Source organism: Luteolibacter sp. SL250 (genome assembly GCF_026625605.1).
GTDB lineage: Bacteria > Verrucomicrobiota > Verrucomicrobiia > Verrucomicrobiales > Akkermansiaceae > Luteolibacter.
This window is the reverse complement of record NZ_CP113054.1, coordinates 680,705-736,710: the sequence shown is the minus strand read 5'-3', so window position 1 is coordinate 736,710 and position 56,006 is coordinate 680,705. Positions and strand designations below refer to the sequence as shown.

At 62.9% G+C, this 56,006-nt stretch carries 59 protein-coding genes (2 of these 59 running past the window's edge); 28 read left to right on the top strand and 31 right to left on the bottom strand.

Annotated elements, in window-relative coordinates; all coding sequences use genetic code 11:
* The 4 genes from OVA24_RS03335 to proS form a co-directional block, all read right to left on the bottom strand.
* Positions 1–957: the 5' portion of an SHD1 domain-containing protein gene (locus OVA24_RS03335; protein WP_267673491.1), read on the bottom strand. The gene continues 294 nt to the left of window position 1, outside the view; the window shows 957 of its 1,251 coding nt (coding positions 1–957); it begins with the start codon at positions 955–957; its stop codon lies off the left edge, out of view.
* A gap of 17 nt (positions 958–974) precedes the next feature.
* Positions 975–2,039 carry an SHD1 domain-containing protein gene (locus tag OVA24_RS03330; RefSeq protein WP_267673489.1) on the bottom strand — a complete coding sequence of 355 codons (1,065 nt, stop codon included), beginning with the start codon at positions 2,037–2,039 and terminating at the stop codon, positions 975–977.
* A gap of 136 nt (positions 2,040–2,175) precedes the next feature.
* On the bottom strand, positions 2,176–2,676 hold the full coding sequence (locus OVA24_RS03325; protein ID WP_267673487.1) for a hypothetical protein: 501 nt from the start codon (positions 2,674–2,676) through the stop codon (positions 2,176–2,178).
* An 11-nt stretch (positions 2,677–2,687) separates the two neighbouring features.
* Entirely contained in the window at positions 2,688–4,223 is a 1,536-nt protein-coding gene (gene proS / locus OVA24_RS03320; RefSeq protein WP_267673486.1) for a proline--tRNA ligase, read from the bottom strand.
* A gap of 200 nt (positions 4,224–4,423) precedes the next feature.
* Here proS and OVA24_RS03315 point away from each other — a divergent pair, with 200 nt between their 5' ends.
* The 6 genes from OVA24_RS03315 to OVA24_RS03290 all read left to right on the top strand — a co-directional run bounded on the left by OVA24_RS03315 (position 4,424) and on the right by OVA24_RS03290 (position 9,861).
* Positions 4,424–5,065: a hypothetical protein gene (locus OVA24_RS03315; protein WP_267673484.1), complete on the top strand. Its 642-nt coding sequence runs from the start codon at positions 4,424–4,426 to the stop codon at positions 5,063–5,065.
* Positions 5,066–5,330: 265 nt separating this feature from the next.
* Complete coding sequence (gene trxA, locus OVA24_RS03310) at positions 5,331–5,651, top strand: thioredoxin (protein ID WP_267673482.1); 321 nt, start codon at positions 5,331–5,333, stop codon at positions 5,649–5,651.
* A 116-nt stretch (positions 5,652–5,767) separates the two neighbouring features.
* Positions 5,768–7,180 (top strand): hypothetical protein, encoded by a 1,413-nt coding sequence (locus OVA24_RS03305; protein WP_267673480.1) that lies wholly within the window; start codon positions 5,768–5,770, stop codon positions 7,178–7,180.
* Between the two features lie 200 nt (positions 7,181–7,380).
* Positions 7,381–7,527, top strand: coding sequence for a hypothetical protein (locus OVA24_RS03300; RefSeq protein WP_267673479.1), 147 nt, complete (start codon positions 7,381–7,383; stop codon positions 7,525–7,527).
* A 176-nt stretch (positions 7,528–7,703) separates the two neighbouring features.
* Positions 7,704–8,309, top strand: coding sequence for an HNH endonuclease (locus OVA24_RS03295; protein ID WP_267673477.1), 606 nt, complete (start codon positions 7,704–7,706; stop codon positions 8,307–8,309).
* A gap of 16 nt (positions 8,310–8,325) precedes the next feature.
* A complete protein-coding gene (locus OVA24_RS03290) occupies positions 8,326–9,861 on the top strand; it encodes an RtcB family protein (protein WP_267673475.1) in 1,536 nt (511 codons plus the stop codon).
* A gap of 21 nt (positions 9,862–9,882) precedes the next feature.
* Here OVA24_RS03290 and OVA24_RS03285 read toward each other — a convergent pair whose 3' ends face one another.
* On the bottom strand, positions 9,883–10,692 hold the full coding sequence (locus OVA24_RS03285; RefSeq protein WP_267673473.1) for an HNH endonuclease: 810 nt from the start codon (positions 10,690–10,692) through the stop codon (positions 9,883–9,885).
* A 75-nt stretch (positions 10,693–10,767) separates the two neighbouring features.
* On the opposite strand from OVA24_RS03285, the gene OVA24_RS03280 reads away from it, so the two are divergent.
* Positions 10,768–11,010: a hypothetical protein gene (locus OVA24_RS03280; protein WP_267673471.1), complete on the top strand. Its 243-nt coding sequence runs from the start codon at positions 10,768–10,770 to the stop codon at positions 11,008–11,010.
* A gap of 185 nt (positions 11,011–11,195) precedes the next feature.
* On the top strand, positions 11,196–12,107 hold the full coding sequence (locus OVA24_RS03275) for a choice-of-anchor A family protein (protein WP_267673469.1): 912 nt from the start codon (positions 11,196–11,198) through the stop codon (positions 12,105–12,107).
* Between the two features lie 69 nt (positions 12,108–12,176).
* Here OVA24_RS03275 and OVA24_RS03270 read toward each other — a convergent pair whose 3' ends face one another.
* The 9 genes from OVA24_RS03270 to OVA24_RS03230 form a co-directional block, all read right to left on the bottom strand.
* Positions 12,177–12,620 carry a very short patch repair endonuclease gene (locus OVA24_RS03270; RefSeq protein WP_267673467.1) on the bottom strand — a complete coding sequence of 148 codons (444 nt, stop codon included), beginning with the start codon at positions 12,618–12,620 and terminating at the stop codon, positions 12,177–12,179.
* A gap of 63 nt (positions 12,621–12,683) precedes the next feature.
* Positions 12,684–12,824 carry a hypothetical protein gene (locus OVA24_RS03265; RefSeq protein WP_267673466.1) on the bottom strand — a complete coding sequence of 47 codons (141 nt, stop codon included), beginning with the start codon at positions 12,822–12,824 and terminating at the stop codon, positions 12,684–12,686.
* A gap of 93 nt (positions 12,825–12,917) precedes the next feature.
* A complete protein-coding gene (locus tag OVA24_RS03260) occupies positions 12,918–15,482 on the bottom strand; it encodes a VIT domain-containing protein (protein ID WP_267673465.1) in 2,565 nt (854 codons plus the stop codon).
* Positions 15,483–15,504: 22 nt separating this feature from the next.
* Complete coding sequence (locus OVA24_RS03255; protein WP_267673464.1) at positions 15,505–15,912, bottom strand: PadR family transcriptional regulator; 408 nt, start codon at positions 15,910–15,912, stop codon at positions 15,505–15,507.
* Complete coding sequence (locus OVA24_RS03250) at positions 15,905–16,414, bottom strand: hypothetical protein (RefSeq protein WP_267673463.1); 510 nt, start codon at positions 16,412–16,414, stop codon at positions 15,905–15,907. The genes OVA24_RS03255 and OVA24_RS03250 overlap by 8 nt, the downstream gene beginning before the upstream one ends.
* Before the next feature lie 178 nt (positions 16,415–16,592).
* Entirely contained in the window at positions 16,593–17,123 is a 531-nt protein-coding gene (locus OVA24_RS03245) for a hypothetical protein (RefSeq protein ID WP_267673461.1), read from the bottom strand.
* A 229-nt stretch (positions 17,124–17,352) separates the two neighbouring features.
* Positions 17,353–17,493 carry a hypothetical protein gene (locus OVA24_RS03240; RefSeq protein WP_267673459.1) on the bottom strand — a complete coding sequence of 47 codons (141 nt, stop codon included), beginning with the start codon at positions 17,491–17,493 and terminating at the stop codon, positions 17,353–17,355.
* A gap of 53 nt (positions 17,494–17,546) precedes the next feature.
* Positions 17,547–18,005: a cupin domain-containing protein gene (locus tag OVA24_RS03235; protein WP_267673457.1), complete on the bottom strand. Its 459-nt coding sequence runs from the start codon at positions 18,003–18,005 to the stop codon at positions 17,547–17,549.
* A 162-nt stretch (positions 18,006–18,167) separates the two neighbouring features.
* Positions 18,168–20,453, bottom strand: a complete 2,286-nt coding sequence (locus tag OVA24_RS03230) for a hypothetical protein (RefSeq protein ID WP_267673455.1) — start codon at positions 20,451–20,453, stop codon at positions 18,168–18,170.
* A 123-nt stretch (positions 20,454–20,576) separates the two neighbouring features.
* Between OVA24_RS03230 and OVA24_RS03225 the strand changes: the two genes are divergently transcribed.
* Together OVA24_RS03225 and OVA24_RS03220 are read left to right on the top strand one after the other, a co-directional pair.
* Positions 20,577–23,291: a sensor histidine kinase gene (locus OVA24_RS03225; protein WP_267673453.1), complete on the top strand. Its 2,715-nt coding sequence runs from the start codon at positions 20,577–20,579 to the stop codon at positions 23,289–23,291.
* Positions 23,288–23,911 carry a response regulator transcription factor gene (locus OVA24_RS03220; RefSeq protein ID WP_267673452.1) on the top strand — a complete coding sequence of 208 codons (624 nt, stop codon included), beginning with the start codon at positions 23,288–23,290 and terminating at the stop codon, positions 23,909–23,911. The genes OVA24_RS03225 and OVA24_RS03220 overlap by 4 nt, the downstream gene beginning before the upstream one ends.
* Positions 23,912–23,990: 79 nt before the next feature.
* On the opposite strand, the gene typA is transcribed toward OVA24_RS03220, so the two are convergent.
* A complete protein-coding gene (typA, locus tag OVA24_RS03215) occupies positions 23,991–25,835 on the bottom strand; it encodes a translational GTPase TypA (RefSeq protein WP_267673450.1) in 1,845 nt (614 codons plus the stop codon).
* A 110-nt stretch (positions 25,836–25,945) separates the two neighbouring features.
* Positions 25,946–26,539 (bottom strand): hypothetical protein, encoded by a 594-nt coding sequence (locus tag OVA24_RS03210; protein ID WP_267673448.1) that lies wholly within the window; start codon positions 26,537–26,539, stop codon positions 25,946–25,948.
* Between the two features lie 139 nt (positions 26,540–26,678).
* Here OVA24_RS03210 and OVA24_RS03205 point away from each other — a divergent pair, with 139 nt between their 5' ends.
* The 3 genes from OVA24_RS03205 to OVA24_RS03195 all read left to right on the top strand — a co-directional run bounded on the left by OVA24_RS03205 (position 26,679) and on the right by OVA24_RS03195 (position 29,705).
* A complete protein-coding gene (locus OVA24_RS03205) occupies positions 26,679–27,545 on the top strand; it encodes an MYG1 family protein (protein ID WP_267673446.1) in 867 nt (288 codons plus the stop codon).
* A gap of 72 nt (positions 27,546–27,617) precedes the next feature.
* The gene (locus tag OVA24_RS03200) at positions 27,618–28,832 is read left to right on the top strand and encodes a M29 family metallopeptidase (RefSeq protein ID WP_267673444.1); all 1,215 of its coding nucleotides are present in this window, start codon (positions 27,618–27,620) and stop codon (positions 28,830–28,832) included.
* 57 nt (positions 28,833–28,889) lie between these two features.
* On the top strand, positions 28,890–29,705 hold the full coding sequence (locus OVA24_RS03195; RefSeq protein ID WP_267673442.1) for a hypothetical protein: 816 nt from the start codon (positions 28,890–28,892) through the stop codon (positions 29,703–29,705).
* Positions 29,706–29,715: 10 nt separating this feature from the next.
* Here the strand turns inward: OVA24_RS03195 and OVA24_RS03190 are convergent, their stop codons facing one another.
* Genes OVA24_RS03190 through OVA24_RS03180 form a run of 3 tightly spaced genes read right to left on the bottom strand, consistent with a single transcriptional unit; the run spans position 29,716 to position 31,037 of the window.
* Positions 29,716–30,147: a TA system VapC family ribonuclease toxin gene (locus OVA24_RS03190; RefSeq protein ID WP_267673440.1), complete on the bottom strand. Its 432-nt coding sequence runs from the start codon at positions 30,145–30,147 to the stop codon at positions 29,716–29,718.
* Entirely contained in the window at positions 30,125–30,388 is a 264-nt protein-coding gene (locus OVA24_RS03185; protein WP_267673438.1) for a hypothetical protein, read from the bottom strand. Before OVA24_RS03185 ends, OVA24_RS03190 begins: the two co-directional genes overlap by 23 nt.
* Before the next feature lie 43 nt (positions 30,389–30,431).
* A complete protein-coding gene (locus OVA24_RS03180; protein WP_267673436.1) occupies positions 30,432–31,037 on the bottom strand; it encodes a lysophospholipid acyltransferase family protein in 606 nt (201 codons plus the stop codon).
* A 403-nt stretch (positions 31,038–31,440) separates the two neighbouring features.
* On the opposite strand from OVA24_RS03180, the gene murG reads away from it, so the two are divergent.
* The 7 genes from murG (at position 31,441) to OVA24_RS03145 (ending at position 40,180) form a co-directional block, all read left to right on the top strand.
* Complete coding sequence (murG, locus tag OVA24_RS03175) at positions 31,441–32,538, top strand: undecaprenyldiphospho-muramoylpentapeptide beta-N-acetylglucosaminyltransferase (protein ID WP_267673434.1); 1,098 nt, start codon at positions 31,441–31,443, stop codon at positions 32,536–32,538.
* The gene (gene murC / locus OVA24_RS03170; RefSeq protein ID WP_267673432.1) at positions 32,535–34,835 is read left to right on the top strand and encodes a UDP-N-acetylmuramate--L-alanine ligase; all 2,301 of its coding nucleotides are present in this window, start codon (positions 32,535–32,537) and stop codon (positions 34,833–34,835) included. Before murG ends, murC begins: the two co-directional genes overlap by 4 nt.
* 5 nt (positions 34,836–34,840) lie before the next feature.
* Positions 34,841–35,761, top strand: coding sequence for a D-alanine--D-alanine ligase (locus tag OVA24_RS03165; RefSeq protein ID WP_267673430.1), 921 nt, complete (start codon positions 34,841–34,843; stop codon positions 35,759–35,761).
* Between the two features lie 36 nt (positions 35,762–35,797).
* Positions 35,798–36,769 (top strand): cell division protein FtsQ/DivIB, encoded by a 972-nt coding sequence (locus OVA24_RS03160; protein WP_267673428.1) that lies wholly within the window; start codon positions 35,798–35,800, stop codon positions 36,767–36,769.
* Positions 36,770–36,784: 15 nt separating this feature from the next.
* Positions 36,785–37,996 (top strand): cell division protein FtsA, encoded by a 1,212-nt coding sequence (gene ftsA, locus OVA24_RS03155; RefSeq protein ID WP_267673426.1) that lies wholly within the window; start codon positions 36,785–36,787, stop codon positions 37,994–37,996.
* Positions 37,997–38,036: 40 nt separating this feature from the next.
* Positions 38,037–38,408 (top strand): four helix bundle protein, encoded by a 372-nt coding sequence (locus OVA24_RS03150; protein ID WP_267673424.1) that lies wholly within the window; start codon positions 38,037–38,039, stop codon positions 38,406–38,408.
* 62 nt (positions 38,409–38,470) lie between these two features.
* Positions 38,471–40,180: a hypothetical protein gene (locus OVA24_RS03145; protein ID WP_267673423.1), complete on the top strand. Its 1,710-nt coding sequence runs from the start codon at positions 38,471–38,473 to the stop codon at positions 40,178–40,180.
* A gap of 6 nt (positions 40,181–40,186) precedes the next feature.
* On the opposite strand, the gene OVA24_RS03140 is transcribed toward OVA24_RS03145, so the two are convergent.
* A complete protein-coding gene (locus OVA24_RS03140; RefSeq protein ID WP_267673421.1) occupies positions 40,187–40,399 on the bottom strand; it encodes a hypothetical protein in 213 nt (70 codons plus the stop codon).
* 221 nt (positions 40,400–40,620) lie between these two features.
* Between OVA24_RS03140 and lnt the strand changes: the two genes are divergently transcribed.
* Together lnt and OVA24_RS03130 are read left to right on the top strand one after the other, a co-directional pair.
* Positions 40,621–42,276 (top strand): apolipoprotein N-acyltransferase, encoded by a 1,656-nt coding sequence (gene lnt, locus OVA24_RS03135; protein WP_267673420.1) that lies wholly within the window; start codon positions 40,621–40,623, stop codon positions 42,274–42,276.
* 185 nt (positions 42,277–42,461) lie between these two features.
* A complete protein-coding gene (locus OVA24_RS03130) occupies positions 42,462–43,148 on the top strand; it encodes a D-Ala-D-Ala carboxypeptidase family metallohydrolase (RefSeq protein WP_267673418.1) in 687 nt (228 codons plus the stop codon).
* 80 nt (positions 43,149–43,228) lie between these two features.
* On the opposite strand, the gene OVA24_RS03125 is transcribed toward OVA24_RS03130, so the two are convergent.
* From OVA24_RS03125 to OVA24_RS03095, 7 genes are all read right to left on the bottom strand, one after another.
* Complete coding sequence (locus OVA24_RS03125) at positions 43,229–44,077, bottom strand: ABC transporter permease (protein ID WP_267673417.1); 849 nt, start codon at positions 44,075–44,077, stop codon at positions 43,229–43,231.
* Between the two features lie 2 nt (positions 44,078–44,079).
* Positions 44,080–44,970, bottom strand: a complete 891-nt coding sequence (locus tag OVA24_RS03120; protein WP_267673416.1) for an ABC transporter ATP-binding protein — start codon at positions 44,968–44,970, stop codon at positions 44,080–44,082.
* A gap of 5 nt (positions 44,971–44,975) precedes the next feature.
* Positions 44,976–45,488 carry a prepilin-type N-terminal cleavage/methylation domain-containing protein gene (locus tag OVA24_RS03115; RefSeq protein WP_267673415.1) on the bottom strand — a complete coding sequence of 171 codons (513 nt, stop codon included), beginning with the start codon at positions 45,486–45,488 and terminating at the stop codon, positions 44,976–44,978.
* 11 nt (positions 45,489–45,499) lie between these two features.
* Complete coding sequence (locus OVA24_RS03110; protein ID WP_267673413.1) at positions 45,500–46,114, bottom strand: hypothetical protein; 615 nt, start codon at positions 46,112–46,114, stop codon at positions 45,500–45,502.
* 104 nt (positions 46,115–46,218) lie between these two features.
* Entirely contained in the window at positions 46,219–47,247 is a 1,029-nt protein-coding gene (locus OVA24_RS03105; RefSeq protein WP_267673411.1) for a toll/interleukin-1 receptor domain-containing protein, read from the bottom strand.
* Between the two features lie 156 nt (positions 47,248–47,403).
* Positions 47,404–49,002 (bottom strand): murein biosynthesis integral membrane protein MurJ, encoded by a 1,599-nt coding sequence (gene murJ / locus OVA24_RS03100; RefSeq protein WP_267673409.1) that lies wholly within the window; start codon positions 49,000–49,002, stop codon positions 47,404–47,406.
* 149 nt (positions 49,003–49,151) lie between these two features.
* Entirely contained in the window at positions 49,152–49,343 is a 192-nt protein-coding gene (locus tag OVA24_RS03095; RefSeq protein ID WP_267673407.1) for a hypothetical protein, read from the bottom strand.
* Positions 49,344–49,404: 61 nt separating this feature from the next.
* Between OVA24_RS03095 and OVA24_RS03090 the strand changes: the two genes are divergently transcribed.
* Genes OVA24_RS03090 through OVA24_RS03070 form a run of 5 tightly spaced genes read left to right on the top strand, consistent with a single transcriptional unit; the run spans position 49,405 to position 52,902 of the window.
* Positions 49,405–49,911 carry a GNAT family N-acetyltransferase gene (locus OVA24_RS03090; RefSeq protein ID WP_267673405.1) on the top strand — a complete coding sequence of 169 codons (507 nt, stop codon included), beginning with the start codon at positions 49,405–49,407 and terminating at the stop codon, positions 49,909–49,911.
* On the top strand, positions 49,895–50,425 hold the full coding sequence (locus tag OVA24_RS03085) for a DUF5063 domain-containing protein (protein ID WP_267673403.1): 531 nt from the start codon (positions 49,895–49,897) through the stop codon (positions 50,423–50,425). Before OVA24_RS03090 ends, OVA24_RS03085 begins: the two co-directional genes overlap by 17 nt.
* 56 nt (positions 50,426–50,481) lie before the next feature.
* A complete protein-coding gene (locus OVA24_RS03080; RefSeq protein ID WP_267673400.1) occupies positions 50,482–50,841 on the top strand; it encodes a hypothetical protein in 360 nt (119 codons plus the stop codon).
* 59 nt (positions 50,842–50,900) lie between these two features.
* Positions 50,901–52,127, top strand: a complete 1,227-nt coding sequence (locus tag OVA24_RS03075; protein ID WP_267673398.1) for an aspartate kinase — start codon at positions 50,901–50,903, stop codon at positions 52,125–52,127.
* A gap of 58 nt (positions 52,128–52,185) precedes the next feature.
* Positions 52,186–52,902 carry a PEP-CTERM sorting domain-containing protein gene (locus OVA24_RS03070; RefSeq protein WP_267673396.1) on the top strand — a complete coding sequence of 239 codons (717 nt, stop codon included), beginning with the start codon at positions 52,186–52,188 and terminating at the stop codon, positions 52,900–52,902.
* Here the strand turns inward: OVA24_RS03070 and OVA24_RS03065 are convergent, their stop codons facing one another.
* The 4 genes from OVA24_RS03065 to OVA24_RS03050 form a co-directional block, all read right to left on the bottom strand.
* Positions 52,903–53,268, bottom strand: coding sequence for a hypothetical protein (locus tag OVA24_RS03065; RefSeq protein WP_267673395.1), 366 nt, complete (start codon positions 53,266–53,268; stop codon positions 52,903–52,905). It lies immediately after the preceding gene.
* A 131-nt stretch (positions 53,269–53,399) separates the two neighbouring features.
* Entirely contained in the window at positions 53,400–53,999 is a 600-nt protein-coding gene (locus tag OVA24_RS03060; RefSeq protein WP_267673394.1) for a redoxin family protein, read from the bottom strand.
* Positions 54,000–54,090: 91 nt separating this feature from the next.
* On the bottom strand, positions 54,091–54,876 hold the full coding sequence (locus tag OVA24_RS03055) for a protein-disulfide reductase DsbD domain-containing protein (protein WP_267673392.1): 786 nt from the start codon (positions 54,874–54,876) through the stop codon (positions 54,091–54,093).
* 80 nt (positions 54,877–54,956) lie between these two features.
* Complete coding sequence (locus OVA24_RS03050; RefSeq protein ID WP_267673390.1) at positions 54,957–55,766, bottom strand: DUF1287 domain-containing protein; 810 nt, start codon at positions 55,764–55,766, stop codon at positions 54,957–54,959.
* A gap of 47 nt (positions 55,767–55,813) precedes the next feature.
* On the opposite strand from OVA24_RS03050, the gene OVA24_RS03045 reads away from it, so the two are divergent.
* Positions 55,814–56,006, top strand: partial view of a DOMON domain-containing protein gene (locus tag OVA24_RS03045; protein WP_267673389.1) — the start only. 494 nt of this gene lie beyond the right edge of the window; the window shows 193 of its 687 coding nt (coding positions 1–193); the start codon lies at positions 55,814–55,816; the stop codon falls past the right edge of the window.

Sequence of the window (56,006 nt, the reverse complement as noted above, 5' to 3'; positions counted from 1 at the left end):
AGCGCGGTGGGAGGCGGATGACTTGGTCTTCTCGATCCACGCGATGGAGGCTGCCTCGAAGGCGGAGCGGGATGGAGCGGTGCTCTGGGTGTCCACATCCCAGCAGGACTGGAGCCACATCATGCCTTCCGTCATGAGCCAGCCGGGACCGTTGTTGTGGCCGGAGGTGTGGAGCCGGTATGCGGAAACCTTTCGCGCGGCCGCGAATGTGGTCGCGGTGTCATATCGGTTGTAGTCGGTGGCGCCGCTGATGATGAAATAGCGGTCCGTTCTGGAGATCTCATCATCCTGCGCTCCGGCGATGTAGGCGATGACGCCCGCACCATCGAGGCGCTTGCATCCCCGGAACGCCATGCGGGCTCCCCCCGAATGGCCTGAAAAGTACAGGCGCTTCGGGTCCACGGGCTGGTTCGCCACCATGTGCTTTACCACCTTCGCCAGGTGGGTCTGGTTCAGTTCCGGATCCACGCGGTTGCTGCTCTGGACACAGCAGGCGACCATCCAGCCGCAGATCTCCGCGCCTTCGATCATGGACTTCACCGTGTTCGCGTCCGCTCCCAGCGAGCCGGTGTAGGTCAGCAGCGGAAGCTTCGCCCCTTCCGGTGCGGAGGACGGGATGTAGTAGAAGTAGCTGGAACCATCCACCTCGACCGGGCCCTGGACCTTCGAGGTGGGCTTCGCTGGAGCGGCGGGCGCGGCTTCCGGGGCGGCGGGTGGCGTGGGAGCAGGCATCTCTCCGACCACATTCAGATATGCCTGGTCATCCGGGGACAGCTTCGCCACCGGCATCTTGAATTCCTTCCCATTGATCAAAAGGGTGACCTGATCTCCCTCCAATGAGACGAACTCGCCGGTGACTTTCCTGCCGGTAGCCTGGTCCGTCCACTCGCGCGGGGCAGCGGTGGCGGCAATGAATGAAAATGCGAAGCAGAGCGCGAAAAGGAATGGGGATTTCATCGTCATTGGACAATCTGTCATTTCGTCGGGGGCTCTTCGATCCAAGTCAGAGCCTGCCGCATCAGATCCTCCGTCGCCGCGGCATGCCCTTGGTTCGGATCTTCAAACAATTTGGATTCAACTCCGGCGTCACTCCATCCCGCGACTCCCCGCTTGATGTATTCGTAGTTCCTGTCCTTCGGACCGCTCACCCAGGCAAAGCGCTTCTTCTGCTTAGCCACCTGCCGGATATCACCGGAATCAAGATATGGGAAAACAGTCACACCATCCGGCTCCGACCCCCGCGAGCAATCGATCGCCTTGAATTCGGGATAGTGGACGGCGATGGTGGTGGAGATCGCTCCACCACCGGAGGTACCGGAAGCGATCAACCGGGCAGGATCCACCTTGTAGCTTGCTTTCACCGTCGCCACCGCATCAAGCGCCAGAGCGATACGCCGCATGTCCGCCTGGTCGTTTCCGGTTCCGGCGGGCGAGCAATAGATCAGCTTCTTCTCCGTGAAAACCTTGTCCCAGCCAGGCACCAGGCTGACCGGATCGTTGCCTGGTGAAATATACACCAAGACTCCGTATGCAGTGGACCCATCATAGTCCGGCGGAACGAACAGGATCATTTTGCCGAGCTTGTCGTCCTTCTGCCACATCACCGCCGTTTCGACCGTGGTCATGGTGTCCTTGTCCGGGACATCAACAATGCCTTTTGATTTCTCGTAGAACTTCAGCAGCTTCTTTCCGAAAAGTCCGCTGTAGTATCCATTCCAATCGGCATATGCTTTCTGCGTGATATCCACCCTCTGGGCTTTGCCAACCGCCGCCGGAGCGGGCTGCGGAGCGGCCGCCGGAGCCGGAGCCGGCATTTCACCCACCACCTTTAGGAACGCTTGGTCATCCGCGGACAGTTTCGCCACCGGCATCTTGTACTCCTTGCCGTTGATGGAGAGGGTGACTTGATCACCATCGAGTGAAACGAACTCACCGGTGACTTTCCGGCCGGTCGCCTGGTCCGTCCACTCGCGTGGGGCGGCGGTGGCGGAAAGGGAGCAAAGGAGGAGGCCCAGGCCGGCGATGAGGTGGAATTTCATGGGAGGGAGAGGACTGCTGCCTGAGTCACAGCAGATCCCTCCCCCATGGACAATTTCTTTCCGTTGACCAGCAACAGATTGCGCAACCAACAAACGAAATTCACCGGCTGAGGTGATGATCCCGGGGTCTCCGTCGTCAGATTTCCTTCCGGATGCTCACCACCACGTGCCTCCCGCCTTCGTTCAGCACGACGATGAAGAATGGTGTCACTCCCTGCTTCACGGCTTCTCCGGCGATGATGAATCCTTTGTTTCCCGTTTCATCGGTCATCGGCTGCGGCCTGCCCTTCCAGACAATTTCGGCCCCGGAAAGGCCGCGCACGATGCTGGGGTAGATCTCATTCCTGGTTTTTCCTGCGCCATCATTCCGCAGGGTGATGGCGCTGGTCATGCCCATCATCTTCTCCACATCACCACTCTGTGCCGCTGCGACGAACTCCTTCGCCCTGAAGATGGAATTCGAAGGATACGCCATTTCGCGGTGATCTCCGCGGGAAGCCCGCCGGAGGTCCTTGATCGCCCCTCCCATGTCGGAATCCGCGGCGTGGCCCACCCGCTCACCGATGACCTGTGTGCAGGAGATCTGCAGCGAAGCCACCAGCGGCAGCGCGAATCCGATGGAGAGGAGCTTTCTCACGGCTTTCCGGATCAATAGCTGCGGCCCCAGATGGCCCACACCTCCGCGTCGCGGCCGGTGAGGAAGCACTTGCCGCCGGATCTCCCGGTGATGGCTTCCGGAAGCTTCGCCTCCGGGATGGGGATGCAGCGGATGCTGATCTTGAGCTTTTTCGAGATCTGTTCCTCCTCCTCGGAGGTTCCACCCCATGGGGTGTAGAGCCAGCCGGGGTTGTCCTGGGACCAGTGCTTCCCGAACTCCTCCAGCGACTCGCAGGGGACGATGTTCGCGTCACGGAAGGCGGTGGCCTTCGTGAGCAGGGAAAGGTGGATCTGGTCGAGCAGGTCCGTCACGGACTGGATGAACTCGTCTTTCTCCGCGAACTGCTTTTCGCCGAAGGCCTGGTCACGGCGCTGGACGCAGACTTTCCGCGTCTCCACATCGCGCGGGCCGATCTCGATGCGGATGGGCACGCCTTTCTTGATCCACTCCCACTTCTTCACGCCGCCACCGATGTCGCGGGCATCGACATGGACGCGGAGCGGATCTCCGTGGAAAAGCTTCTGGCGGAGGGTCTCCGCAAGGGCTTGGCAGGAGGCGAGAACGGCAGCTTTCGTGTCTTCCTTCGGCGTGACGGGGATGATGACGATCTGCTGGGTGGCGACGCGGGGCGGCAGCACCAGGCCATCGTCATCCGCGTGGGCCATGATGAGCGTGCCGATCATGCGGGTGGAAACACCCCATGAGGTGGTGTAGGCGTGCTGCTTCATGCCGTCACGGCCGGTGAAGGAAATGTCCTGCGCCTTCGAAAAATTCTGGCCGAGGAAGTGGGAGGTGCCGGCCTGGATGGCCTTCCGGTCCTGGACCATGGCTTCCACGGTGAGGGTCATGTCCGCGCCGGGGAAGCGTTCGTTCTCCGACTTCTCCCCGGGGATGACGGGGATGGCGAGATGGTCGCGCAGGAACTCCTCATACACGCCGTGCATGAGCCGGGTCTCCGTGATGGCCTCTTCCTTCGTCTCATGGGCGGTGTGGCCTTCCTGCCAGAGGAACTCCGCGGTGCGGAGGAACAGGCGGGGGCGCATCTCCCAGCGCATGACGTTCGCCCACTGGTTGATGAGCAGGGGCAGGTCGCGGTAGGACTGGGTCCAGCGGGAGAAGGCGGCGCCGATGATCGTCTCGGAAGTCGGGCGGATGACGTAGGGTTCCTCCAGCTTTCCGGTGGGGATCATCTTGGTCTTGCCGGTGACCTCGTCCTTCTGGGCTTCAAGGCGGTGGTGGGTGACGACGGCGCACTCCGTGGCGAAGCCCTCCGCGTGCTCCGCTTCCTTTTCCAGATAGGAAAGGGGGATGAGCAGCGGGAAGTAGGCGTTCTGGTGGCCGGTCGCCTTGAACATACGGTCCATCTGCTGCTGGATGAGCTCCCAGATGCCGTAGCCCCACGGCTTGATGACCATGCAACCGCGCGTTTCGGAATTTTCCGCCATGTCGGCGGCTTTGATCACTTGCTGGTACCACTCGGGGAAATCCTGGGCACGGGTCGGGCTGATGGCGGTCTTTTCGGACATGGTTGGCGGGGCGGATAGTGAGCCCAGCGGGGCCGGAAATCCCATGAAAATCTTCACTCCCAGAACGGATTCCGGAGATTTCCCGGGAAGATTTTTAAAAATCCCGCCGGGATTGAAAGATTTCCCGTGCTGGAGGTTTGACACACCCCGGGCAAATCGCCTTAGTCACGACTTACAGCTTCCAAAAACCCCGCCAGCGAATGAGCGAAAACGATCCAACCCCGTCGAAACAGACCTCCAGCATCCCGCTGAAAAAGGAAACCGTCCGTGTGACCCTGAAAGCCGCCGACGCTCCTCCCGCCTCTCCTGGTGGCGCCCCAACCGCCCCCGCCGTGCGCCCACCCACCCCGACGGCCCCTGCTGCACCCACTGTCCGCACCGCCCCTCCGGCACCGACCGCACCAGCGATCGGCGGCGCACCCCGCCCCGCTCCTGCAGCGACCATCCCTCTCAAGACCGCTCCCGGCGCAGGCATCCCGAAGCCAGCCCCGACCATCCCGCTGAAGTCCGGCCCGGTGGCATCCCCTGCCTCCCCGACGGCTCCTGCCGCCCGTCCAGCCCTGCCAGGCGCTCCTGCAGGCGGCTCCACCATTTCCCTGCCGAAGGCGACCGTCCAACTGTCCCCGCCGAGCGCGCCGGCAAGCGCCACCTTCCCCGTGGGCTTCGGCTCCGGGCAGGAGGAAGAGGAGGAAGTCCAGGAGTCCGGCCTCGCCAACATCCTTTCCATCGTCGGCTTTGTGGCCGCTCTGATCGTGCTCTACTTCCAGTTCGACACCGCCAGCTCCTGGATCAGCGCTCCGGACAATGAAAAGTCCGGCCAATGGGGCCAACTCTTCGAATAATCCCAAACCCAACGACCATCCATGGCCCTCACCATCCTCAACATCGTGCTCGCCGGCATCGTCGCTTTCCTGGCTTTCTCCGCCGGACAGCTTCCGCTGGTCTGAGTCCGTCAAAACTCACTGAATCCCAACAAAGCCGCTCCCGCTTCACCGCGGAGCGGCTTTTTTCGCGTCCGGAGGTGCCCATCGGAGGTCTTCCGGCTTCGTCCCGCCCCACCCCTCCCCCCGCCTTGACGGCGGGGCAAGTCGCATCCATCTTCCCGCCATGTCTCTGAAACTTACAGACGCGAACTTCCAAGAAGAGGTCCTTGATTCCGACAAGCCGGTCCTCGTCGACTTCTGGGCCGAATGGTGCGGTCCCTGCAAAATGATCGGTCCGGTCATCGATCAGGTTGCCGCCGAGCTGGAAGGCCAGGCCAAGGTCGGCAAGGTGAACGTCGATGACGCGCGCGACCTCGCCGTGAAGTTCAACGTCCGCTCCATCCCGCTGCTCCTGTTCTTCAAGAACGGCGAGGTGAAGGACCAGATCGTCGGCGCGAGCGTCACCAAGGACCAGCTCAAGGCAAAGCTCCAGGCACTCGCCTGAGACGCCACCGCATTTCCCGAAAGCCGGCCCGGAGCGATCCGCGCCGGCTTTTCCGTTGGGAGGATGTGGTGTGAAATTCCGTCGATGACGGATCGTATCCGTGATAACCCGCCATCATGAAACCCACCATTCCGCAGCCACACCGCGGCCTGCCGCCCCTCGCGGGCATCACCACTTTCGAAGAAGCGATGAAGGAGGGCCTGCCCGTCGGCGAGTCGGTGAACCGGCTGAAGCGCTTCCACTACGCGTTTTGGAGGCTGCACGGCATCGTCATCGCCCGGTTGACGGCGGAGCCGCTGTATGAACTGAAGATGGCGTTCAGCCGCCATGGCTATCTGGCTGCGGAGGCGGACACGCTTTTCCGCACACGGGTGGGCGAGATGCGCGAGCCCCCTCTCGGACTGGAAAAGGTCCCGCACCCGGCGCTGGCGGTGTTTTTCGATGAGATCCTCTGCTCCCCCACCACCGAGGATCTGGTGGAAGGCATCTATGGGGTCGCCTTTCCGGAGCTGAAGGCGGCGCTGGAGAAATACGTCGCGGATGTGCATCCACTGGCGGACGCGCCGTCGATGCGCATTGCCCGCATCGCGCTGATGGACCTGGAGGAAATCACCGCCTATGGGGCGGCAGCCTGTGCCGCCCTCCTGCCAGCGGACCGCGACCGGCAGTGGAGGGATCTCCTTCACATCTGCTTGGCCGCGGCGGGCGGGCTGGATGGATCCGCCCCCGCCATGGGGAGTGAGCCGACGCGCTGGTTTTCCTCAAACCCCTATCAATACGACGGGACACCCAACCGCGACCACCGCTTTCCCGATCCCTACAACATGGGGGTGAACGCGGAGCAGTTCCTCTACGATGAAATGAAACCGCCGGAGCTGAAGGTGCTGATGATGTTCTACAAGCGGCTGCGCGAGATCGACGTGCCGGAAATGATGTCCGGCATCATCACGGAGACGAAGGGCAAGCCGTGGAAATACTATCAGGACATGACCCGCCAGCTCTGGGATGAGGCTCGCCACGCGATGATGGGCGAGGTGGGATTCGCCAGCGAGGGCATCGACTGGCCTCAGCACGTGATGATCAACTCCACCTGGTCCCGCCAGCTCAACCTGACACTGAAACCGAAGGAGCGGCACGCGGTGCTCTATTTCATCGAGCAGGGGCTGATGCCGAAAACCGGAAAGCGCTACGAGTGGGAGGTCAGCCGCCAGGCGCACTCCCCCCTCGCCGCCACGTTCCAGGACTACGATTGGGCGGACGAGGTGCTGCACTCGAAGATCGGCCGCGAATGGTACGTCGCGGACATGCCCACCCCCGCGGAAGCAGTGAAGTATGGCGACGAATGCTGGGCCCGCATCCTCGACTGCTGGGACCAGTGGAAGGCGGAGGGGCTGACGGAACACCGCAACTGGTGGCCGGACCTCTACCGCAGCTACTGCGAATCCCGTAGCATCGAGCCGGATCCGGACATCCTCGCCTTCGACACCTCCTACCGCTCCACCCGCGCGGATTTGAAGGAGCTGGCGTAAGGAGGGAGGACATTGCGGCAGAGCCGCTATGTCCGCTCCGCTCCCATTCCTGTCCTCCGGCGGCATTGGCGAATAATGCTAATGGCGGATCTATCCCAAGATGCCGTTGCTCTTGGCTCCCATTGCAGCCGAAGGACAGGAGTGTCCTTCCTCCTTACTTCTTGACGGGGCATATCTGTTAGAATATCAACTCCCACGTCATGCGTCTCCTCATTCCTACCATCAACGCGAAACGCTATCTCTCCGGAGAGCGCGCGGCCGCGCCATGGAGCGGAATGTCATTGGAGACATCGCATCGTTTCATGACCGGCCACGAAGGAAGCTGGCTGGCACCGCAAGGTGCCTGAAATCCCGTCTGACAAAGGATTTCCGCCCCACCCGCTTCCTCACCGGAGCGGGTTTTTTGTTCCGCCCGTGACGCGGATCCCGTCTCCCGGGCCGTCGCCGGAGATTCCCGGAACCGCCTCCCCGATCTTTCTCTTCCCTGAAAACTGAAAACTGAAAACTGGCAACTTCATAAGCCATGACCACTCTTCTCCAGGACCGCACCGTCCTTGTCCTCAACCGGCATTGGACCGCCATCGACGCGATCACTCCCGCGGAAGCGTTCACGCACCTCTGTGCGGGGACGGCCCGCGCGCTGGACATCACCGGCGGCGAGTCCATCCAGCCACTGGACTGGGAGGCTTGGCGCGAACGTCCGTTGTCCGATGGTGCTCCGTCCATCGGCACGACGAAAGGCCGCGTCCGCATCCCCACGGTCATCCTGCTGAACCGCTACGACCGGATGCCGGTCCACCAACCGGGCCTCGGTCCGCGCGGCATCTGGCAGCGGGATGGAGGCAGGTGCCAGTACACGGGGCGTGCCCTGGCACCGGGCGAGGGCAACATCGACCACATCATCCCCCGCTCCCGCGGCGGCTCCACTTCCTGGGAGAACTGCGTCCTGTCCGACAGGCGCGTCAACCACCGGAAAGGCGCGCGCACCCCGGAAGAAGCCGGACTCACCCTGCTGCGCAAGCCGCAGCCACCCCGGCCGCTGCCCGCCATCGACATGCTCCACAACCTCCACCGGATCCCCGACTGGGATCTGTTCCTCAAGGCCCCCTCCAACAAGGCCTCCGCCTGATCCAATCCACATTTCCATGAAACTCACCGAACAACTCACCGCAGCCTACCCGGATGACAACCGTCTTCCGCAGATGCTGCTGCGGCTTTCCGAACTCGAGGCGAAGGGCCTCACCGACCCGAAATACGTGCTCAAGCTCATCAAGCGCGAGTTCGGCGCACCTCCGCCGAAGCGGGCGATGCGCGAATCGCCCGCACCGCTGGCGGAGGCCATCGAGGCATCCGGAAAAGACGCGCAGGAGAACCTGTACGCCGTCCGCCGCCACATGCAGGTCCTCCTGAAGACGCCCGTCATCAGCCGTGGTGCGATCCTGCCGGACGCCTGCCCGATGGGCGGAAAGGAAGCCTCCATCCCCGTCGGCGGTGCCATCGCCGTGGAGAACGCGATCATTCCCTCCGCGCACTCATCGGACATCTGCTGCTCGATGTTCGCCACGTTCTACGATGAACGTAGTGGCATCGGCTCGGAGCTGGACGCGCTCACCACCGCCACCCGCTTCGGCACCGGCCACCGCCACCTCGACCTGTTGGTGGATGACCCCGTGCATGATGAGGACGTGTGGACGAATCCGTTCCTCACCGGACTGAAGGAGCGGGCGAAGCTGCACATGGCGGACCAGGGGGACGGCAACCATTTCGCCTTCATCGGCGAGATCGACATCACCCCGGAGATGACGGCCATGCTGCGTCTCACCGGCCATGGCGATCTCGCCGGGAAGCTGGTGGCGGGCACGCGGCGGCGCGTGCTGGTCACCCACCACGGCTCGCGCGGGCTGGGCGCGCATGTCTTCAAGCGCGGCCAGATCGCCGCGGTGAAGCACACCGCCCGCCAGGCGGAACGCGTGCCGGACAGCGCGGCGTGGCTGGACGCCCGCAGCGGGGACGGCCCCGCCTACTGGGAGGCGCTTCAATACGTGGCCATGTGGACGAAGGCGAACCACCGCGCGATCCACCGCCGCTTCCTGGAGAACATCGGCGCGGCTTCCGTCGCGGAGATCGCCAACGAGCACAACTTCGTCTGGCAGCGCGGGGATGTTTTCGTCCACGGAAAGGGAGCAACGCCCGCGTGGCGGGATGCCGATGGCAGGCCCTTGCTAGGCCTCATCCCGCTCAACATGGCGGAGCCCATCCTCATCGTGCTCGGCGCGGACAATGCCGATTTCCTTTCCTTCGCCCCCCACGGCGCTGGACGGAACCTCTCGCGCACCGCGCTGCGCCGCCGCTACCCCGGCGACCTCGCGGCAGAGGCCATCCAGCGCTCCACCGCCGGCCTCGACATCCGCTGGTACTGCGGAAAGCCGGATCTCAGCGAAACCCCCATCGCCTACAAGAACGCCGCCGAGGTCAAAGCCCAGATCGTGAAGTTCAACCTCGCCGAAGTCATCGGCGAGATCCGCCCGCTCGGCTGCATCATGGCCGGTGACTCCGGCAAGTCATGGCGCGACAAGGAGGAAGAGTTGACCCCGAAGCAGCTCCGCCAGATCGAGCACAGGAAGGAGAGGAAGAAGAACCGGCAATCCCTTGGCGGAGATGGCTTGGAGCCTTATCCCTAGCGCGGAGAAACACGATGCCTGTCACCTCCTCCTGAAAGTTACGGCGCGATGTTCAGCGAGAAACGACATATCAGGCAGAACCGCGTCATCAGGATACTTCAACCTCTCCCCGGCGTAGGCTCCGAAACTCTCTGATACCGAACGCTGCGGAAGCTCTCTCTTGAGCCGGAGAGAAAGAACCAGCCGGAGATCCTCGTCGAAGGTGATCAATCCGCAGTCAAAGGCAGCGTCATGCAACCGCGAGAGCGCGAGACCGTTCCGGACGTTCAATCTTTCGGATTCATGGCCACCCCATGGAAGGATGTGGGACGCAACGAGAAGTTCCCGGATCGGCAGTTCGGTGATGCCGCAACGCCCGCCGAAATTGTTGATCACTACGTTCCTGAAGTAACTCTGCCCGCGACGTAACTTCGTGTTGGCTATCACGATCGTCGGACCGCTTGGTGGAGTCTTCCCAACCCTGATGCCCTCTCTTGGCAGAACCTCAATTTCTTCAGTGGATCTTGCGTTGAACAGAACAGCCAATGCCTCCTCCGTTTCGGGAATCACATCGGCAGGGGAGGTATTAAATTCCTGCCAAACCGTTCGATCCAAAGCACTGGCTCCCTGCAGCCCCTTGATTCCCCTCAACTGCAATGCGGGGTCAAGCGATGCCAGATTGCCAAGCTTCATGGCCACGCTTCCCGGAGTCCTCTCCAACTTTCCCGCCAGAGCCATGACAGCCGGGTTCCGGTGATCCATCTGCCCGAAGTTCAGCTTGTGATAGAGGTTCAGGACAATGAGCAGTTCAGCACGTGACCAACGCTTTCCGGATGCCACGCCGACAGCCAATCATAGCCGGTAGTCACAGGAATAGATAAATCCCCTTGTCGTTCCCGTTCCACCTGGCCAGGCAATCTTGTGATCATGGGCAGGACATACCTCATCGAACTCGATCACAACGACCTTGGACAATTGCTCGAAGGGTTGGAGATGCGTGCGGACTCATGGGAACGAACAGCCCACTACCTCCATTGCGGGGAATTTCCCGAAGACGGCATCTTCCTCGCCGAGGAGTGCCACAGACCGGAGGAAGCAACCGACATCGCGAGCCATTACCGGGAGATCATTTCGAAGATCCGGGACCAGATGGACAATCAGAACGACTGATGCCCGCCAACGCAGAGGCCGACCCCGCCGTCAGTCGAGACGTCCCATCCCATACGGCACTAAGGATACACGCGATTGCGTGACCGGTTCATGGCCGGATCTGTTCGACACTGCCCGGGAGTTGGACGAAAGTAGCGCCGTTCCCCCGAACTTCCCCCACCCGCGTTCCCCCGGACGCTCCCCCCATGAAACACATCCGTATTTCCGCAGACAGCCTCGTCGCACGCCTGTCACTCATCCTGGCTCTCGCCGCCCCGATCTCCACGGCCACCGCCCAGAACCTCGGCGAGGCGTCCGGCTACAGCTACTTCGTCTTCGGCGACGTCAATCAGTCCAATGCCCAATCGAAGGGCGCGGCTGCGGTCGGCGGCAACGCCACCTTTTCCGGCTACGGACTGGGCGAGCAACTGCCTTCTTCCTCCAAGTACTCCCTGGTGGTCGGTGGTGACCTCTCCTACTCGAACAGCGTGGTCCACAAGGGCAGCCTGCTGGTGGGCGGCACTTCGAAGCTGACCAACGTGGCCATCAGCAACGGCACCGCGTCCCAAGGCCATCTCATCGACTTCGACGCGGCCAGGGTCCAATACGGCGACCTGTCCGACAAGCTCGCCGGCATGGGCGCGAACAGCAGCTACTCCCTGAGCTACGGCAACCTGGTCTTCACCGGCACGGACGGTGCGCTGAACACCTTCACCATCAAGGCGACCGACTTCCAGTCCGCCAGCAGCATGTCCATCAACGCTCCGACGGGATCCACGGTGGTCATCAACGTGGCCGGCGACCTGATCAACTTCCAGAACCTGGGCCTGTCCGTCAACGGAACGGACAAGAGCAAGGTGCTCTTCAATTTCCACGAGGCCACCTCCCTCAATCTGGCGGGCCTGACGGTGCTTGGCAGCGTCCTCGCTCCGGATGCCGCCGTGAAGTTCAGCAACGGCACCATCCAGGGCACGCTGATCTCCGACTCCCTGACCGGTGGCGGCACCTTCGAATACTCCGCTTTCCAAGGCAACCTGCCGATGGCGGTGCCGGAGCCATCCGCCTTCGCCCTGATCGGCGGAGCCGGTGCGCTGGCACTGCTGCGCCGCAGGCGCTGAACCAACCGGACCTTTGCGAAACCAAGCGGACTGAAGTCCGCGCTCCGTTCCGGCAACCGGCCCGTGCCTTCACCGGACGGTGGCTGGCTGTCCGAGCAGCTTTCCCAGCCTCGGCTCCAGCCACAACCTCGCCTTCGAATTCTTGAGGGCGCACGCCCAGATGGTCACGACATGCCAGCCCAGTGAACGCAGGGCATTTTCCGCGCGGAGGTCGCGGGCGCGGTTGCCCTCGATCTTGTTGATCCACCAGTCGGTGCGGGTGGACGGGATGCGGAAGTCCGGGCAGTGTTCATGGCCATGCCAGAAGCAACCGTGGACGAAGATGACGGTGCGGTGCTTCGGCAGGACAACGTCCGGCCGCCCGGGGAGGGTTCTGTTTTTCGGGCCGTTCACGGTGAAGCGGTATCCCATGCGGTGGAGCATGGACCTCAACGCCAGCTCCGGCTTTGTGTTGCCGCCGCGGATGCGGGACATCACGTAGGAGCGCTTCTCGGGTGTGAAGACGTCGGCCATGGAGGATGGCTGACGCTAACCGCACGAAGGGGTGATTTCAAATGATGAAGGACGGCGCACCGCTCACTTCGCCGAGAGGATCTCCGACGTCCGGTGCTTCTCCGCCATCCCGGGCGGCAACTCGATGGGATTGAGCTTCCCGAAGTAGCATGCAAGCGCACCAAGGGCCACGGCGGAAAGGATGAATGGAATCGCGAATCTCATGACGGTCGGGGGCTGCTTTCTTTCAGACGGATTCTCCGTGTGTTTATTCAAACGAATCCCCACGGGTTTTCTTAGATAGCCCTTGGCGTCCCCCTATCTCCTCCTGACGAACAACGCGAGACCTGTGGTGAGCAGGAAAAGAAGGGCACTGGATGGCTCCGGCACGGTCGGCATCTGCGGAGCCGCATCCGTTCCTGTGGGGGTGAGGCCGTGCCGTGCATACTGGTCGTCCGTCTCCAGCACCACCGCTCCTGATACCGGCGTCACGAGCTGGTAGCGCGCCGCCAGCGCGGAGCGTTGCTCCTCCGGCACCTGGATTCCCGGCGCCCCCTCCGCCGCGCCGATGGCCCATGATCTGGCAAGCTGGTCCCATACTTCCCCGCTGACCAGACCATCCGCCGTGGCGGACCTCCGCCAGGTCCATCCCGTCGACTCCGTTCCCTCGAGCAATCCCGTGAGGTATCCCTTGAGCGATTCCCCGTCAGTCAACCTTGGCCCGCGGATCTGGCGAGCGGACCGGTACATCGCCTCCGCCAGCCGGTTCGGCCCGGGCACGGCCTCAATGGTATGGATGACGGGGCGGACGGAGCCCCGCTCCAGCATCTGGGAAAGCCGCTCGGAATTCGAGACACCGACCGCCTGCGGACCGTGGATCCAGACAATCGGGGCGCCACCTTCCTCACGCGAAACGCGGATGGCGTCGAGCAGCGCGGCTTCGTTGTCACGCCCCCCGGAGAAGGTGTATTTCCGCAGATCCTCCGCGGTGATCCGCTTCGCGGAGTCGTCCGCCAGAATGGCCACGATACTCCCGCCCATCGCCCGGATGATCATTTCCTTGAACGGCGCCATGGGCTGCGAGCCGTCGATGACCAATACCACCTTTCCGGAAGGGTCCGTTTTCATCAGCCGCGGTTCACGGATGAGGAAGCGTTCACCGCTGGCTGCGAAGCGATCCTCACACCACACCAGCGGGACAGGTTCATAGGCATCCAGCCGCACCACGGGTCCGTCCGCCATCGCCGCGGAAACCGGCAGCGCCGCGGAGAGGGACCTGCCCTCCCCATCCCGCTGCGAGGCCAACCCCTTTCCTCCTGACAGGCGGAAATCACGGTCTCCCTGCAGCCACACGGCATGCTCCAGCTTCGGAACAGTGCCGAAGTTCCTCTCGACGATCCGTGGCAGATCCCAGGCCCCGTCCTGCAGCGGAGCGGTGATTCCCAACCTGATCTTCATGTCGCCCCGCGCAGGAACGGGGAAACACTGCACCAGCACCGTGTCCGGACCGACCATGGTGACCAGCACCGGATCCCGCCGCTGCACCACCGCGATCTCCTTGTAGGCGGCTTTCACCTTGGAGACGGTGCTGAACGCGGCTTCCCGCGGCTCTCCATTCACCCACAGCGTCAGGCGCGAAACACGGCCGCCCTCCGGCAAGCGGATCTGGCAACGGGCCTCCTGCGCGTTGCGGGCGCCATTGTGGAACACCATCGTCCATTCGCCGTAGCCGATTTCCGAGACGGAGTCGATGTGCCCGTCGAACCTGGATTCCTTCAGGTCCAGATGCTTCAGGCGGACGGCGACTTCATCCCCGCCGAGATGTTCGTCGAACTCGAACTGCGCCATCGGATCCTGCAGGCCCAGCAGGGCGCGCCCGCCCCTTTCCGGAGGCTTCACGGAATTGAACGGCCTGCCGGTCACGCGGAAGTAGATCCCGCGGGTTTTCCCGGGATCATTCCCCGGGGTCATCGCGTTGCCGAACAGGAAGCCACCCGACCGCACGCAGACCGACATCCAGCCGACGATGTCGGTGGCGAGGTCCGAGCTACGGCCCACCTCGTAGCAAGCCTTGAGCAAGGTCCGCTCCGAGTGGAAGGCACGAAGGCGGGCGACCGCAGCCTCATTCCCGGCGGCGGAGGCGGCGCTGTTCAGATTCACCCGTGTCCATGCCGCGGGGACCTCCAGCAGGCAGATGACGGCCAAGGTAAATGCCGCCCCGATCCTCCATCCACTCCGGAATCGCGCCAGAACCGGCGAGGAGTCCTTCACCCTCCGCGAGATGCGCCACGAAGCGAAGCCCGCCAGCACGGGGGTGAGCGGGATCATGCCGAAACCGAACCACAGCAGCCCCAGCAAGGACCAATGGATGACCGGGATGAAGAGCAGAGCGTAGAACCCGGAAGCCATCATCGCCACTCCCGCGGCCACGCCTTTCCATTTCACGTCCTTCGCCTTCGGAGCTCCCTTCAGCAACCACGCGTTCAGCGCGGGAACGGAGGCGACCAGCAGGATATGCCACACGGTCGGGATGGGATCGAACAGGACCGAACCGCACAGGGCCGTGAATACCTCCAGCAGGAGGATCAGCAAGGGAGCGACCACACCGAACGCCCAAACAAAGAAACTGCCCTGCGGCTTCTCCGCCGGCCGGGACACTGTCTCCGGAGCAGGCCGGTAGCCCGCATCCATGGCCCCGAGGATGGTCTCCAGGTGCATGAGGCCGATCATCTCCGCAGATTCCTTTTCCGCCTCCTCGAAGACATGGCGGCGCAAATCATCCTTCAGCTCCGCGGCGTCCTCACCCTCCAGATGCTCGCGCCGGGCGCGCTCCACGAGGTATTCGCTCAACCGTTGTTCCGCTTGTGGGGTCCACTGTTTCATGGGTGTTCGGGGCGTGGGTTTCTCAGGATGCTTGTCCGTTGCCGGGAATCCCTGATGAAGGATTCGTGAAATTTCCAAGATCCGCGACGCTGCGGCTCATCTGTCCGAAATAGACGTCCATCTCCTGGGCGAGGGCGCGGCCCGCAGCGGTGGCCAGGTAGTATTTCCGCGCGGGGCCTTCGCTGGACTCTTCCAGCCGGGTGGTGACCAGTCCCTGTTTCTTCAGCCGGGAAAGCAACGGATAGATCGACCCTTCCGCAACACCAATGCCGGGAACGGCCACCAGCGCCTTCACCAGCGCGTAGCCGTACCACTCCCGTCCGGAGAGCGCCTTGAGGATGCAGAGATCCAGAACGCCCTTCCGCATCTGGATGGTCCAGTTGTCGAAGGTCTCGCCCGGGGTGCCTGATGATGGAGGGGTGTCAGGCATGGTTCCGGTTGTTCGTTTCCCCCTTCTTCCCGGAGAGCCATTTGATGAATGCCATGATGGAGAGGATCAGCAGGAAAAGCAGCCAGACGCCCGCGGACATGTAGCGGGCCAGATCCTCCGCGAAAAACTCGCCGTCCATCGGCAACGGGTCCGTTGCCAGGCACCAGATGAACCAAGGGATGTAGATGGCCAGCCAGAGACCCACCCAGCCGCCCATGGCAACGAGCGTGGTGAGATAGGCAGGAGGCAACCAGCCGGGGATCCGCTTCAGCTCGGAGATTCCGGCGACCAATGCGGCGAACATCCCCGCGACGGCGAAATACTCCCAAGGATCCATTCCTGACCACGGGAGATCGCCCAGGCCCACCTTCCCGAACCCCTCTGCCAGACGCGCGACACCGAACCGCTCGTTGAAACCAAGGCCCGCCGCATTCCTGGCGGCCTCGCTCCAAAGCCCCAGCGCATAGGCCGCCAGCGAAAGAACGCTGACGGACAGAAGCATGGAACGGGACGTTTTCATCATTCAGCTTGGTAAGCTGTATGAATCACTACCTTTTTATGCAATGTAGTGGCAAGAAGATTTTGGAATGAGCTATTTTCAAGCTGCGGCAGCCCGCATCATGAGCCTCTGGGAGGATCCTTCACGCCTGCACCCCACCTCTGCCCCGCGCCGATCCCTCTCAGATGATGTGACGCACCCGCGGGGGCATCAGCCATTTCGGACGCCACTTGATGAAGCCGGACAGCGCCCAGACGGACAACACCAGCAACCAGACACCCGCTCCCATATAGCGGGCAGTGGAATCGGCGAAAAACTCTCCGTCCATCGGCAGAGGCTCGAAGACGAGCTTGAAGAGGAATATCGGGGCATAGAAGACCATCAGAAGCGCCTTCCACCCTCCAAGAACCACCAGCAGGGAAAGGTACCCCACCGGAAGCCATCGGGAGCCTCTGTCCATGCCTGCAAGTGCCGCCGCCATCACGGCCACCATGCCTCCGAAGGAAAGGAATTCCCAAACCTCGAACTGGATATCCTTGAGCTGCCTGAAGGTCAGTTTCCCCAGCCCTGCGGCCAACCGCCCGATCCCGAACCGCTCGCTGAATCCGAGTCCCTCCGCATTCCGTGCCGCTTCCCCCAAAACCGCTACGCCATGGGCGATCAACGAGATCAAGGTGCCTGAAACAAGCAGCAGTGGACGGGAAATATTCATGGGCTGGACGGGACAAAGATCAGTAATTGTTAATAATTTATCACCGGAAATGCAAATCAAAAATGCGCAGTTATGATGCACCACGCGCTATATTGAAGATTTCCCACTGTGACGGTCGGAGCCGGTCCAACCGCCTCAGATTCAATCCCACCGAGCCGGATGCGACCGCATCCGGGTATGATCCGCCACCGCCGACCGGCGGAGATCTCCAAGGTTCAGCCCATATCCGTCATTTCGACGAGATCAGCCATGACCGCTCGTGCCTGGCCGCGACACCTGGAGGCAGCTCGATCGGCCTCCGGTTCGCCAGATACCAGGCCAGCCCGGCAAGGCAGACGGCGGCAGACAGGACCAAGGTGGCGAATTTCATGACAGCAAGGAGTTGGCGGCGGCCATCAGGTCGACGGACGCCGCCGGCAATTCTCAGACCATTTCGATGCCATGGCGGGCGGCGATTCCGATCACGGTGTCCATGTCCGGACCATCCGGCAGGTCGAACGGCGCTTCACATTCCGGGAAGAATGTCTCCAGCCCCGGGGGATTGGCGAAGACATAGAGCTTGCCGTCCGTGTCTCCGATGTTGCGGAAGGCATGCGGCTTGCCACGGGGCAGGAAGACGGTGGTGCCGGGGCCACCCTCGCTCCACACGCCATCGGCGAAGAATGCGAAGCGGCCTTCGATGACGATGAGCAGCTCATCCTCGTTCCGGTGGATGTGGACGGGGGGCCCGTTGTCCGGTGGAGCGATGTAGTGCGCCCCGGTGAGCCAGCCATTCGACTGGCGGCCGGTGAGGAAGAAGCTGATCCGGCCGCCGAATGCCCCGATGAACCGGGCGTCACGTTCGGGATCGCGGAGGATGGTTTCCAGTGGTGCTGTGGGCATGGTGGTGGTCATTGCAATCAGGGGTTGGTGGTAACGTCCGGGATGGGAAATCGGGAAAAAGCGGCGCGTGGATCGGCTTTGATACGAGGTTCGCAGTAGCATCCGCATCTCCGGATCCTGCCGTCATCCACGGCCGCCGTCGATGGGACGGAAGAGCCATGTTCAGCGTTCCGTGTCCGCATCCGGCACCATCCGGGGCGCGACGGATGGCCACGACAGGCTCGCGGAGCCATTGCCGCCGATCCAGGTGAGCGTGTTGCCGCGGAAGACCGCATTGCCGGGGTTCACCGGCATTTCCGGCAATGGATAGAACCCAGGGAAGGCGATGCCGTTTTCCCGCACGATGGTGGTGCTGGTGCCGTCCGGGTGGACGCGCACCTCCGTTTCCGTGAAGGTGCCGTCCCCGGTCAGCTGGAACTGGGTCATGCGGCCGGTTCCGAAGTCGATCATCCCGCGGTTGCGGATGCGCTTCGGCAGGTAGGTGCCCTCCGTCTCCGGATCCACGGAGGACAGGTTGGAACCACCGGACCATGTGAATGTGGTGGAGGCATCCGGCTTGTAGGTGCCGGTGGCGGACACCGTGCCATGGCAGTCCTCCATGTTGGCGAACATGCGGGGGAGATGCTGCAAGGGCATCTCCGGATTCCCCCGGCTGCCGCGGATGTCCGCGCGGAACTTCACGTTCATCTCCAGCTTCGCGGTCAGCGCGCCATGGGATCTCAATTCATAGGTGAAAGGAACGCTCCACTCCGTGATGGGCACCACGTTGCTGCGCGTGGTGAAGTTCTTCTTCATGATCACCTCGATGTTGCCAATGGGCGGTGATGACGGCATGCGGATGGTGATGCCGGAGAATGGCTCCCAGCGGACGACATTCATCCTCTGTCCTCCCCAGCGCACCTCATACAGCGCCTCACCCGGATCGTCGCCGAAGTCCCCTTCAATCAGGAATTTCGTGTATGGCTCGGTCAATCCCTTGCCCTCGTGGATCACGCGCATGATGGCGGGGCGCAGGATGTAGGCGGGCTTCGTTTCGTGGTGCTTCCACAGTAGCTTCGCGTTCGGGTGGTTCTGCTTGGGGAACTTCGGGCTGGGGTCGTAGTCGTACTCGAACGCGCTCATCCACCAGCGGATGGTGCCCAGTGCGAAGGGCCGCTCCTTCGGCGTGGACACCGGCGGCTCCTCATTCATGCCCAGCAGCCTGTCGAATATCTTCAGGAAAGGCGTTCCGCTCTGGGGACCGGAGAGCCAGCTCCAACTACCGTAGGAACCCGCATTGGCATCGATGAATCCCTGCGCCAGTTCCTCGCCGCCCCCATAGCAGGCATCGATCAGGACCAGCGAGTTGTCCGCGAAGCGCAGGCGCTTGCGCACGAACTCCGAGGTGATGGAGTAGTAGGGCTTGTTCTCCGCATCCGCGGAGAAGACGAGTTCGCGGTCCTCGATCATCGCCTTGAATGGCCCGTCGTTGAGCGCGTCCGTCGCCGGTTGGTAGGTGACGAGCGAGATGCCGATGCTGCCGTCCTTTTTCCGGTACGGCACGCCATGGGACTGCCAGAACAGCACCGCGATGGGCTTCACGCGGGACCAGTTGAGGAGCTGCTGGACCGTCGTGCTCATGTAATTCGTCGCGTTGTAGTTCCGTGATGAAAGCCAACCCGCGATGGTGGGGGCGGAGTTCGGAAAGGTGCTTTCGAGGGAGAATGCGGTGATGGCATGGTCCGTGGACGGCAGGTTGTGTCCCGTCGTTTCCCCAGCGGCCCGCGGGGAGTAGGCGGGTGCTCCCATGGCCATTGCCGGACCACCGGACGCAAGCATGCTTCGGCCCGGAGTCATCGTGGCTGCGGTCTCGATCGACGGCCCGTTGTAGCGGCGCGGTGCGGCCAGCAGGGTGGCGCTGGTTCCGTCCGTGAAAGTCACGGATACATTGTCGGCGGGCGGGATGATTTCCGTGGACTGCACCAGCGGACTTTGCATCGCCCATGCGCTCACGTTCGCCTGCCATTGTTCGATGGGCAGGGACTGCCACTCCTTCATCTTCGGGGAGGCCGCGGTGAGGAAATCCAGCTTCGCCCGGGAGCTGATGCGGTCCCCGTAGGTCACGTAGTACAGACCATCACCGGACAGCTCCACGGACGGCAGTGCGGTGGCGGTCCCGGTTTTCACGCGGGCAAAGACCTTCCCGCCGGGCTGCGGAGGGAGGCGGAACATGAGCTGCGCCGCACGCCCGTCGATGGCACCGGCGATCATCGGCCGCCAGGTGGCGGTGGCGGAGAGATCATCGGAGATTTCCAGCACCGCGTGGCGCGAACCGGCGGGAACATCCACCTGGACGGTGAACTGGCCCAGGGCATCGAAGGCCGCGCTCCGGTTCACCGGCTCGGCGGACAGGGCCATGACCGCGAGACAGAGACTGATCACGTAGATGATGAGGAGATGGATGTTCATGATGGGATGCCCGGGTTGCTGCGGGCGGTCGGTGATAAGGGGAAATCCGCCATCCGGTAAATGGGCCGAAAGGTCCAGCAGCCGCGCCTTTCCTTCCGCCCGCGCCCGCGTCATAAAGGGCACATGGACTCCCACACAGGCGGCATCGACGCACTCTCCGGCAGCGCGGAGTGGTTCCGCCTGCTATTCGAGCGGAGCACCGATGCGATGAACCTCATGGATCCGGAAACGATGGAGTTCGTCGCAGGCAACGAGGCGTTCTTCCGTGCCACCGGGCTGCCGCCGGAGAAAGTCATCGGCCGCACGCTGATGGACATCTGCCCGGAATATCAGGCGGACGGCAGGACCACCGAAGCGGCCGCGCGCGAAACCATGCGGCTGGCGATGGAGAAAGGAAGCCACCGCACGGAATGGCTGACCCGCCGCGGCGACGGGGTGGATGAATTCATCGACGTGGTGGCCACCAGCCTGCCCTCCGGCGGGCGGACGCTCATCCTCAGCACCGCCCGCAACATCGACGGCAGCAAGCGGATGGAAGCGGAGCTCCGCCTTTCGGAAACCCGCTGGCACCGCGTCTTCGAACAGATCCCCATGAGCATGCAGATTTTCGCTCCGGATGGTTCCACCCGGCAGGTGAACCGTGCTTTCGGGGAGCTCTTCCAGCTCATCATGGAGGACCTCAAGGATTTCAACATCCTGCAAGACCACCAGCTCGAGGAGGCCGGCCATATGGACAAGGTCCGGCGCGCGTTCGGCGGTGAAGTTTCCGTGATACCGCCGATCCCCTTCCAGTTGAAAACCGCGCCGGACCAGGAGGGGAAGGGCGTTCGCTGGATCGGATCGACGATGTTCCCCGTGTTCGACCCTGCGGGCCGCATCATCGAGGTGGTGTGCGTCCATGAGGACCACACCGCGCGGAAGATCGCTGAGGACGAGGTGCGCCAACTCAACCAGACGTTGGAGCAGCGCATCGCGGAACGGACCGCGGAACTCGTGATCTCCGAGGAGCGGTTCAAGCAGCTCTTCAGGTTTTCCCCGCTTGGCATGGCCCAGGTGGATGAACAGGCCCGCTTCCAGCAGGCGAACCCGGCGTTCTGCGAGCTGGTGGGCTATGACATCTCCGAGTTGGGGGAAATGAGTTACTGGGACATCACTCCGGAGCGCTACTACGACGGACAACGTAGTTCCATCGAGGCCCTCGGGCGCACCGGCCGCTTCGGTCCCTTTGACAAGGAGTACATCCACAAGGACGGCCGGCGCATCCCCGTGCGGCTGAATGGCGTTCGCGTCGTCTCCTCCACCGGCGAGGTGCAGGTATGGGGCATCGCCGAGGACATCTCCGCCCGCCACGCCGCGGAGAGCGCGCTCCGCGAGTCCGAGGAGAAATTCAAGGCACTGTTCGAGTTTTCTCCGCTGGGCATGGCACGGGTGAACTGGGAAGGGGACCTGATCCAGGTGAACGAATCCTTCGGCAGGATGATCGGCTACACGCCGGAGGAGGCCACCGCGCTGAGCTACTGGGACATCACCCCGCGCAAGTATGAGGAGCAGGAAAAGCTCATCCTGGAGCTCGTCGCCCGCGAGGGGCGCTTCGGTCCGTTCGAAAAGGAATACATCCACCGTGACGGCCACCTCGTGCCCATCGTCATCAACGGAATGAAGATCCGCGGGCTGAACGGAGAGGATGAGTTGTGGGGCATCGTCGAGGACATCACGCCACGCAGGCAGGCGGAACAGGCGATCCGCGAGTCGGAGAAAAAATTCCGCACACTGTTCGAGTCGTCCAGCCAGGGGGTGATGCTGCATGACGAGAACCACCGCTTCTCCGAGGTGAACCCCGCCGCCGCGAAAATTCTGGGAAGGGCGCCGGAGGATTTCATCGGCATCCATCCATCCGAAATCGCGCCGGAGTACCAGGCGAACGGAGAGCTTTCAGAAACCGTCGCCCGACGGGAGATCGGCAGATGCCTGGAAACCGGACTGTCGCAGTTCGAGTGGACCCACTGCCACAAGGACGGACATGAACTCCAGCTCGAGGTGACGCTCAACCGCATCCCCCATGGGGAAAAGAACATCATGCAGGCGTTCATCACGGACATCTCCGCAAGGAAGCACGCGGAGATGGAGTTGAAGCGGTCCCTGGAGCGCGAGCGGGAGCTGAACCAGCTCAAGAGCAACTTCGTCTCCATGGTCTCCCATGAGTTCCGCACGCCGCTGGGCATCATCCAGTCGTCCGCGGAGATCCTCGACGACTACCTCGACCAACTGGAAGCCGCCGAGCGCGGCGAGCAGCTCCAGTCCATCATCAAGAACTCCCGCCGGATGGCGGGCCTGATGGAGGACGTGCTGCTGCTGGGCCGGCTCGACTCCGGGCGCATGGAGTTCGTGCCGCGGCCGCTCGATCTCGCCGCGCTGTTCCGGCGGCTGGTCGATGAGGTCCGCTCCACCACCGACGCCCGCCGCCCCATCGAGTTCTCCACCACCGATCTCCCGGAGGAAGCCATGGCCGACGAGCGGCTGCTGCGCCACATCCTCCTCAACCTGTTGAACAACGCGGTGAAATATTCGCCGGACGGGACGCCGGTGACATTCCGCGCGTCGGCCACGGATGGACTGCTTCGCTTCGTGATCCGCGATGAAGGAATCGGCATCCCGGAAGAGGATTTGCCTTCGTTGTTCGAAGCATTCCGCCGGGGATCGAATGTCGGCCAGACACCCGGCACGGGCTTGGGCCTCGTCATCGTCAAACAAAGCGTGGAACTCCACCGCGGCGACATCTCCGTGGAAACGCGGCAGGGTGCGGGCACCACTTTCACCGTCACCATCCCACTTTCATGAAAACGATCCTGATTATCGAGGACGAGCCGGAGATGCGCCGCAACCTCGCGACCATCCTGCGCCTGGAGAAATACCATCCCGTATCCGCGGAGAACGGCCGCACCGGCGTTGAGGCCGCCCTGCGGGAAAAGCCGGACCTCATTCTCTGCGATGTCATGATGCCGGAGCTGGACGGCTACGGCGTGCTCCGCGAACTGCGGGCGGACAAGACCACGGAGGCGACCCCTTTCATCTTCCTGACGGCCAAGGGTGAGAAACCGGACATCCGCTCCGGGATGAACCTCGGCGCCGACGACTACCTCACGAAGCCCGTCGCCAAGGCCGAGCTGCTCGCCGCCATCGCATCCCGGCTGAGGCGCGCGGAACAGACGACCGTGCCCGCCTTCGATCCTGATTTCTCCTCGGCCGCGCCGCTGGAGAGGGCATTCGGCCTCACGCCGCGCGTCGCGGAGACATTGCTCTGGCTCGCACAGGGGAAAACCAACGGCGACATCGCAACGATCCTCGGCATCAGCGAAAGCACCGTAAAGAAGCACGTGCTGGAGATCTTCGGCACGCTGAATGTCGAGACCCGGACCGCCGCGTGCCTGATCGCGGTCGAGGCCCTGAGCGGAAACTGACGTCCGCTTTCCCGGCAACAAAAAGGGCGGCACGAATGCCGCCCTTTCCTGAGATTTGGAGAATCAGACTCCGTACCGATCAACCGCGGTTGCTGCGGTCCTCGACGCTCGGCCCCTTGGCAGCGCGCTTGCGGGCGTTGGCGTCCAGGATGCGCTTGCGGAGACGGATGTTCTTCGGGGTCGCTTCCACCAGCTCGTCGGCATCGATGTATTCGATGGCGCGCTCGAGCGAGAAGCGGACCGGAGGGGTGAGCTTGGAGGTCTTGTCCTTGCCGGAGGAGCGCATGTTGTCCAGGTGCTTCTCCTTGACCGGGTTCACCGGCAGGTCGCCGACGCGCGGGTTTTCACCGACGAGCATGCCGGCATAGACCGCGTCGTTCGGGCCGACGAAGAGGATGCCGCGCTCTTCCAGAGCCTGCAGCGAGTAGGTGGTCGCCGCGCCGGAATCCATGGAAACCAGAGTGCCGGTGGTGCGGGTGACGATCTCGCCGGCGTGCTCCGCGTATTCCTTGAAGAGGTGGGACATGATGCCGTGGCCGGAGGTCAGGTTGACCAGCTCCGTCTCGAAGCCGATGAGGCCGCGGGTCGGGATGGACGCCTGGATGAACACGCGGCCGGAGGCCTCCGTGTCCATGTTCTCCAGCAGGCCCTTGCGGTTGGAGATGCTCTTGAGGATGCCTTGGGCGTAGTCGCCGGGAGCTTCCACGTAGAGGGTCTCGAACGGCTCGAGCAGCTTGCCGTTCTCATCGCGGCGGTAGATCACGGTCGGACGGGAGACGCAGACCTCGAAGCCCTCGCGGCGCATCTGCTCGACGAGAACGGCGATCTGCATGGCACCCCGGGCGGAGACACTGAATACACCGGCCTGATCCGTGTCCTCCACCTGGATGGAGATGTTCGTCTTCAGCTCGTGCATGAGGCGCTCGCGGATGGCGCGGGAGGTCACGTGCTTGCCTTCCTTGCCGGCCAGCGGGCCGTCGTTGATGGAGAACTGCATGGACACCGTCGGCGGGTCGATCTCGACGAACGGCAAGCCTTCCATATCGGCGGCACCGGCGAGGGTCTCACCGATGTCCACGTTGTCGATGCCTGCGGCGACACCCACGATGCCACCGGCGGAGCAGCCTTCGGAGTCGGTGGTGGCCAGACCGGAGTAGCTGAAGGTCTTCATGACCTTCGACTGTTGCTTGGTGCCGTCCTTGCGGATCAGCCAGACGGTGTCGCCCTTCTTCACGCTGCCACCGAGGACCTTGCCGACGGCCACACGACCGACGAAGTTGTCCCACTCGATGTTGGAGACGAGCATGGAGAACGGTGCTTCCGGATCGGCCTTCGGCTCGGGGATGAACTCGACGATTTTCTTGAGGAGGGGGATGCAGTCCACCTTCTCGTCATCCGGCTTGTCCATGAAGTAGCCGTCACGGGCGGAGCCGTAGGCGAAGGGGGCGTTGAACTGGTCTTCGGTCGCGTCCAGGTCGAGGAACAGCTCCAGCACCTGGTCATGCACCTTCATCGGGTCGGCCAGCGGGCGGTCGATCTTGTTGATGACGACGATCGGCTTCAGGCCTTCGGCGAGAGCCTTGCGGAGAACGAAGCGGGTCTGGGCCTGCGGACCGCCAAAGGCGTCCACGACGAGAAGCACGCCGTCCACCATCTTCATCACGCGCTCCACTTCCGCGCCGAAGTCGGCGTGGCCCGGGGTGTCCACGATGTTGATCGTGTAGCCTTCCCAGTGGATGGAGGTGTTCTTCGCCTTGATGGTGATGCCCTTTTCCTTCTCGAGGTCCATGGAGTCCATCGCGCGCTCCTGCTGCGCCTGGTTCTCACGGTAGGTGCCTCCTGCCTGGAGGAGTTGGTCAACGAGGGTGGTCTTCCCATGGTCAACGTGGGCGATGATGGCGAGGTTTCGGATCTTGAGTGACATGGGAAAAAACGACGATGAGTGGACCTCCCGGTTCGGGCGGGGCCGGGGCTATGCACGCTTTTTCCGCCGCTGGCAAGGCGTGATTTTCAAGCTTTTCCGGCGAATCCGTCTCAATTCACGGCTTCCCCGACCGGACTTCCGGACGCGTAGGCCATTTTCCGGTCCCGTCTTTGGAGCAGAATCACGCAAAAGAAGGACAGCATGAACAGGAGCATGGAGAGCAGCAGGCCCTCCAGCATCGTGGTGAGATAGATCGACCCGAAGGACACATTTCCAAGCCGCGGGACATCCGGCTCGAACTGAGCTGGAAACGCTCCGATCTCGGCAATGGTCCGCAGTGAATCCACGATCACGGACGCCCCGAAGCCGCACCAGAAATCCGGAGTGAATGGCACCCCCATCCCGGTGGTGACGGCCAACAGGCTGCCTCCCGAAATCAACGACCGCGTTTTCGTCCCGAGCTTGAGCGCCCGCGAGAGGATACTGTCGCCATCCGCCAGCGGACGGACCACCGAAGTCACCACGGCATATAAAAGGATGAACGAAACGATGGCGGACATCATGGCGAGGATGGCGACGCCGCTCTTCCACAGGCCCAGCCAGCCGAGGGCGATCGCCAGACTCGGCAGGGCATTGAGCGTGCAGTGGAGGGACCAGAAGCGCAGTTGTCGCGGGAGCACCTCCCTGAGTGTTTTGCTGCCCATGACCGGATAGCCTACCCGGATGGATGAAGATCCGATGAAAGTCCGGCAAAAAGCACGCGAAGCTTCGTTTCCTGTCTCCGCAAAATTCTTCCCATGTTCTGTTCCGGGCCTAAGGTGCGGTTCCTCCAACCATCGTCCCATGAGCTATTCCCTGATCCTCACCCACCCCGGCGGCTCCCACAAAGACGAGTTCCTCGCCTGCTGCCTGCTCATCTCCGTCCACCAAGCGCCCGTCGTGCGCCGTGAGCCAACCCAGGAGGATCTGGATGACCTTTCCACGGCCGTGGTGGATGTCGGGGGCGAGCATGACCCCGCGCGCGGAAACTTCGACCACCACCAGTTTCCGAAGGATCACCCGCCGATGTGCGCGCTGAGCCTGGTGATGATGGATCTGGGCGTCTATGATGATGGCCGCGCGTTCTGCGACTGGCTGGAACCCGCCGAATGGTTCGACACCCGCGGTCCGGTGGAGACCGCCCGCTGGCTGGGAGTGGAACGGGAGACACTGTCGAAGCTCCAGTCACCCGTGGATCTGACGCTGTTGCGCCGCTTCGCCTCCTCCACCGCGCTCGCGCCGGGCGACACACTTTGGGAAGCGATGAAGTGGATCGGTGATGACCTCCTTTCCTACCTGCGGAACCTGCGCGAGCGGCTGGACTACATCTCGCGGACCGCGCAGGTCTGGGAGATCGCTCATGAGGCCGGCCCGTTCCGGGTGCTGGCCATGCCACGCACCGAGCCGCTGCCGGACGAACCATCCTCCGGGATGGGACGCTACATCCAGTCCCTGCCGCCGGAGGAGCAGGGCATCGCCGGGCTGGTGTATCCGGACCGCCGCGGCGCGGGCTACGCGCTTTCCCGCCACAATGACCATCCCGGCCTGGACTTTACCCGCATCGGGGAGGAGGCGGACGTTCATTTCGCCCATGCCCGCGGGTTCGTGGCAAAGACATCCGCCACGGATGCGGAGCGGCTCAAGGAGCTGCTGTCCCGTTCCTGGGTCTGAGAAAACACCGGCAGGACCATTCCAAAATAGCCCCTTGCGGCATCCCGCATCGTTCCTAAGTTAGCAACATCTATGCTTCACGCCGCCGCTCCCAGCCTGCCGGACTACCTCCGCGAGGAGATCCTCCTCCACCCGGAGAACCGCAAGTTCCCCCCGTTCAACCTCACCCGGCTCCTCGACACCGTCTTCACCCCGACCGAGGGCTGTCGCGTCTGTATCCTGATCGACTTCGATGAACCCGCGGGACTCATCAAGGACTTCGCCTTCCTCAACGAAGAAGACTTTCCCGTCCAGAAGAACGCCCACAAGCACTTCTACGAGGGCCTCAGGAAGGGCAGCATGGAGAAACTGGGCATGAAGGGCGGGGAGATGTTCGCCTACAAATGCACCTACGGCTCCAACCTGGACCTGGCGGACGACGTCTGGGACACCGCGGGCAACCACCTGTCCCTGGACCGCGACATTTACCCGAACTACGACATCATCCTCTGCATCTCCACCTACTCCGCAACGGCTCCGCTCACCGCGAAGTGCAAGGAGTACGGCTTCCGCGGCGCGACGCTGCACGGGCTGAATGACATCATCCTGAACAGTGGTCTGGCCGTGGACTACCATGAGGTCTCCCGCGACGCGGAAAAACTCCGCACCGCGCTGACCAAGGCGGACTCCATCGAGATCGACTTCGCCCTGGAGGACGGCCGCGTGCTCACCGCTTGGCTCGGCCTGGGCAACCAGGAAGCGCAGAAATCCCACGGCCTGTGCAATGGCCGGACCCCTGACGTGGCGAACCTTCCTGCCGGGGAAGTCTATTTCGTCCCGAACGACGCCCGCGGCCAGTTCCCGATGAAGTATGAGGACGGCACGCTGGGTGTGCTGGAGGTCACGGACCGCCGCATCATTTCCTCCACCCTCATCGCGGGCAACCAGGCCACCATCGACGCCCACAACGCCCGCCTCAAGGATGACCCGATGACCGGCACCCTGGGCGAGCTGGGCTTCGGCACCCAGGTGCTGCCCGTGTCAGGCGCGGACATCCAGGACGAGAAAGTTCTCGGCACCTGCCACCTCGCCACCGGCCGCGACGACCATCTCGGCGGCGACATCATCCCGGAGATGTTCAAGAAGCACGAGAACTCCACCCACGACGACATCCTGTTCGCGCCCCACAAGACGCCGAACTTCAACATCAGCCAGGTCCGGATGAAGCGCGGTGAACAGCGGGAGGTGCTCATCGAGAATTTCCGCCCGTCACGCTACCTCATGGACGCCCTCGCGGAAGGCCATTGAAAAGTTCTCGCACCTGCGGCGTTCCGGCCGCAGATTTCCCATTCCGCCTCCCAACCCATGCGTGAAACCCTGATCGTCATCGGCTTGTTTGTCCTTGCCGTTGCGCTGCGCAGTTCCCGGCAGTTCGTACTGAGGAAGCTGGGGGCCGCCCTTTTTCTCGGCGCTACCTTCTTCCTGTTCTACTTCGTCAGCGGAAAGATTGTGGTCGGGGCCATGGGGGCTGGGATGTGGTTCCTGCTACCGTGGATCGAGTTGCTCACCCGCGTCCGGCGGATGAAGCTGCCGCTCGACAACCGGCTTTCCCACAAGTCGCTGCCGAACCCATCCCATTTCCCGAATGCGACGGAGGCCGCCTCCGCCATGGATGAGGCAGGGTTCGAGCATGTCTCCGACTGCGGCTGGGAATGGGCGGGCATGCAGCAGTTCTTCCGCCTGTTCTGGCACCCGGAGGAACGGGCCATCGCCGCGGTATGCCTCTGCGAGCAATGCGACGTCACCTTCGCCTTCATCTCCATCACCTCCCATGACTCGAAGGGCAACATCTGGAGGACGACGAACTTTCCCTTCGCCCCCACCCTCCGCTGTCCTCCCAACGTCCGATGGAACCATGTCCCCTGCGAACGGAGCTGCTTCCACCAGATCCTCACCAACCATCAGGAATTCCTGCTCCGGATGAAGGTCGCGGATGACCTCCGCATGCCAGATCCCGAGGTGATCGAAGACAGCATCGAAAAGGAGATGCGCAGCCAGGTGGAGCACAACCTCGCCTCCGGCATCATCCGCCTGACAGGTGACGGCCATTTCAAATACTCGAAGCGCGGCCTGTTCTTCCTCTGGGGCCAGTTCGTGAAGGATATGATCCGTCTCTGCTGAGGATCAGGAATCACTGTTCCAGCAGAAGCAATTCCAATCCGCTGAACTGTTGGAAATCCGCATCGAATGAGACGATCCGGTGGTTTCCCGACAAAGCGAACGCCGCGAGGTACGCGTCCGTCCAAAGCCTCTGGGAAAACTCCAGCGACTCAAAATGGATTTCCACATCGTCCGGTTCCTTGAGAAACGTGACCTCTGGCAATGCACGGAAAGTCCGGTAGATTTCCCAAGCTTCCGTTCTCGTATATGGTCGGCCCGCCATGACCTTGGGGTGCGTGACCAACCGGAGGAACCCCATCATCGTCACACGGCAGAAGGCCAGTCCTTCCGGCCTCAGTCCACCCCAATAGGCTCTCGCCGGCCGATGGAACGCGTGGTCGCTATCCGCCAGCGCCAGCCAAACATTGACGTCCGGCAGATCAATGGTGGAGACCATCAACATCCTCCTTGTCCAGAATCTCCTGCAGTTCCGCGTTGGACAGAGCAGGAGCGGTACTCCCTTTGGATTCACGGAAAACCGGCAAAGGACTTCTGGAGAGAGGCTTTCCGTCGGCCACCTGCTGGCCACGAAGTCCTGCTACGATGTATTTCTCCACCAATTCCTTCATCTTGACCCCCTCTTGGGCTGCCCGGATCTTTAAATCCCGGAAAATGGGATCAGGCAAATCCAAGGTTGTTCTCATTCTTGGATATTCGCATCAAAATGCCTAAACGTAAAGCATCCATTCAAGGCACGATCGTCTCCGGCAGCCCGAAGGTCCCCCGGATTTCCGCGTAGAGCTTCACATATTCCGCTTCCAGACGGGCCGCGAACCGGCGGCGGCCTTCTTTGGTATGGTCCCCCGGCTCCGCCTGCAGCGGCTCGCCGACCAGCATCCACAACGTGCCCCTTTTCGCGGGAAGCCAAGGACCGACATTTCTCAAACGATCCGTCCCCAACACCACCACCGGCACAACCGGACACCCGGAGCGGGCCGCCAGCGTGCAGACCCCGCGCTTCACCGTCGCGCCCCTCAGGACGGAACGCTCACCCTCCATGACCTCTCCTTCGGGGAAAATACCGACCACTTCACCGCGACCGAGGCGCTTCAGCCCTTCGCGGATGGTTGGCAGGGCGGCCCCACCGCGATCCACACGGAACGCTCCCCCATGGTAGAGCACCTTACGGGAAATCCAGTTCTGGAAAAATTCGATCCTCGATACCCAACTGACCCGTCTCGCCAGAACCGCGCTGACCACAATGGGATCGAGATGGCTCACATGGCTGACCGCCACCAGCATCCCGTCCTCGATTCCTGCCATCTTTTCCAGACCACAGGTATGGATCCGCATGGTGCATTTGAAAATGCCCAACCAGAACACCCGGCAGGCATCATAGAAACGGCCCGGTGTCTTTGAGTGGGAAACCGGGATGCTGAGCGCCCGCAGGCGCTTCCTGTCCGGTACCCCCGGAACCCCAACAAGCCGGGGACACGAATCCACCGGCAACGCAATGTCTGAAACCACTTCCATTCGGGCGGCGCAGCCCATAACATGCCGCTGGGGCATTCTGCAAGTTTCTTCCGGTTACCACACGCTGGAAAACCGGGAATACCCGTCCAAAAAGCTCCGGATCCCCTTTTGGGGTTTGCTTGATATTTAGGATTTGTTTTACATTTCCGCCAGCGCAGGGGAAATCCCCCTCTTCCCCGGCGATTCGCGCTTTTCTGATCGTCGCTCCCACTGAATTTCCCACGTGTCCAGATCCCTCAAAATTCTCATCGCCTGTGGTGGCACCGGTGGCCACTTGTTTCCCGGGATCGCCGTGGCGGAGGCCCTCAAAGCGGGCGGGCATGATGCGATGCTGCTGATCTCCGAGAAGAAGATCGATTCCCAGGCATCCGCGAAATACAGCCATCTCCGCTTCGAGCGGGTGCAGGCGGTTGCCAAGCCGGCGACCACCTCCCCGAAGATGATCCCCTTCCTCATCAAGCTCTGGAAGGCCATCGGCCACTCGAAGAAGCTGATCCGCGACTACCAGCCGGACGCGGTGCTGGGAATGGGAGGCTTCACCTCCCTGCCGCCGGTTTATGCGGGGCACAAACTGGGGCTGAAGACGTTCATCCATGACTCGAACGCGCGGCCGGGCCGGGCGAACGTGCTGACCAGCCGCTTTTGCACCCAGGTCTTTCTGGGTCTGGAGCCTGCCAAAGCGTTCTTCCCCCGGCACAATCCGGAGCTGACCGGCACACCGGTCCGGCCGGAGATCCTGGCCCTGCCCAGCCGGGAAGAGGCCGCAGCGAGATTCGGCTTGGACCCTGCCAAACCGACCATCGTGGTCACCGGGGGCAGCCAAGGGGCCCAGGGCCTGAACCGTCTCTGCGCGGAAGCAGGCAACCTTCTGCCGGTGAACTTCCAGGTCCTCCACATCGCCGGAAACCTTGATTTCGAGGCGGTCAGCAAGATCGCCGGAGGGCGGGAGAACCACAAAATCCTGGGATTCTGCGACCAGATGCCGTCGGCCTATGCCGTGGCGGACCTGATCATTTCCCGGTCCGGGGCCTCAAGCCTGACGGAAATCGCCATTTCCGGGATCCCATCCATCCTGGTGCCGTTCCCGTTCGCGGCGGACGACCACCAGACGAAAAACGCGGAAGTTTTCGCCAAAGCGGGCGCCGCGCATCTCATCCAGCAGAAAGACCTGGACGCCGCCACCCTCGCCGGAATGGCGACGGGGATTTTGACAGACTTGCAAACCCGTGAGCGCATGGCACAAGCCGCCCGCGCACTTGCGATCCCGGACGCCGCGGATCGCGTCTGCCGCGCCATCGAAGCCACCGTCTCCCCATCATGACCGATCTCAGCCAGCGCCTCACCGACCGCAGCAACCCGCTGCACATCCACCTCATCGGCGTCGCCGGTTCGGGCATGAGCGGCCTCGCGCTGCTGCTCCTTGGCATGGGCCACCGGGTGAGCGGCTGCGACCGTGTGACCACCCGGGAAACGGAGCGGATGCAGAAGATCGGCCTGGAGTTCTGGTCGCCGCAGACCGGGGAAGCCGTGAAGGACGCTGACCTGGTGGTGTATTCCTCCGCCATCCGTCCGGAAAATCCCGCCTACGCCGCCGCTGTGGATGCGGGCATCCCCCTGCTGCGCCGCGCCGAGTGCCTGGCCGCCATCCTCCACACGAAGAAGGGCATCGTCATTTCCGGAACGCACGGGAAAACCACGACTTCCTCCATGACCGCGCACGTGTTGCGTGAGGCCGGACAGAAACCCAGCCACTACGTCGGCGCGGAGATCCCGATCCTGGGCGCGAACGCGAAATGGTCGGAAGACGGCACCCACATGGTGGCGGAAGGGGATGAGAGCGACGGCACGCTGGCCCTCTACCACCCGGAACACTCGATCATCCTCAACATCGAGGCGGAGCATCTCGATTTCTACCGCGATCTCGACCACATCAAGGAGGTCTTCACGAAGCTGGCGGACCAGACCACCGGCAAGATCGTCTTCTGCGCGGAAGATCCGGTCGCCCATGAAATCTGCTCGGGACGGCCGAATGCGATCTCCTACGGCTGGGACGACGCGGACTACACCGCGTCCGACATCCGCGACCTGAAAGGCTCATCCGCCTTCTGCGTGATGAAGAACGGCGAGCCGCTGGGCGATGTGGAACTCGGCATCCCCGGAAACCACAATATCCTCAACGCCCTCGGCGCGATCGCGCTGGCGGACTGCTGCGGCGCGGAATTCGCCAAGGTGGCGCGTGCCCTCGCCACTTTCGCCGGAGCGAAGCGGCGCTTCGAGACGAAGTACCTCTCGAAGGACTACCGCATCGTGGATGACTACGGCCACCATCCGTCCGAGCTGGCGGCGACGCTGCAGACCGCCCGCTCGCTGAAGCCCGGCCGCGTTGTCGTCCTGTTCCAGCCCCACCGCTACACCCGCACCCAAGCGCTCGCCGATGATTTCGGCAAGGTCCTGCAGGCGGCGGACCGGATTTTCATCACGGATGTCTATGCCGCTTCCGAAAAGCCGATCGAGGGCATTTCCGGGCAGACCTTGGTCGATGCCGTGGAAAAACATGGCGACATCCGGGTGACCTATGTGCCGGATCTGGCGACCGCCCACCACGCCGTCGGCAACGCGCTGGAGCCGGGGGATCTCCTCATCACCCTCGGTGCGGGGAACGTCCATGAGATCGGGACGAAGATCTCCGCGGATCTCAAGGTGCTCGAGGAAATGCGCGCCCTGATGCCGGAGGGCGAAATCGAGGGCCGTCTCTACGAGCCGATGAAGAAGCACACCACCATGCTCGTCGGCGGACCGGCGCAGTATTGGATGGAGCCGCACAGTTTCTACGCCTTCGCCTTCCTCGTCAGCTATTGCCGGGAGCGCGGCATCCCGGTACGGGTGGTCGGCCGGGGGTCGAACCTGCTGGTGCGCGACGGCGGCATCCGCGGTGCTGTCATCCACCCCAGCGGCGGTGTGTTCTCCGAGGTGACCGTGGACGGCAAGGGCCATGTCACGGCGGGTGCCGGGGTCCGTCTGAAGAAACTCGCCAGCGCGGCAGGAGGACACGGCATCGGCGGATTCGAATGGATGGAGGGCATCCCCGGCAATGTCGGCGGCGCTCTCCGGATGAACGCCGGTGCTATGGGATCGGAAACCTTCGATCAGGTGGTGCGCGTCACCTTCCTGGATGAGGACGGCGTGATCCGCACCCGGGAGCGGGACGAGATCGTCGCCAGCTACCGGAACGTGCCGGAACTCCGCCGCAACTTCGCGCTCCAGGCCGTCTTCAAGGGCAAGCCTGACAAACCTGAAAACATCAAGGCCCGCTGGGAAGAATCCCGCGAAAAGCGCCGTAGTTCACAGCCCATCGCCGCATCCGCCGGATGTGTCTTCAAGAATCCGGAAGTCATCGCGGCGGGCCGCCTGGTGGACTCCATGGGCCTGAAGGGCACGTCCGTCGGCAAGGCCGCCGTTTCCGAATCCCACGGCAACTTCATCGTCAACACCGGTGGTGCCTCCGCCACCGAGATCCTCACCCTCATCGAATCCATCCAGGCCAAAGCCAAAACCGAGCGCTACGTCGACCTCGAAACGGAGGTCAAGATCCTCGGCGAAGACGAACCCGATTTCTGAAAGCCATGCTCCAAGGAAAGAGAATCGCCGTCCTGATGGGTGGCCCCGGCGCCGAGCGCGAGGTTTCACTCGCCACCGGCAAGGCCATCCACAAGGCGCTCACCGACGCCGGCCATGACGCGGTCACCGTGGACGTGACCGGCACCACGGTCGATCTGCCGGAAGGCACCGACCTCGCCTTCAACGCCATCCACGGCACCTTCGGCGAAGACGGCCAGCTCCAGGATTTCCTGGAAGCCAGGGGCATCCCCTACACCGGTGCGGGCTCCGCGAGCAGCAAGCTCGCCATCGACAAGTCCCTCGCCAAGGAACGCTTCGTGGCGGCGGGCGTCCCCACCGCCCGTTCGGAGGTCCTTGTCCTCTCACCCGGCCTGCTGCCGAACCCCACCATCAAGGCGCCGCTGGTCATCAAGCCGCCGCTGGAAGGCTCCAGCGTGGGCATCCAGATCGTGAAAGTGCAGGATGACGTGCCCACCGCGCTGCTGAAAGCCGCGGAGAAATACGGCGTCGTGCTCCTCGAGGAATTCATCGAGGGCAGGGAACTGACCGTGGGCATCCTGGATGGCACCCCGCTGCCCGTCGTCCACATCATCCCGCCGGACGGCGACTACGACTTCTCCAGCAAATACCCCTGGCTCTCCGGCGGAAAAGGCAGCCAGTACATCTGCCCGGCTGATCTGGATGAGGAAACGACCCGCTCCGTGCAGGAAGCCGCTCTGGCCGCCTACAAGGCGCTGGGCATCGAAGTCTATGCCCGCGTGGACGTCCTGCTGGACAAGGACAACCGTCCGTTCGTCCTGGAGGCGAACACCATCCCGGGCATGACCGAGACCAGTCTCCTGCCGAAGGCCGCCGCCGCCGCAGGCATCCATTTCCCCGCCCTCTGCCAGACCATCGCCGAACTGTCATTGAACGTGGAACGATAAACCGCGGGCCTCACCGCCCGTCCGCCGGACACCGCCATGAAGAAGACCTCCAGACCCAGCAAACGCCCGCAATCAAGCGTCCTCCAGGTGCGCGTGATGTCGCCGCGCATCGCGTGGTTCGGCTTCCTCCGGATCTTCGGCAGGTGCATGAAATACGCGCTCATCGCCGGCATGGTGGGAGCCGCGGGATGGGGGGCATGGAAGGGCATCCGCCACGCCTTCCATGAGAACCCGGACTTCCGCCTGCAGACGGTGGATCTCAACGAGAACAGCGCCATCGACGAGTTCGGCGTCTATCAGGTCGCGGACATCGATCCACAGGTGAACCTGTTCACCCTGGACATCGACCAGGTCACCGAACGGCTGCGTGCCGTGCCCGCTCTTTCCGCCGTGCAGGTGGAGCGCCGCCTTCCGGGGACCCTGCATGTGCGCGTCCTCGCCCGCGTGCCTTGCGCCTGGGTCGCCACCGAGGGGGACTCTTTCGGGCGCAAGCCCGGAGGTCTGCTCATCGACCATGACGGCCATGCCTTCCCCTGCACCACCGTCCAGTTCGAAACCGCGGAAAAACTCCCCGTCATCCTGCTTCCCGCCGGCGAGGATCATCAACTCACTTCCGGCAGGACCGTGGACCACCCGGAACTCGCCCGCTGCATGCGGTTGCTGGATGCCGCCACCACCGCCGACCCCGCCTCCATCTCCCGCATCGAATCACTGCGGCAGGCGAACAGTTGGTCGCTGGAGCTGGTGACCCGTGAGGGCCTGGCGGCGACCTTCGGTCTGGGCGACCACGAGCGCCAGATCGCCAACTTCCGCGCCGCCATCGACCATGCCAGCCGCGGCAACTACTCCATCGCCACCATCAACCTCATCCCGAAGATCAACGTCCCCGTCACACTCCGCGGCTCCGCCCCCCCTCCCAAGGCGGTCATCGTGCCGGAACCGACAGCCGACGACGTGCGCCGCGACCGGCGCTCCCGTGATCTGAACACCCTCCTCAACAGCCGCTGATCCGCGCACCCGAACATGGCACGCCGCTCGAAAATTCACGTCGGACTCGAAATCGGAACCAGCAAGACCTGCATGGTGGTCGGCGAAGTGAAGCCGGACACCGCGATCAAGATCCTGGGCATCGGCGTCACCAACACCGCCGGCGTCCGCAAGGGGGAGATCAACGATTTCCCGCAGGCCCGGGCCTGTCTGAAGGACGCGCTGGTGAAGGCGGAGGACGCGAGCGACGTGGAGATCGGCAGCGTGTATCTGGCGGTCACCGGCTCCCACATCCAGGGAGTGAACAACCGCGGCACCTTCCGTCTGCCGGAGGGGGATCCCACCGTGGCACCGGAACACGTGCAGGAAGCACGGGACATCGCGAAGGATGTCCACATCCCGGCGGACCATGTCTACATCCACAACATCATCCGCAACTACTGGCTGGACGGGCTGGAGCACAACACCTCCCCTGTCGGCCTCTTCGGCAAGACCGTGGAGGCGGACTTCCACATCGTCCATGGCATCGGCAACCGCATCCAGAACAGCATCAAGCTGGTCCGGGAGATGCCGCTGGAGGTGGATGATGTCGTTTTCTCCCCCATCGCCACCGCACAGATGGCGCTCGACCCCGAGCAACGCGAGCGCGGCGCGCTGGTGATCGACATCGGTGGCGGCACCACCGACTACGCCCTCTACCTGGGCGGCTCGATCGCCGCGTCCGGCTGCATCCCCGTGGGCGGCGACCATGTGACCAATGACATCCACCTCGTCACCGGTCTTCCCTTTTCCAAGGCGGAAGCCCTCAAAGTCACCGAAGGCGACGCCTCCGCGGATCCTGCGAAGGCGGTCGGCACCGCGAAACTCACCGACGAGCGCGGCTATGCGGATGTCGAGGTGAAGCGCAGCATCCTGAACGAAGTGATCCGCCAGCGGCTGGAGGAAACGCTCAAGCTGGTGAAGCAGCGGCTTCCGGAAGGTGCCGTGGAGAACATCGGCGCGGGCATCTTCCTCACCGGCGGCACCAGCCAGATGCGCGGGTTCAGCGAGCTGGCGTTCGAAGTCTTCGGGCGCGACATCTACCGCCCGGAATCCTCCGACTTCAGCGGCTCGCAGAACAGCTTCAAAGACCCCCGCTTCGCCACCGCCATCGGTCTCATCCGCTACGCCCAGATCCTGGAAACCGAACGCGCCAAACCGCCCGGCTGCCTCGGGCGGATCGCCCGCCTCTTCTGGATGGGACGATAGCCGGAACATCGAACATTGAACGTCCAACAATGAACATCGAATGGAAGATGAACAGAGAGCATCCTACGATCTGGAGGATCGCCTGTTGGACTACGGTGCCCGGATCATCACGCTCACCCGCTCGCTGGGGCCGGACTACGCCGCACGGCACATCGGCAATCAACTCCTTCGTTCTGGGACCGCTCCGCTTTCGCATCATGGCGAGGCCCAGAGCGCTGAATCCCCCGCTGATTTCATTCACAAACTGCGTCTTGCCCTCAAGGAATTCCGCGAATCCCAACGCTGGCTCAAACTGATCATCCGTTCCGGGATTCTGCCTGACCAGAAACTCGCCCCGCTGCTTGACGAAACCGACCAATTGATCCGCATTTTCGTCACCAGCATCAACACCGCTGAAAAACGCCGCAAATAGCTCTCTTCACTTCAACGTTCGATGTTGGACGTTCGATGTTCAATGTTCCAAAGTTTTCCAAAATGATTTCCTACACCCGCGATCCCCAGCAAACCATCCCCACCTCGAGCGTGAAAATCATCGGCCTCGGTGGTGGGGGGACGAACATCCTCGAACGTGTGGCCCTGGACGGCATGGAGGGCGCCGAATTGCTGGCGCTCAACACGGACATCCGCACGCTGTCCGCCGCGGTCGCCAGTGAGAAGATCCAGCTCGGCCGCAATCTGACGAAGGGACTGGGCACGGGGGGGGATCCGGAACTCGGCCAGCAGGCGATGCTCGAGGCGGAGAGCGAAATCCGCGACTCGCTGCGGGGCCGTCGCATCGTTTTCCTCTGCGTGGGCCTTGGTGGAGGCACCGGCTCCGGCGCGGCCCCCATTGTCACCCGCATCGCCCGTGAGGAAGGTGCGTTCGTGGTGGTCTTCGCGACGATGCCTTTCTTCTTCGAGGGCAAGCGCCGGCGCGAGCAGGCGGAAACCTCACTCAACGAGCTGGCGGTCCTTTCCAACGCGCTGGTCACCTTCGACAACAACCGGATGGGTGAGCTGGTGCTGGCGAAACAGGGCATCCATGAGGCCTTCGCCGCCGCGGACCTGATGATCTGCGAATCCATCAAGGCGGTCATCCGCCTGGTGATCCGGCCCGGCCTGATCAATGTGGGCCTGGACGACCTGATGAGCGCCCTGCGCACCAACCGCTCCCGCTGCCTGTTCGGCTCCGGCTTGGCGGAAGGGAAGGACCGGGCCGCCAAGGCGCTGCGCAATGCGCTGGCCAGCCCGCTGCTCGACCAAGGCGCACTCCTCAAGGACGCCCAGACCGTGCTGGTCCATCTTTCCGGCGGCGAGGACCTGACGCTCTATGAAATCGAGCTGCTGATGCAGCGGCTCCAGAAGTTCGTCCCGGAAAAGGCGCACGTGCTGTTCGGCGCGGCGATCGACCCGGCGATGCGGGACGCGCTTTCCGTGACGCTCATCAGCGCCCTGCCGGAAGACCACCTCCGCGCCGCACCGCGGGATTCGCTGTCCTCCTCCCTCCCGGAGAACCCGGTGCTCGATCCGTCCGACAGCTTCGCCTCATTCTCCACCCCTGCGCCCGCCGCCAAGCCCGAGCCGGACCCCAAGCCCGGGCCCAAACCGGAAACGGCGTTCGCGGACACCGCTCCACCGGTTGAGGAAGCGAAGCCGGAACCAGAACCAGAATCCGACCTGGAGCCGATGTTCACCACCAAGCCGGTGGCCGAAACCAAGGCCCAGCCAGAGCCCGAACCTGAACCACAGCCTGAACCGGAGCCCGAGGCGGTGGTTGAAATGTGGGATGACGAGCCGCCATTCGCGGAAGCCTTTGCCGACGCGCCGGTGGAAGCCGCGGTTCCGGCATCCGCACCGGAAGACGAGGAGAAACCTGCGGTCCAACTGCCCGCCGCCTCCGCCCCGAAATCGGAGAATGTCATGCGGCTGTCCCCGGACGCGGACGCCGGAAAGAACCTCTGGACCCCCAAGCCACCCGCACCGCGCCCGGACGATGAATTTCCGCCGGATCTCGAGGATGCGCCCGCCGCCCAGGCAAAACCCGCAACGGAGCCACCCAAGCTGAAGCTCGGCGTGAAAACCCCGACGGCCCAGCCGGAACTCTCCTTCGACACCGCCCCCCGCGGCCGGTTCGAGGGTGTGAGCCCGAACGTGGTGAACGGGGAGGACCTCGACCTTCCTCCGTTCCTCCGGAAGAAGAAATGACAAGGATCACCCGCTGAGTGTTCCCAATAGCACCAGGATTGCCAAAACCGCCACAATGAAGGCCGCCACATTGGAGCCTTTCGTGCGGTAGCGTCTGATTTCGCCACAGTCCCGGCAAACTTCCTTCTCCTTGCGGAAGGCAGCGCCGACGAGAATGAAAAGCCAGCCGAACAGAAACAGTCCGATGATGCTGGGACGGGTACGGAACGCCTGCTGCACTCCTGTGTTGGTGCTGCCACACTGGCGGCAGGGAGCGCCCGCAGGATCATCTCTGGTTACTTCCGGGAGATCCGCCGAAGCTGGGGAAGGAGGAATGTAGGGATCCACGCCGGGCCGAGTGAATCCAAATATCCGCTCATCCACAACCACCATCCTTCAAATCGCGAGGTCGCTTCAAAACCGTGGTGGACCGGTTACCTCCAGACAGTAGAACTACCGGCATGGGAAACACCACGTTCTGGCTTCGTCTCGCCGCTGTCGCCGCCACAGGGGTTGGCAGCGCGGCGCTCGTTTCGCCATGGGATCTGGGATTCCTCGCATGGATCTCTTTCTCGCCCCTTCTCGTCGCACTCTGGTCTCTGGAGGGAAAACACGCCGCATGGAAGGGATTCGGCCTCGGTTGGCTCGCCGGCACCGTGGCCCACGGCCTGCAACTGAGCTGGCTCTCCGTCGTCTCCCCCTTGGGAGCCGGGGTGCTCCCCGCCTATCTCGGTCTTTTCTGGGGCGTCTTCGGAGCCTTCGCCGCCACTTCGGGCAATCCATTGCACGGACGTCTACAGCTCCACTCCAACCTCGTGGCGGCATTCTCCACCGCGGCGGTATGGGCATCTCTGGAATGGCTGCGCGGCTGGCTGTTCACCGGCTTCGGCTGGAACGGGATCGGTATCGGCCTCCATGACAATCTGATCTTCTCCCAACCGGCGGATCTCCTCGGGGTTCCGGGTCTTTCCCTTCTTCTCGTTTTCATCCAGGCACTGCTGGTGCTCGGCATCCGCCGGAAGAACCTATCTGCCGCAATCCCGATCATCGGGACGGTCCTGCTCGCCGGAGCCTACGGCAAATTCCGCATCCAACAAGAGGAATCCCGCCCCACCACCCCGCTGCGCGCCCTGCTGGTCCAGAACAACATCCCGCAGGACGCGGCCCGCTACCTGTGGGATCCGGCGGAGATCCACATGGCCTATGAGGACGCGACCCTGGAAGCCCTGGAGGAAGCGAAGGCGGCGGAGACTTTCCCGGATTGGGTGATTTGGCCGGAAAGCGCCCTCACCGGACGCATCCTGCGGACGGATGACGGAGGCTGGGGCACTTGGCAGGAGAATGTCGATACGCTGCGGAACGTCCGGGAAGGCGGCGACTTCACCCTGATGTTCGGTGCGGTCGAACTGGAGGCCACCAATGACGGGGACACCCTCACGCCCAAACCCGGCGGAAACACCTACAACTCCCTGGTGGCCATGTCCCCTGCGGACGAACTCCAGACGTTCCGCAAGCACCACCTCGTCATCTTCGGCGAAACCATCCCGTTCGTGGATTCCATCCCGTTCCTGAAAAAGATCTACCAACAGCAGGCGGGAGTGGAATACGGCGGATCGTTCGCCTCCGGAGGCTCCTTTGAACCGCTCGCCGCCACCACCGCAGCAGGGACGGAAATCGGCGTCATCCCCAGTATCTGCTTCGAGGACACCGTCCCGCGGCTGACCCGGCGGTTCCTGAAGGACGGCCCGCAGGTCATCGTGAATATCACCAACGACGGTTGGTTCAAGGAAAGCCCCGCCGCCGCCCAGCATTTCGCGAATGCGAAGTTCCGCGCGATCGAACTCCGGAGGCCGATGCTCCGCGCCGCCAACACCGGGGTGACCGCCAGCGTGGACACCACCGGCCGGGCGGCCGTCCTCACTGACAGCAAAGGCAGCCACTTCACCAGTGGCACGCTTCTTGCGCGGGTTCCCGTGCCAACCCGGCCGGGAATGTCCCTCTACGGAATGATCGGTGACTGGGGCATCATCCTCATGGGGGTGGGGGGCGCGGCCCTGGCTTTCCGGTCCCGGCGTTCCAAGCGGGGAGGTGCTGAAAACACGACAGTTACATTGTGAATACCGGCTCTTCCGGGTTTGGAGTACCGGGTCCGACTGTTAGAGGCGGTTAGGCCGTTTTTTCTTGCGACCCCCGGCTTGTCTGCTTTCGTAGCCGGGAATTTTGCGCTCCTGGACCTCTCCGACGAGGCATTTGGCACGGGATTCGCTAACCACCTTCCAAAATTTCACTCAGCACGCACCACATGCTTTCCCACGAAACTCCCGCAACGGAAACATCCCCGCTGACAACCCGTCGCGGCGCGCTCGGAACCCTCAGCCTCGCCAGCATCGGCCTTGCAGCTACCTCTACCCAAGCAAGCGCATTCTTCTTTCAGAAAAAGGACACCCCTCCCGTCGTGGAAGTGAAGTCCGGCTCCAGCGTCCCGGCCCGCAGGACCGGCAACGCGATCCAGGCCGCCTCTTTCAACGGCCTCTCCGGTGACTGGGCCGCCACCCAAGGCGCCCTCCTTCCGGAATACACCCGCTACCTTGCCTCCCTCAAGCTCCAGCGCCTCGAACCGCAGCAGGTCATCGCCGCGCACGCGAAGCAAAAGGGCGCCGTCTGGAACCGCCTGCCCCCGAAACAGTGGTGGACCCGCATGGGCTACACCCTCCGCGTGGTGGACCGCATCGCCGTCTATCTCAACATGCCGGTGGAAGACATCGTCTCCGCCTACCGCTGCCCGGTCTACAACGCCCAGTGCGAAGGCGCGAAGGTGGGTTCCTGGCACCAGGCGAATGTCGCCGTGGATGTGAAATTCCCCACCAAAGCCTCCTACATCACCGCCGCCACCCGCAACCTGCGTGACCGCGGCCTCTTCAAGGGCGGTGTCGGCGGCTACGGCAGCTTCACCCACATCGACACCCGTGGCGTGAACGTCAACTGGTGATCCCCGGGCTGGACGAACCTCTCTGAAAAACGCCGGTCATCCGACCGGCGTTTTTCTTTTCCCCCAGTGGGATGGAAAGCTCACGTCTTGAAATCCCGGGTCTGGAACGACAGCCAGCCCAGGATGAACAGTGTGATGTTCAGCCCGCCGAGGAAGGCGTAGGATTCGATGATCTTCGGCCAGGAAACCTGGTGCTCCATCAGGAACACCCACGCGCTCATCCGCCAGGTGACGAACCAGCTTTCGTACGGTTTGAAGAACGGGAACTCCTGCAGGATCATGTCCACGAACAGGATGGTCAGCGTGATGATGGACGCCGCCGCCGGCTTGATCTTCAGGCAGGAGAACATGAAGGCGATGGAGGAAAGCGTGATCATGCTGAGGCCGATGCCCGTCGCGGCCATCGCCAGCTTCTCCGCCCCGTCGATCCACTCCGGGTACGCGGCGAAGACCTTCATCTTCTGCTCGATGACCAGCAGTCCCCCCTCCCACCCGACGGCCGCGACCGCCATCAGGTATCCGGAGATGCCGACGAAAAACACGAAGGTGAAGGTGTAGAGGCAGACCGCCGCATACTTCACCAGAAGAAGGCGGAAGCGGCTGATGGGCCGGGCGAAGACCAGCCGCAGGTTCCCGTCCTCGTTTTCCTTCGCCACGATGTCCCCAGCCACCAGCGCGAAATAGATCGCGCCGAGCAGCACCATGCTGATGACCATGATGGTGAAGGTGATGCTAAGGGAGCTGTAGTAGGTGCCGAACTCCAGGCCGTTCCGCTCGACCATCCCCTTCACCAGCCGCTGGCTGAGATCCAGCTTGTAGACGAACAGGATGACCGCCTCCATGACCAGGAACGCGCCGTAGCCCATCCAGGTCCGCGGCCTGGCGAACAGTTTCCTGAGTTCCCCCCGGAGTTGTTGCAGGAACAGCATGGCTACCTTCCCCCTCCGTTCAGGATTTCCATGTAAAGATCTTCCAGGGACCGCTTGACCGGTGCGAAGGCCCGCACCCGCACACCCGCCGCGACCAGGGTTCCGACAAAGTCCGCCGGGTCCACCTCATGTGGCAGGGAAAGCCGGCCCTCGGCCAGCACCTCGCCACCCGCCCCATGGATCAGGCCGACGGCTGTTCCCCAGGGCTGGAGGTCCGCCTCATAGACCGGCGTGTCCTCGTTCAGGCCATCGACGCTTCCTTCGAACACGCGCCTGCCCTTCCGCAGGATCGCCACGCGGTCGCACATCAGCTCGACCTCCGCGAGCAGATGGGAGTTGAAAAGGACGGTCGTTCCGCGTTCGTCACGCAAGCCGAGTATGAAGTCGCGGAACCACTTGATGCCCTCCGGGTCCAGACCGTCGGTCGGCTCGTCCAGCAGCAGTACCTCCGGCTCCGGCAGCAGGGACTGTGCGAGCGCGAGCCGCTGCCTCATCCCGTGGCTGTATGTGCGCACCTTGGAATGGATGCGGTCCGCCAGGCCCACCCGCTGGACGACGTCCCGGGCCATCCTCGCATCGAACGGGCAGGTGTAGCTCATCAGCAGCCGCAGGTTCTCCCAGCCGCTCAGGTAGTCATAGAATGCCGGCGACTCGAAGATCGCGCCAACTTTCCCCAACGCCCGCGCCCGGTCCTTCACCACGGAGATGCCATCGACCGTCACCTCCCCGCGGTCCGCCGCGACCATCCCGAGGATGATGCCCAGGGACGTGCTCTTGCCCGCGCCGTTATGTCCCAGCAGGCCGAAAATCTCACCCCTGCCGACATTGAAGGAAACGTCCTCCAGCGCCGCCTTGCCGCCGAAGGATTTCCAGAGTCCGTTCACCTCGAGCATGGCCGCTATTTCCCTTTCCCCTGCGAGTTTCCGATCTTGAAGCGGATCTTGTTCGAGGCGCTGCCATCCGCGTAGAGGATGTTCGTGTCATGCGGATGCCACGCTTCCTTGTCCATGACGAGCGGGATGGTCTCCGGGCTGTTGCGCATGTTGAAGAACGTCGCGTCCGCCACCGTGGATCCGTTCATGGCGGAGTTCCAGAAATAGCTGCAGCCGGTCTTGTTGAACTCCTTCACCCCCGCCGGGCAGCAGAACACGCGGTCGGTCTGCGTGTATTCCAGCAACACGGTGTCCAGCACCGGCGCGTCGATCTTCTTCGATCCGCGGCCGGGACGGAGCTCCGGCAACCGCCCGCCATGGTCACGCAGATAGACATCCAGCGCCCCGCCGATGCCCGCCAGGTTCGTCAGGCACGCCGACTCCCGTGCACGGCCCAGCATCCTCACGCCGAGCGGATAGCCGATGCCCGCGAGGATGGCGATGATCGCGATCACGAACATCATTTCCGTCAGGGTCATTCCGCGCGCCTTCATCGCTGCCCTCCGATCCCTCCGAAATCATTGCCGCGCATGCCCTGCATCACCTCGTTCATCGCCTCCATCAGCGGCGCCAGGTCCAGCTTCGTGTCCGCGCTCGCCTTGCTGAAATACGCCTGCATCCCCTCCTCGCTGATGCGGTCGAGCAGGTCCTTCCCCAACGCCTCCGCCCGGGCCATTTCCTCCGCGGTCTTCCCCTCGTCGATCTCCTTCAGCGCCTGCTGCACGAAACGCCTCCGCTCCGCCGGCTCCAGTCCGTCTAGCGCCTCCATGAAACGGTTCATCGATTCCATCACCGTCAGGTCCACGAACAATGCCCGCTCCTCCTGGTTGAGCTTCCGGAAAAATTCCTCACCGGTGCGGTTCTGGCGGTTCTTCTCCCGCTCATGGAAATCCAGCCGGTTGATCATCCCGGCGATCCTGCGGATCTCCCGCTCCCGTTCCGCCGGATCGTCCGATTGGCCCTTCCCGCCCGACCAGTCCTCGAAGTCCGCAGCCACGATCTCGCGGTTCACCTTCTCCGCCGTGATCTTCCGCGAGCCGGCCCATGTCCGCACACCCCACACCACGCCCCAGACCAGCGCCAGCGCGAGGATGGCTTTGATCACAACGGAGCCTCGTCCCATGACATCCCGAAGCTAGCCCAAGGACGAGGCAGAGCAAGGGGCAACACCGTCTTTCGGGAGGGCTTCATGGCCGGCGAACGCGCCACTCACCGCTTGATACCTTCGAACTTCGAGGACGCCCTCCTGTCAGGGGTGAAGATCTTCCCATCGAATGAGCGCAAATCCTCCGAAAACCGGATCTGAAAATCACCCTCGCTGACTTTCTTCGACGTTTCCACGTATCGGCCCTCCCAACTGGTTCCGTCCAGACGGCCCCGCAGTTCCAGCGTGGTCTGCCGTTCCCCCCTGGTAGCGGGCTTTCCGCCCACCAGTGCTTTCGCTCCGGAAACCCGCAGCTCGTCCCCATGCCTCGTGAATGTCATCCCCCACTCGATCTCGAAGGCTGCCTTTCCCGTGCAACGCCACACACCTTCCGGGAAAGCCACTGGTTCGGAGTTTGCCATGGGTTCGGGTAGCGGCTTGGGGGGAATCACAGCCACCGCGGAGTTCCGCCCACCGGGAGGATCTTGCTGGCGCTGGCCAACCTCGATTTCGCCCGGGGGCTTGCCCTCCGGATCCTGCCGATCGGCAAGTCCGGATGGAGAAATTTCCGGCGTTTCCTGTCTCCCGGAGGATTCCGCGGCCGCCGGAGTTTCCGACTGCCGGGGAACAAACCAGCCAGCTTTCCACGCCCCCGCCGCAGCGGCCAATGCCACCAGTCCGGCGGCGGCGGCACCGATCCAAACTTCGCCTGTCCTGGCTTTGGCAGGTTCATAGGCGATTCGCGAACCCGCCCCGCCCAGGATCTGGTCCGCCACCCGGCCCGGCGCGTTCTTCCACTCGTCCTCGCGGACCTCAATCCACTGGACCGATGCCAGCAAATAGCTGACCGAGTTGCCGAGTTCCACTCCTGACAGCCGGATCGGGATGATTTTTTTCCGCTGGTTCACCGCCATCTCCAACTCCCGCAGGATGTGATCCGAGCGCACCGCCGCGTTTGACAGGACAATGACAAACTCCGGGCAGCGTTTGATCCCTTCCACGATCTCGTGGGGATAATTCGTCCCTGCGCCGATGTTTCTGGGAGCGATCCAGCAACTTTTTCCTCTGGCCTCCAACGCCACTGCCAGTGCCATGGCCTCGATACCAGTCCGTACTGGAGTGGCAGATAAAAAATTGTCCCATATATGATGACCCGACCGGGCTGGGCATATTTCAGCCCGTCATATCACCAATGTCGAACCATTAGATATTCTTTGTATATCTCCCCGAAACCAAATACCTCCGGAGACTCACCTCCTGAACCGGCGCAGCACCATGCCCAGCGCTTCGTTCGCCTCGCCCACCCGCAGGACCTTGGCGATGGCGAAATAAATCGCGGCGGCCACGCCGATGGTCGCCCCCAGCAAGATGATGCGGAGGATGAGGTGGAAGTGGGTGGGATCACTGCCGAACACGAACCGGCTCGAGGCCCAGCACACGCCGCCCATGATGCCGCCCGCGACGGCGAGCTTGGCGAACGTCTTCACCAACTCCGGCGTCCCGAGGTCCCCCGAGATCTTCACCATCGCCAGATAGAGGCAGAGGAAATTCACACCCGCGACGATGCTGGTGGTCATCGCCAGCGACTCGTGCCCCCACTTCAGCACGAACACGAAGAAGTAGTTGAAGCCGAGGTTCAGCCCCAGCGCGGCGAAGCTCATCAGCATGGGCAGCCAGCGCTTGTCGATCGCGTAGAAAGCGGGTTGAAGCACCTTCAGCCACGCGTAGAAAAGGAGGCCGCAGCCGTACGCCTGCAATGCCGCAGCCGTCTGCATGCGGTCGTGCGCGTCGAATGATCCGCGTTCGAACAACACGCTGATGATCGGACCCGCCAGCAGCGCCAGGCCGATGGTGGAGGGCAGCACCAGGAAGGCGACCAGACGCAGGCCCTTCGCCAGCGTGGGCCGGAAGTCCGCCGAGATCCCACCGATGGCCGCCCGTGACAAAGCGGGCAGCGTGACCGTGGCCACCGCCACCCCGAACACGCCGATGGGGAGCTGCATCAGCCGGAAGGCGTAGTTCAGCCAGCTCACCGCGCCCTCGCCGACGCCGTAGGCGAACATCGAGTTCACCACCACGTTGACCTGGGTGACGGACGCGGCGATCACCGCCGGTCCCATGAGTTTCAGCACTTGGGCAACGCCGGAATCCCGCCAGTTGAAATCCGCCACGAAACGGTAGCCCGTCCGCCACAGCGCGGGGAACTGGCACGCCAACTGGGCCAGGCCGCCGATCACCACCCCGATGGAAAACCCGATGAGGCTGCGCGGCCCCCACGCCGGATCCATCCACCATCCGATGGACACCCCGCCGATGATGGAGCCGAGATTGAAGAAGCACGAAGCCAGCGCCGGCATGCCGAAGACATTCTTCGCGTTGAGCATGCCCATCACCAGCGCGGCCAGCGAGAGCACCAGGATGAACGGATACATGATCCGCACCATTGTCACCATCAGCGCGATCTGGGCGGGATCATAGACCCGGTCGGTCGCGCCGGATTTGGACAGTGCGGTGAGCAGGTCCACGATCCAAGGCGCGGCCAGGATCCCCAGCAGGGCCACCCCGGCCATGAAGATGGCGGTCAGCGTCACCATCTTGTTCGCGAGCTGCCAGGCGGAGGCGTCGCCCTCGCTTTTCAGCCTTTTGGAGAAGGTGGTGACAAACGCCTGGGAAAGCGCTCCCTCCGCGAACAGGTCGCGCAGCAGGTTCGGGATCCGGTAGGCGAGGTTGAAGGCGTCCGCCATCCAGCCGCCGCCGAACAGCGCCGCGAAGACCATGTCGCGGACCAATCCCAGCACCCGGCTCACCATCACGGCGGCGCTCACTTTCCAAGTCGCTTTGGCAGACATTTCTGGGGCCGTTCTAACCGCGGGCCCGGCGGCTGGCTACCATTTCCACGCGATTCGGTTCCCGCGGGCCATGACGTGTGGATGGGGGCGCCCGGGAATTGCGCCAGCTTATGGAGTGCGGCAGCCCCCTGCCGCTTTGGGGGTGGAGGTCACCTGCCGGACGATGTGGTGGCAACCACCACACTCCAGCTTGCGGATGGCATCCCCACTTCAAGGAAAGCCGCACCCGCCACTGACAGCGGCAGAGGGCTGCCGCACTCCATGACGCTGCCGCGTCCGCGGAGGATGCCATAGGTGGCGGACGTCCATCGCTTTGCGGCAACCGTCCGGCACCACTCCATCAGGCCACCGGAACATCGAATCTTGAGAACCGCTGCGTCGCAGGGTAGTTGTCGCGAAATCGTGCAGCTCATACCCTCATACACCATCCCTGAACTCATCCCCGCCGTCGCCGGGTGGCTCTACAACGAATGGGGCCGTCATCTGCCCGGCAGGTCGGTTGAGACCGCGGAGCATGCGCTGCGTCAGGAGCCTGATGCCCGGGGACTACCCACGACCCTGATCGCCGTGGAGGACGACGAACCAATGGGCGTCGCCCGGCTGGTGGAGTTTGATCTTGATAGCCGTCCCGACCTCGGGCCCTGGCTGGCGAGTGTGTTTGTACCCGGAGACAAACGGAGCCGGGGGACGGGAACCCTCGTCTGCTCCGGAATCGTGGAAGTTGCCAGACAGAGAGGCTATCCAACGCTCTACCTGTTCACTCCGGACCGTGCCACTTTCTATGAAAGGCAAGGGTGGTCGTCCATGGGACATGAGCAGCACCACGGCGGCCAGGTCACGCTCATGAAACTTGAATTGGGCGGACAAGGCAGTCCAACCACCCCCGCAGAGGATGGCGGCCTACCTTGAACGTTCGGGAACAGAAGATATGAACTCCCCACTCCTCGATGAATTCATTTCGGCGGCCGGAGAATTCTGCTCCTTGGCTGAACAGGAGGAGCCGCCGGATGAGTCAGACCTTTGGACGATCCGAAGCTTGCTGTTGCGTTTGATCTTCCACATTCCGGCGGTCGATGTTGCTCCTCATGGCACAGGATTTGAGGGGTCGCGACCCGACAATGTCACTTATGAACACGTTGTCAGGCGATTCAGCGGCTTCCCATTCAATCTCTACAGGGTTGTTTTTGATCCCCATGATTTTGAAGCGACTGATGAACCGGTGATGGGATTGCTTTCCGACGATCTTGCCGAAGGCCTCAGCAATCATGCCCAGGGTCATCGTGATGAAGCCTGTTTTGACTGGTCCCATAGCTATCGGCACCACTGGGCACGTCACGCGGTGAACGCTCTCGCAGCCATCGAGATCCATCGGATCGATCATTACAAAAATGCCGTGGACAAGACGGAGGAAGCAACCGGCTGAAATCGGCACCCTCCCTCTTGGCAATCCGGGAGAGAAATTATCAGCAGATTACCACCATGGTTCCCATTTCCACGCTTCTTGAAAAAATGACCGGCAGTGACCGCGCGGCCACCATCGGGCAGGTCCGGTTCCACGCCCGCATCGCCCTGACCGGCATGTTCATCGGCAGCGCCGGTACCCTGCTGCTGGTAGGCTGGATGCCGTGGGGCAACCTGACATTTCCCCTGATCGTCGTCCCGCTCCTAGTGGCATGGTTTTCCCACCGGACGATGATCCGCCGCTCCCGTGAAGCCCTCCGCAGTTCCGAGTGGGGGCGCCGGAATGCCGTCACCCTCCCACAGCTGAGGCATGTCGGATTTGACCCGGGTATCTGGGATCTGGCCGCGAGGGACACCAGCCCGGAGGCCCTCCATTGACCGACCCTCTAATCTTGGCTTGAATCTCCCCGCCGGGCCGCTTTGACTCCCCGCCGCCCATGGCCCTCATCGTCCAGAAATACGGCGGAACCTCCGTCGGCAGCCTCGATCGCATCCGAAATGTCGCCTCGCGCCTGAAACGCACCCGCGACGAGGGCAACCAGGTGGTTGCCGTCGTTTCCGCGATGTCCGGCGTGACCGACGGCCTCATCAAGATGGCGAAGGAACTCTCGGAGAATCCTTCCGAGCGCGAACTGGACGTCCTCGTTTCCACCGGGGAGCAGCAGTCCATCGCCTTGGTGACGATGGCGTTGCACGATCTCGGCGTTCCCGCGGCCTCCATCACCGGCCGCCAGGCGGGCATCCAGACGACCGGTTCCCACACCCGTGGCCGCATCGCCGACATCAACGGCTCCCTGATGAAGGGCCTGCTCGACGAGGGCAAAACGCTCGTTGTCGCCGGATTCCAGGGCGTGACGAAGGAAGGGATGATCCACACGCTCGGCCGTGGTGGCTCCGACCTGACCGCCATCGCCGTGGCCGCCGCGCTGAAGGCGGACGTCTGCCAGATCCTCACGGATGTGGATGGCGTCTACACCTGCGACCCTCGGATCGTCAAAAACGCCCGCAAGCTGCCGGAAATCTCCTATGACGAGATGCTGGAAATGGCATCCTCCGGCTCCAAGGTCATGCAATCCCGCTCCGTCGAGTTCGCGAAGAAATTCGGCGTTGTTTTCGAAGTCCGCTCCTCTCTCAACGATAACCCCGGCACCCTGGTGCTAGAAGAACACGCAAATATGGAAGACGTCGTCATCCGTGGTATCTCCATCGAACGCTCGCAGGCCCGCGTCACCATCGCCGGCATCCCTGATGCCCCCGGCATGTCCGGCAAGATCCTCGGCGCGCTCGCCGAAGCCGAGATCAACCTGGACATGATCGTGTCCAACATCGCCCACGACGGAGCGGCCCGCCATTCCTTCACCATGCACTCCAGCGACCTCGGCAAGGCCCAGGCGGCGCTGAAGCCGGTGCTCGCCGAGCTGTCCCCGGACGCGAAGATCGAGACCGAGGCGGGCATCGCCAAGCTTTCCGCCGTCGGCATCGGCATGCGCTCCCACTCCGGAGTCGCAGCCACCATGTTCAAGGCACTGGGCGACAAGAACATCAACATCGGCATGATCTCCACCTCGGAAATCAAGATCGCCGTGACCGTGGATGAGATCCACATCGAGGACGCCGCCCGCGCCGTCCACGACGCCTTCGCGCTGGACAAGGCACCAGCCTGATCGAATTGACTGCAATTTCTGAAACCTTTCATGGCCCGACCACGTATCCGGTCGGGCCATGTCGTTTTCTCCGGGCAAGATTTTCCTGATCCTCACTTCGCTCGCCTCCTTTTCGGAAGCGGCGCTGACCGTCACGGCCATCGCCGACAACTACACGTTCAAGGCCCAGGCCGACGTCAACCAGACGGCGACCGCCGAGTCCCTGGCGATCAAAGTGGCGAATGCCAGCCAGATCAACGCCCGGACCGCCTTCTTCAAGTTCGACACCTCCGCCGCGTCCACCGTGGTGGATGGCCCGGCCGCGGTCTTCCAGGTGACCAACACCACGGCTTCAAACACCCTGTTCCAGGTGCGGGTCTACGCTCTCAACAGCGGTGCCGCCGGCTACAACTGGCTGGCGGCTGACAGCACGGCGGGGGCCGGGGACGGCATCACCTGGAACAACAGTCCCGCCTTTTCAAGTTCCGCGACGAGCAACTATCTGGATCTCACGGAGGTCACCGAAGTTGGGACCTTCGACATCACCAATGGCACCGCAGTCGGTGGAACCTTCCAGGTAACCCTCGGCAATTGGAACAACTTCGTCCAAGCGGATGGCACCCTCACCCTCATCTCCGTGGTATATGCCCAGACGGCCGGAGGTTCCAACATGTCGCTGGGAGCTTCAGAACACAGGACCACCGCCTACCGGCCGACCCTGACCTTCGTTCCGGAACCTTCCACGATGGCACTCACCGCGCTGGGCGCGCTCCCGCTGCTGCGCCGCCGGAGGTAGTCACTGCGGCAGGGGCAACGGCTCCACCGGGATCGGGATGGTGTCGTCCACCGGGATGGCCGGTGATTGGTCAACCGGGATTGAATCCGCGGACGGTGACGGTCCCTGCGGGGCCCCGGCCTGCTCCGGAGTTTGCCCCCTCGCATCCTTCTTGGCCGCTTCCTCTTCTTCCTTCTGCTTGCGCTGTTTTCTTTTTTCCAGCGCGTCCGAGGTGTTTTTCGCGACCTTCTTTCCCCCGACGTAAGCACCGTCCACGACCGCACCCGCAACCCGGAAGGGCATCTTGATCAGCCCGCAGGATGGCAGCAGGAGACATCCTGCCAGAACCAGTGCCCATCCAGCGAAATGACCGCTCCGTTTGCTCATGATGAAGGAAACTGGCCGCTTCACCGCCGGAATCCAAGCGCGGAACCGCGCGGAACAAGCCGGGCCGCAACAAAAAGCCCTTCCACCCGATGGGTGGAAGGGCTGCCAAAAACAATGCGCGCAACCGGAAATCAGTATTTCACGCCGCAGCCGTATGGCTTGTTGCTGGCGTTCTCGACCGGCTTGCCGGCGAGCACGTTGTCCAGCGCGTTGGCGAAGGTCTTGTCAGCCTTGGCAATATCGGACTGTTCGGTGGTGTGGAGGGAGTCGATCTCACCGCGGTAGGCGAGCTTTCCATCCTTGTCGATGATCATCATGTGCGGGGTGACTTCCGCACCGTAGCTCTTGCCGAGCTTGCCGTCGCCATCGACGAGGATCGCGGTGGCCTTGCTGCCCTGGTCCTTGGCGGCTTCGGCGAGCTTGGAGCCTTCAACGAAAACATCCGCCTTGTCCTTGTTCGCGGAGCTGACGGTCAGCCAGACCACACCCTTGCCGGTGTAGGTTTCCTGGAGTTTCTGCATGTTGCCGCTGCCGTAGTGTTTCTTCACGAACGGGCAACCGAAGTTCACCCACTCCAGGACGACGGTTTTTCCCTTTTGGTCAGCGAGGGAGACCGCTTTGCCGGCGGTGTCCTGGACGGAGAATTCCGGCGCGGCCTTGCCGACTTCCTTTGCGGTCACGGAGGCAAGTGCGAAGGCTCCGGCGAGCGTGGCGTATGCGAGTAGTTTCATGGGGTTATGATTTAGGTTTGGCGTTTAAAATGCCCCGTAACCGAGGCGAGGTTAGGACGTTTGTCCAACGATATTTATTCCATCAAAGTGATCATTTCGCCTTCCACGCCACTTCCAGCGGGGTTTCGCCCTTCCTCACCAGGACCAGAACCAGGTCCTTGAGCGGCCCGTCGGCGTAGGCGTTCTTTTTCGCCGTTGCGGTCCATTTTCCACCATCCTTGCGGAATTCAATGGCTTTATAATGATCCAAGGCCATCTCGGTGGCGGGGAACACCTCCCAGCCCGTGGCGTCGAATCCCTGCGGCGCTTCCAAGGTGAGGGCAACGGCATCGGCAGTCTCCGCAACCTCCAGTTTCAGGCCTTCCAAAGGGCGCGGGACGAGGGCACGGGCCTTTTCGATGGCTGCGGCATTCTCCGGGGATCCGGAGGCGGCGGACAACTTCAGCTCCGCCTTGCCCGGGATGCAGGAGGCGTCGTTGCAGGTGAGCCAGGAGACCTTCGCTCCGAGCCGCACCGTCCCGGAGGCTCCGGCAGGCGGCGTGAGTGTGACCGGGAAGATCACTTCCCCTTCGTAGCCGTAGCCGGGCAGTTCCCCGGTGAGGAACTTTTTCGGGGCGGGGTGCTGTACTTCACCGGCGGTCCATCCCTCGGGAAGATCCCACATCACTTTCAGTTTCATGCCGGATTCCCCCGGATTCGTCCAATAGCTGTGCCAGCCATCCTCGATCACCATGCGGATGCCGGTCTGGATGGGCTTCCCTCCTTCGACGGTGGTCGCGCCGGTGATCCACTCCGCGGTGGCGTGGCCGGATTTCACGGGAGCGGCGTGCGCGAACGCCGCGAAAAACGGGAACATGAGCAGGGAACAGGCGGTCATCGCCCCATACCATGCGCGGATGCGTCCCGTTCGCAAGAGAAGTCCGCCGGGGATTTACCCGCGTCTTTCCGGACGGGTCTTCAGAAGCTTCCGGTTTCCGGAGCGTCCGTTTCCGTTGCCGGTGGTGCCGAAACGGTGTCCCGGCTCTTCGGGGAGTAGCGGAAATGACCGGTGATGGTGGAGTCGAACAAGCCGCTCTCCCACTTCACCCCGGCACCGTTGTTGTGGACGATCCATGGATCGTTCTCCTTGCCGGTGGGGTTCGGCACGACGATACCGATGTGGGTCTTGCCGTTGGCGAGGGACCAGACGACGACGTCACCGGGACGGTAGTCCGCAGGATTCCGGGTGTTTTCCAGTTTCTGGCCGTGACGGCTGAAAAAGCGGTGGAGGTTGGCCGCGCGGCGGTGGTCGATGTTCGGGTCCGGAGCGGTCGCAGCGAAAAGCGGAGGATAGTCCTGGAAATTGGCGGCCATGTCCTCGTTGACGAGCGCCTGCAGATCCACGCCCAGTCGGCGGTAGCATCGGACGATCACGTCCTCCGCCTTGCCCTTGTTGGCCGGCACATCGCCACCGGGGAAGTCGATCTTGTAGTAGGAAGCGTCGAAAGAGACGGACTCACGGGAATGCGAAATGGCCACCTCCGCGAGGCGGTCCCCCGGAGAGGCGGACTCGCTGAGACGGGCGATGACCGAGTTCGTGTCCTCCTGGGTCGTCCCGTTCTGCGCCGCCTGCAGGGACTGGACCAGAGGCTTGCCGAACCAGAAAGCGATTCCTCCCGCGATCACCAGAATGACCCAGCCGCCGAAGATGTTCGGACGTTTGGGCTTCTGTGGACGCGGACCGATGTACTCGATGGTGCTGTAAAAACCTGATCCTTTGCGGGCCATGATCGATGCTTCTGGGGTCGGGGACGCAGTAGCATTTACGGGACCGGATGACCACGATTTTCCAAAACGCGGAGGTTTTTTTTCCAGCCCCCGGTCTGGACACGGCGGGTGCGGCAGGACAGACACGGAATGTGATCGTTTTCGAAAGCAAAACCACCCTCGGCTGGGGCTCCCTGGATGTCCCGCTGCTGGGTCTGACGAAAGACTGGCACGGGGTTCCGCTGGAGGCTCCGGCGGGCT

Bases quoted from the DNA above. Each gene is read 5' to 3' on its own strand.
- OVA24_RS03330 (WP_267673489.1), bottom strand. From the start codon at position 2,039: ATGAAATTCCACCTCATCGCCGGCCTGGGCCTCCTCCTTTGCTCCCTT.
- proS (WP_267673486.1), bottom strand. From the start codon at position 4,223: ATGTCCGAAAAGACCGCCATCAGCCCGACCCGTGCCCAGGATTTCCCC.
- OVA24_RS03315 (WP_267673484.1), top strand. From the start codon at position 4,424: ATGAGCGAAAACGATCCAACCCCGTCGAAACAGACCTCCAGCATCCCG.
- trxA (WP_267673482.1), top strand. From the start codon at position 5,331: ATGTCTCTGAAACTTACAGACGCGAACTTCCAAGAAGAGGTCCTTGAT.
- OVA24_RS03305 (WP_267673480.1), top strand. From the start codon at position 5,768: ATGAAACCCACCATTCCGCAGCCACACCGCGGCCTGCCGCCCCTCGCG.
- OVA24_RS03300 (WP_267673479.1), top strand. From the start codon at position 7,381: ATGCGTCTCCTCATTCCTACCATCAACGCGAAACGCTATCTCTCCGGA.
- OVA24_RS03295 (WP_267673477.1), top strand. From the start codon at position 7,704: ATGACCACTCTTCTCCAGGACCGCACCGTCCTTGTCCTCAACCGGCAT.
- OVA24_RS03290 (WP_267673475.1), top strand. From the start codon at position 8,326: ATGAAACTCACCGAACAACTCACCGCAGCCTACCCGGATGACAACCGT.
- OVA24_RS03280 (WP_267673471.1), top strand. From the start codon at position 10,768: ATGGGCAGGACATACCTCATCGAACTCGATCACAACGACCTTGGACAA.
- OVA24_RS03275 (WP_267673469.1), top strand. From the start codon at position 11,196: ATGAAACACATCCGTATTTCCGCAGACAGCCTCGTCGCACGCCTGTCA.
- OVA24_RS03270 (WP_267673467.1), bottom strand. From the start codon at position 12,620: ATGGCCGACGTCTTCACACCCGAGAAGCGCTCCTACGTGATGTCCCGC.
- OVA24_RS03265 (WP_267673466.1), bottom strand. From the start codon at position 12,824: ATGAGATTCGCGATTCCATTCATCCTTTCCGCCGTGGCCCTTGGTGCG.
- OVA24_RS03260 (WP_267673465.1), bottom strand. From the start codon at position 15,482: ATGAAACAGTGGACCCCACAAGCGGAACAACGGTTGAGCGAATACCTC.
- OVA24_RS03255 (WP_267673464.1), bottom strand. From the start codon at position 15,912: ATGCCTGACACCCCTCCATCATCAGGCACCCCGGGCGAGACCTTCGAC.
- OVA24_RS03250 (WP_267673463.1), bottom strand. From the start codon at position 16,414: ATGCTTCTGTCCGTCAGCGTTCTTTCGCTGGCGGCCTATGCGCTGGGG.
- OVA24_RS03245 (WP_267673461.1), bottom strand. From the start codon at position 17,123: ATGAATATTTCCCGTCCACTGCTGCTTGTTTCAGGCACCTTGATCTCG.
- OVA24_RS03240 (WP_267673459.1), bottom strand. From the start codon at position 17,493: ATGAAATTCGCCACCTTGGTCCTGTCTGCCGCCGTCTGCCTTGCCGGG.
- OVA24_RS03235 (WP_267673457.1), bottom strand. From the start codon at position 18,005: ATGCCCACAGCACCACTGGAAACCATCCTCCGCGATCCCGAACGTGAC.
- OVA24_RS03230 (WP_267673455.1), bottom strand. From the start codon at position 20,453: ATGAACATCCATCTCCTCATCATCTACGTGATCAGTCTCTGTCTCGCG.
- OVA24_RS03225 (WP_267673453.1), top strand. From the start codon at position 20,577: ATGGACTCCCACACAGGCGGCATCGACGCACTCTCCGGCAGCGCGGAG.
- OVA24_RS03220 (WP_267673452.1), top strand. From the start codon at position 23,288: ATGAAAACGATCCTGATTATCGAGGACGAGCCGGAGATGCGCCGCAAC.
- typA (WP_267673450.1), bottom strand. From the start codon at position 25,835: ATGTCACTCAAGATCCGAAACCTCGCCATCATCGCCCACGTTGACCAT.
- OVA24_RS03210 (WP_267673448.1), bottom strand. From the start codon at position 26,539: ATGGGCAGCAAAACACTCAGGGAGGTGCTCCCGCGACAACTGCGCTTC.
- OVA24_RS03205 (WP_267673446.1), top strand. From the start codon at position 26,679: ATGAGCTATTCCCTGATCCTCACCCACCCCGGCGGCTCCCACAAAGAC.
- OVA24_RS03200 (WP_267673444.1), top strand. From the start codon at position 27,618: ATGCTTCACGCCGCCGCTCCCAGCCTGCCGGACTACCTCCGCGAGGAG.
- OVA24_RS03195 (WP_267673442.1), top strand. From the start codon at position 28,890: ATGCGTGAAACCCTGATCGTCATCGGCTTGTTTGTCCTTGCCGTTGCG.
- OVA24_RS03190 (WP_267673440.1), bottom strand. From the start codon at position 30,147: ATGTTGATGGTCTCCACCATTGATCTGCCGGACGTCAATGTTTGGCTG.
- OVA24_RS03185 (WP_267673438.1), bottom strand. From the start codon at position 30,388: ATGAGAACAACCTTGGATTTGCCTGATCCCATTTTCCGGGATTTAAAG.
- OVA24_RS03180 (WP_267673436.1), bottom strand. From the start codon at position 31,037: ATGCGGATCCATACCTGTGGTCTGGAAAAGATGGCAGGAATCGAGGAC.
- murC (WP_267673432.1), top strand. From the start codon at position 32,535: ATGACCGATCTCAGCCAGCGCCTCACCGACCGCAGCAACCCGCTGCAC.
- OVA24_RS03165 (WP_267673430.1), top strand. From the start codon at position 34,841: ATGCTCCAAGGAAAGAGAATCGCCGTCCTGATGGGTGGCCCCGGCGCC.
- OVA24_RS03160 (WP_267673428.1), top strand. From the start codon at position 35,798: ATGAAGAAGACCTCCAGACCCAGCAAACGCCCGCAATCAAGCGTCCTC.
- ftsA (WP_267673426.1), top strand. From the start codon at position 36,785: ATGGCACGCCGCTCGAAAATTCACGTCGGACTCGAAATCGGAACCAGC.
- OVA24_RS03150 (WP_267673424.1), top strand. From the start codon at position 38,037: ATGGAAGATGAACAGAGAGCATCCTACGATCTGGAGGATCGCCTGTTG.
- OVA24_RS03145 (WP_267673423.1), top strand. From the start codon at position 38,471: ATGATTTCCTACACCCGCGATCCCCAGCAAACCATCCCCACCTCGAGC.
- lnt (WP_267673420.1), top strand. From the start codon at position 40,621: ATGGGAAACACCACGTTCTGGCTTCGTCTCGCCGCTGTCGCCGCCACA.
- OVA24_RS03130 (WP_267673418.1), top strand. From the start codon at position 42,462: ATGCTTTCCCACGAAACTCCCGCAACGGAAACATCCCCGCTGACAACC.
- OVA24_RS03125 (WP_267673417.1), bottom strand. From the start codon at position 44,077: ATGCTGTTCCTGCAACAACTCCGGGGGGAACTCAGGAAACTGTTCGCC.
- OVA24_RS03120 (WP_267673416.1), bottom strand. From the start codon at position 44,970: ATGCTCGAGGTGAACGGACTCTGGAAATCCTTCGGCGGCAAGGCGGCG.
- OVA24_RS03115 (WP_267673415.1), bottom strand. From the start codon at position 45,488: ATGACCCTGACGGAAATGATGTTCGTGATCGCGATCATCGCCATCCTC.
- OVA24_RS03105 (WP_267673411.1), bottom strand. From the start codon at position 47,247: ATGGCACTGGCAGTGGCGTTGGAGGCCAGAGGAAAAAGTTGCTGGATC.
- murJ (WP_267673409.1), bottom strand. From the start codon at position 49,002: ATGTCTGCCAAAGCGACTTGGAAAGTGAGCGCCGCCGTGATGGTGAGC.
- OVA24_RS03095 (WP_267673407.1), bottom strand. From the start codon at position 49,343: ATGGAGTGGTGCCGGACGGTTGCCGCAAAGCGATGGACGTCCGCCACC.
- OVA24_RS03085 (WP_267673403.1), top strand. From the start codon at position 49,895: ATGGCGGCCTACCTTGAACGTTCGGGAACAGAAGATATGAACTCCCCA.
- OVA24_RS03080 (WP_267673400.1), top strand. From the start codon at position 50,482: ATGGTTCCCATTTCCACGCTTCTTGAAAAAATGACCGGCAGTGACCGC.
- OVA24_RS03075 (WP_267673398.1), top strand. From the start codon at position 50,901: ATGGCCCTCATCGTCCAGAAATACGGCGGAACCTCCGTCGGCAGCCTC.
- OVA24_RS03070 (WP_267673396.1), top strand. From the start codon at position 52,186: ATGTCGTTTTCTCCGGGCAAGATTTTCCTGATCCTCACTTCGCTCGCC.
- OVA24_RS03065 (WP_267673395.1), bottom strand. From the start codon at position 53,268: ATGAGCAAACGGAGCGGTCATTTCGCTGGATGGGCACTGGTTCTGGCA.
- OVA24_RS03060 (WP_267673394.1), bottom strand. From the start codon at position 53,999: ATGAAACTACTCGCATACGCCACGCTCGCCGGAGCCTTCGCACTTGCC.
- OVA24_RS03055 (WP_267673392.1), bottom strand. From the start codon at position 54,876: ATGACCGCCTGTTCCCTGCTCATGTTCCCGTTTTTCGCGGCGTTCGCG.
- OVA24_RS03050 (WP_267673390.1), bottom strand. From the start codon at position 55,766: ATGGCCCGCAAAGGATCAGGTTTTTACAGCACCATCGAGTACATCGGT.